The sequence below is a fragment of the Nitrosomonas sp. genome (assembly GCA_016703745.1).
GTDB lineage: Bacteria > Pseudomonadota > Gammaproteobacteria > Burkholderiales > Nitrosomonadaceae > Nitrosomonas.
Genome location: JADJBK010000006.1, coordinates 1 through 57,671, shown reverse-complemented (window position 1 = coordinate 57,671; position 57,671 = coordinate 1). Strand labels below are relative to the sequence as shown.

The following is a 57,671-nucleotide window of genomic DNA, read 5'->3' as shown; positions in this document are numbered from 1 at the left end:
AAATACAGCTAGTTATAACGTTGCAACAAAGCCAGCAATTATGACACGTAATACACGACTATCATGTTGATATTATTAGCGGTTTCTTTTATGACCAAACAGCGCAATTAATTTTTTGTGTGCCCAGTCTATTCTGCTGATTTTTTACCTGAAATATCAAATTTATAGAACCACTTTTTTTGCGCCTGGGCAACGTGAGCAATTGTATAACAAAATACCGAATTCAGCATTGTGGAGCCCGGAGTGGTCGAAGCAGAATTTGACGCATACACGGCATACAGGTATAGTAGCCAACTTTTCGGGGTGTAGCGTAGTCTGGTAGCGCGCCTGGTTTGGGACCAGGATGTCGGGAGTTCAAATCTCTCCACCCCGACCAGATTGCACATTATTTTGCGTCGAGCCGGTTTGAGTATTAGTGCCCGTAGCTCAACCGGATAGAGCACCAGCCTTCTAAGCTGGGGGTTACAGGTTCGATTCCTGTCGGGCACGCCAGATTGGGAAAGGTAGCGTTTTGTATATTACCCGTGTTTGGCAGAAATCATGATCTGCCCTTGAAATCTCTTAATATGGTGGCTGTAGCTCAGTTGGTAGAGTCCCGGATTGTGATTCCGGTTGTCGTGGGTTCGAGCCCCATCAGTCACCCCAGTTATTCTGTGAAAAATGAATCCGCAATAGATAAGCTTCCCAAACATCACCTTACTTCTGCTGTTGTACTTGTTTATCCTGCCCGATCTCAGCTGGGTCAGTACCGAAACAATTCCCAGGAAAATAAAACGGTTTATAGAAGCCATCATGACACTGAAGTGTACTTCTAAAGCTCACGCATCATCAACCACCCGTTACGATAACCCGTTGCTTCGGATGGGATAGGCGCTAGCGATTGAGGATTATTATTCTAGGTGCTGGCCGGGTTGGATCCACAGTTGCGGAAAGTCTGACTGGCGAGTCTAACGACATTACTGTTGTCGATGTATCCAGCAGCAGGCTTAGTTTGTTACAGGATCGCCTGGATCTGCGCACTATAGTTGGCAATGCCTCGCATCCCTCAATTCTGACCCAGGCCGGTTTAGACGATGCGGATATCCTGCTTGCAGTTACTGGTAGCGACGAAACCAATCTGGTTGCCTGCAAACTCGCCAAGAGTCTCTTTAACACCCCTACCAGAATCGCACGAATCCGTTCCAGTGAGTATCTGGACCACCCTCTCATCTTCTCCGATGAAAATTTTTGTGTAGATTTTGCAATTTGCCCTGAACAGATTCTGACGCGCTACATCGAGAAACTGATCGAATTTCCAGAAGCGTTGCAGGTTCTGGATTTTGCCTCAGGTAAAGTCAGTCTCGTGGCTGTTAAGGCTTTCCATGGCGGACCTCTGGTTGGCCAGCAGTTGAAGGAATTGCGTAACCATGTCCCCAATGTTGAAACCAGGGTGGCCGCAATTTTTCGACATGATCGTCCGATTATCCCTGAAGGCAATACTGTTGTGGAAGCCGGTGACGAGGTGTTTTTTATTGCGGCATCAAACGACATACGGCTGGTACTTCGGGAATTGCGTCGGATGGACAAGCCTGTGAGGCGGGTAATGATTGCCGGTGGTGGAAAAATCGGTAAACGGCTGGCGATGGCTCTGCAGGAAACCTATCAGGTCAGAATTATTGAATATGATGGCAAGGCTTGCGAAACACTAGCGCAAGATTTGAATAATGTGCTGGTGTTGCATGGCGATGCAACCGATGAAGAACTACTGGAAAGTGAAAACATTGGAGAAATGGACGTATTCTGCGCGCTGACCAATGATGACGAAAATAATATTATGGCCGCCCTGATGGCAAAACGCATGGGAACGCGCAAGGTCATTTCCTTGATCAACCGGGGTATCTATGTGGATTTGATGCAGAGCAGCGGTATCGATATTGCCATTTCACCCGCACAAGTAACGATTGGCTCCTTGCTGGCTTACGTCAGACAAGGCGATGTCGCCGTTGTACACAGTCTTCGCCGTGGTGCTGCCGAAGCGCTGGAACTGGTTGCCCACGGTCATGCCAACGCCTCCCAGGTAGTTGGCCGCAGAGTTGATGAAATCAAGTTACCCAAGGGCGCAACTATCGGCGCAATTGTACGCGACATACCTGGCGACGATGCGCTGCTCGACGAGTCAGGAAACCTCAAGCACAGTATTACCACACTTCCCAGTTTGCCGCGAGTGCTTATCGCTCATCATGATACAGTGATCGAGCAGAATGATCATGTCATTATGTTTGTCGTCAACAAAAAAATGATTCGCCAGGTAGAAAAACTGTTTCAGGTGGACGTGGCTTTTATATAGCCACGATTTGCGATGAATCATTTATTGGCGGTCGTCAATATTCTCGGCAAATTGATCATCGTATTCGGGTTGACGATGCTGCTGCCATGTATGGCAGCTTATCTCGGTCAGGATGCATCACTGAATGTTTTTCTGCAGGCATTGTTGACTACACTGCTTACGGGAGCCGCGCTATGGCTAACTACCCGTCGCTTCAAACGCGAATTACAGATACGCGATGGTTTTCTGCTGGTAGTGCTGACGTGGTTATCCTTGCCATTATTTGGCATGCTGCCCATTCTGAGCTACTTTCCCGAACTGGGCTTTGCCAAGTCTTATTTTGAAGCAACCTCAGGTTTGACGGCGACAGGGGGAACAGTTTTAACGGGTCTGGATTCATTGCCCTACTCCATCAATTTGTGGCGTGGATTGATGATCTGGTTGGGTGGCATGGGTTTGATCGTACTGGCAGTAGCCATTCTGCCTATGTTAGGAGTGGGTGGGCGTCAGCTTTTCAAGGCAGAAATTCCAGGGCCGATGAAAGAATCCAAATTAACGCCTCGGATTGCGGAGACTGCAAAAGGACTATGGATGGTATATACCGTCCTGACACTGCTTTGCGCCTGCGCTTACTGGCTGGCGGGGATGAGCGGATTTGACGCGATCATTCATGCCTTTACTACCCTCGGTCTAGGTGGATTTTCCTCACATGACGCCAGTTACGGCTATTGGAATTCGCCATTAATCGAAATGGTGGCAATCGTATTCATGCTGATTGCGGGAATCAATTTTGCATCACATTTTATGGTGTGGCGTACTAAAAGCTTCGCACCTTATCGGCCCGACCCCGAAATAAAACTATTTCTGTTTACCGTATTAACGAGTTGTATTGGACTGGCTGGCTATCTCTGGAAAATGGACATTTATACCCATCCCATTGAAGCATTGCGCTATGCTGCCTTCAATGTGGTATCCGTCGCGACAACCACGGGTTACAGCAATACTGATTATGCTATCTGGCCGGTATTTGCCCCATTATGGATGTTGTTTCTATCAGGATTTTGCACTTCCTCAGGATCAACCGGTGGTGGAATTAAAATGATTCGCGTGCGCATACTTTATCAGCAGTTTTTTAAAGAAATGATTACCATCATGCACCCTCGGGCGGTTTCTCCGGTCAAGATCGGACAGAGTGTCATTTCCAATAAGATTATTTTTGCAGTACTGGTATTTCTGTTTGTCTACCTGACCAGTATCGTAGTGATGACTTTGATTCTCACATTAAGCGGCCTGGATGAGATTACCGCCTTCTCAGCGGCAATAGCCTGCCTGAACAATCTGGGCCCAGGTCTGGGTGGAATAGGCCCAGCGACGACCTATGTTTCACTTAATGACTTTCAGATATGGCTGTGCAGCTTTGCCATGTTGTTGGGCAGGCTAGAGTTTTACACATTGATTATTGTGTTTACTGCAGCCTTCTGGCGTAAATGAGACAGCTCTGACCAGCCAGACTGCAGAAAATCAGGTGAATAGCTGGCAGAAAAGCAATCACTTCGGATAAAATCCTCCGATAATGCAAATATGCTTGCGCCCAGAACAACATGAGCAAAATTACTGACACAGGGGAGTTCAGATAGGATGACAGATTTAACGGGTATCAAAGTCATGGTAGTGGATGACAGTAATACTATCCGCCGTAGTGCCGAAATTTTTCTCGCTCAGTCTGGATGTGAAATTATTCTGGCTAACGATGGCTTTGATGCAATGGCAAAAATAATTGACCATCATCCTGATATCATTTTTCTTGATATTGTGATGCCACGTCTTGACGGTTATCAGGCCTGCATGCTCATCAAACAAAACCCGAAATATAAAAAAGTACCGGTAGTCATGTTATCCAGCAAAAGCGGGGTATTTGATCGGGCACGCGGCAGAATGGTCGGTTCGGATGAATATTTGACTAAACCATTCACCCGCGAGGCTTTATTGGATACGGTCAAAAAACATACGCTTGTGCAGACCACGTTGGTCTGAAATTGACATTTAGGCTATTGCTGTACTTTCTGATAGTTTGCCCGCTTGATCTTGTTACATGATACATCCTTTTTTGTCTTGCCTGACGACCAGTATTTCGGGTTATCGTGAGCACTGATCCCTCATCGGCATGGCACCCCGTTCCTGTTTGTGCGTCTGCTGAAATCCGCTGGTGGCTGCAGCATCGCGAATCACTTACCAGACTCATCCAGCTACGCTGTCAACAATTTCGTGTTGAACCTGTTTTCCAGCGACTGGCAACCGCCTGTATTGATGAACTTGCGATCATGAATCTGCGCAGGCTGGAACAGGCGATGGTGCGAGAAGTATATTTGTACAGTGATGACATGCCGGTTGTCTTTGCGCACTCGGTTATCAAGAAAGCGTATCTACAAGGTGCGTGGCGAAGCTTGAGCCGTCTCGGCAATCAATCACTCGGCATGATGCTGTTTAGCAATCCCCTGATTCGCCGCACCACATTTTCCTTTAAAAAACTGAAATCCGGCCACCCATTGCATGACCGCGCCTGCCGGAAACTGGGATCTCATCCCACCTGTCTCTGGGCAAGAAGATCACTTTTCGCCCTGCAAAGACAACCCATAATGGTTACAGAGGTTTTTCTACCAAACATTCATCACCTTGAAAGATAATCATAATGGATCGCACGCGACTTCGATATTTTTTATTATGTCCAGACAAAAATTGATGACATTCGGGCAAAGACTGATTCTCTACACCAGATTGGTGCGTCTGGACAGACCGATCGGCATTCTACTGCTGCTATGGCCCACGCTATGGGGACTGTGGCTGGCCGCTGAAGGTCTTCCAGATATCAATATTCTCTTTATTTTTATTCTGGGTACAATATTGATGCGCTCCGCCGGCTGCGCAATCAATGATTTTGCCGATAGACGTATCGACCCACATGTGGCACGCACGCGCAACCGGCCACTGGCAAGTGGTGAGATCCAGCCAAAAGAAGCGCTGCTGGTTGCGGCAGGATTAAGTTTATGCGCATTTGTACTGATACTTCCGTTGAATCAACTCACCATCCTACTATCGGTACCCGCACTGTTGCTGGCAGCCTCGTACCCATTCACCAAGCGTTTCTTTGCCATGCCGCAGGCGTATCTTGGCGTTGCCTTCAGCTTCGGCATCCCGATGGCATTTGCAGCGCAGATCAATAGCCTGCCATTCATCATCTGGCCGCTACTGTTCGCTAATTTGTTCTGGGTCATTGCCTACGATACCGAATACGCAATGGTCGATCGGGAAGATGATCTTAAAATAGGCATCAAGACATCAGCGATTACGTTAGGGCGTTTCGACATAGCAGGCATCATGCTGTGTTACTTGGCTTTTCTAAGCCTGCTGGTTTATGTCGGATTAGCGACACAGCGTGGTATCTGGTTCTATGCAGCCTTGCTGATGGTAGCAGGCCTGGTACTGCACCAGTATCAATTAATCCGCCACCGGGACCCCTCAAGCTGTTTCCGAGCGTTTCTGGATAATAACGCTGTAGGAGCAACCGTATTTATTGGCATAGCGCTGGATACAGCACTTTCCTGATTAATCAATATGTAAGGTAATTCATGCAATATCAGGATTTACGCGACTTTCTATCGCAACTCGAACAACGCGGAGAATTAAAGCGCGTCGATATCGAAATTGACCCTCGTCTGGAAATGACCGAGATCTGTGATCGTTTGCTGAAACAAGCTGGCCCAGCGGTTTTATTCGAGCATCCCAAAGGCCACACCATGCCCGTTCTGGGTAATCTGTTTGGCACGCCGCAACGTGTTGCACTGGGCATGGGGCAGTCGTCGGTCGCTGCTTTACGCGAGGTTGGCAAACTACTTGCCTACCTCAAGGAGCCAGATCCTCCCAAGGGATTTCGAGATGCCTGGGAAAAACTGCCCATACTGAAACAAGTACTAAATATGGCACCCAAGATTGTTGCCAGTCCGGTTTGCCAGGAAATTGTCTGGGAAGGCGAGGCGGTTGATCTGGCTCGCTTACCCATTCAGACCTGTTGGCCAGAGGACGTGGCCCCGCTGATTACCTGGGGATTGACGGTAACGCGCGGCCCTCACAAGACTCGACAGAATCTGGGTATCTATCGCCAACAGGTAATCGGGCGCAACAAGGTCATCATGCGTTGGCTGGCGCATCGCGGTGGCGCGCTTGATTTTCGGGATTTCTGCATGGTCAATCCCGGGCAGCCCTATCCCGTAGCCGTTGCATTGGGTGCTGATCCCGCCACTATTCTTGGAGCAGTGACGCCGGTTCCCGATAGCCTGAGCGAATACCAGTTTGCCGGGCTGCTGCGCGGTGCCCGTACCGAAGTGGCGCGCTGCCTCACCCATGATCTGCAGGTGCCAGCAAACGCGGAAATTGTTCTGGAAGGCTACATTCATCCCGATGAGACTGCAGTAGAAGGGCCATTTGGTGATCATACCGGCTATTACAACGAACAGGATACCTTCCCGGTATTCACGATCGAGCGCATGACCATGCGCCGCAATCCCCTCTATCACTCCACTTATACCGGCAAACCACCGGACGAACCTGCGATTCTCGGCGTTGCACTTAACGAGGTTTTCGTACCCCTGTTGCAGAAACAGTTCAGCGAGATAGCGGATTTTTATCTGCCACCAGAAGGCTGTTCCTACCGATTGGCTGTTGTCAGTATTAAAAAACAGTATGCTGGCCACGCTAAGCGCGTCATGTTTGGTGTATGGAGTTTTTTGCGTCAGTTCATGTACACTAAATTCATTATTGTTACCGATGATGATATTGATATTCGTGATTGGAAAGAAGTGATTTGGGCAATCACCACCCGCGTAGATCCCGCCAGAGACACATTGATTGTTGAAAACACCCCAATTGATTACCTTGATTTCGCCAGTCCGATCTCGGGATTAGGCGGCAAGATGGGGCTGGATGCCACGCATAAATGGCCGGGAGAAACCACCCGGGAATGGGGACGAACGATTGCAATGGATCCCGCAGTTAAAGCACGAATAGATGAACTTTGGCAACAACTGCCGTTTTAGCACGTAACCATGCATTGTTTCTTGAGCGTTTTTGCAACTGGCAGCATCGCTATTCGATCAATCGGTCAGTTATGATCAAAAGTACTGAAAGTACAAATAGATAGATTACTATTGGCGTTTTCGCCCAAAGGATAGACATGATGATTAACCCCATGCTGATTGCACAGAATTCTACCGTTACCTGCGAGCTGCTACCCAATCTGGCCAATCGTCATGGCTTGATCACCGGAGCAACCGGAACCGGCAAGACGGTGACGTTACAAACGCTTGCTGAACAGTTTTCTGCTATTGGTGTACCGGTATTCATGGCAGATATCAAAGGTGATCTCACCGGAATCAGCCAATCTGGCAGCTTTTCTGAAAAGATCCGCACTATTTTGCAAGAGCGCGGCATCGCGATACCTCAGCTGCAAGCCTGCCCAGTTACCCTGTGGGATATCTTCGGGGAGCAAGGACACCCCGTGCGCGCAACCATCAGCGACATGGGACCACTGTTGCTGGCGCGCATGCTCAGTCTCAATGATACCCAGACAGGCGTGCTGAATCTGGTGTTTAAGATTGCTGATGACAATGGTCTGCTCCTGCTTGATATGAAAGACCTCCGCGCCATGCTCCAATATATTGGAGATAACGCCAAGCAGTTCACCACCGAGTACGGCAATATCAGCACTGCCAGCATCGGCGCAATTCAGCGCGGATTAATGCAAATAGAACAACAGGGCGGTGATCATTTTTTTGGTGAGCCCATGCTCAATATCAGTGACCTGATGCAGACAGTAGATGGCAAAGGCGTGGTCAATATACTGGCTGCTGATAAACTGATGCACTCCCCGCAACTCTATGCTGCCTTTCTGCTATGGATGCTCTCTGAATTATTTGAGCAACTGCCCGAGATTGGCGATCCAGAAAAACCCAGACTGGTTTTCTTTTTTGATGAAGCGCATCTACTGTTCAACGACGCGCCCAAGGTATTGGTGGAACGTATTGAGCTCGTCGTCAGGCTGATTCGCTCCAAAGGAATCGGAGTCTATTTCGTCACCCAGAACCCGCTGGATATCCCCGATAGCGTCCTGGGTCAACTAGGCAATCGTATCCAGCATGCATTGCGTGCATTTACACCACGTGACCAGAGGGCAGTTAAAGCGGCCGCACAAACCATGCGCCCCAAGGCGGGTCTCAATCTCGAAACGGCTATTACTGAACTGGCTGTCGGTGAAGCGCTGATCAGCTTTTTGGATACCAAAGGCAGACCATGTGAGACCGAGCGTGTCTACGTGCTTCCACCTGGAAGTCAACTTGGCCCAATCACGCCAGATCAACGCCAGCAGCTACTGCGGAACTCCCTGGTTGCCGACGTGTATGAGAATATGGTGGATCGTGAAAGCGCTTATGAAATGCTGCAAGCACATACACGGGCGAGATCAGGAGCTACAGATACTCGTGCAGGTACAGCAAACTCGAAATCCTCCCAGACTGAAGGAGGATTGGGCACCATCATCAACGAAACCCTGTTTGGCCGTACCGGCCCCCGTGGCGGGCAATACGATGGGCTGGTACAAAGCATGGCGAAGAGCGTCGTTCGCGGCATGGCAAGTGGCGTTGGCCGTCAGATTATTCGCGGCGTACTGGGAAGCATACTGGGCGGGAAGCGATAACCTGAGTTTCGTTCGTTTCACCTCGGTTGTACTATCGCTCGGTTACGCGGTTACCCGGTTACTAACATCCCGTATCACCAGTGTCCGCACATAAACATAAAAGTTCTTTTTTGGAAATAAGCGAAGTCGCAATTCAATTTTCATTTTATCGCTCAGGCAAGGCAGGTGGATTAACTCTGGCATCAATAGACTGATTCCATATCCACCCCGAGCGACCATCGCGGGTTTCAATCCGTAACCAGTATCCATGATAAGTGGTAGCAGTTACAGCGGTGTTCTGTGCCAGCATGCCTTGTGTGTCTGCCTGATTGCCTGGCGCAGTTCTCAGCGATTCCTTTTTCCTGGTTTGCAAGAGCAGCGGGGTACGTAATACCACAGCGGTCGGCTGTTGCTCGTATGTCTTTTCGGTCAACCTGGCGGTCATTTCGATACATTCCTGAGATTGCGCGGCATAACTCATAGCTTGACTGAAATCTGCGCGCTCATAAGCCTGCAGAGCGACATCAAGTAGAGATTGCGCAAGCGTTAGTAATGAAGGGTTGCGTGTAGCTGCATCAGACTGTTTCAGCATACTCAATGAAACTTCAACTTCAGCAATTTTGGAGGCAGTTTCAGGTTTCGTGGCAAGTCGATACTGCTGACCTTTCGACTGATCAACACCACTTGCCTGGCCCCGTAAAACCTGCTCCTGGGTTTGCAACGGATTCTGTTCTTTGGCGGCCTGGCCCTGGATGAGTTTATCCTTTTCAGCCAATAACTGCTTTAATCTAACAATTTCATGCTGATACACTTTAACCGTCGGCATTCTTTCCGGAACAGGAATAACGACGCGCTGGCTCGGCCAGCGTGTCGTTATTCTTTTAGGGACAGGAGCAGTCTTAACATTGCCAACACCCCCCGAATCTGATTGATAAGATGCACATCCAGACAAACCAATACTAACGACTACCAGACTAGCTGATAATAGCCGGGATAAAACCACATGCTGCAATTTTCCTGAATCTGATGTTTCTCGATACATAAAAATAATAGGTATTATTATCAATTAACCGAGTATCCCATGAATATCTCAAAGGAAAATCATGAAAAACCAGCGAAAAGCAGCTTAATCCGCCATTATATACGTCAAGATTTGCGGCACCCTCATTCCTGCCCTAGAATACAGAACTCAAGAAAAATACTGGACAATCTGGATGCCGCAATACTGAAATCCCTGCATCCCATTTTTTCATGAGTGGTAGAAAATTGATTGAGGCTGTATCTGGGAGAGACTGAAGTGTATCTGAAGTTTTTACTGCCACCTTATTTTGCTTCTCTACTGCATTTACCTTATTTTAAATTCACGTTTTATGTGACTATTATGACTGGCTATCAGCATATTTTACTGGCAGTAGACTTTTCGGATCAAGATGATTACGTTCTGCAGAAGGCGCGCAGTCTGGCCATCCTAACAAATGCCAAAGTGAGCGTCATTCACGTGCTGGACGATATTCCCATGCCGGATACTCCTTATGGAACCGTGATTCCTCTTGACGCAAAAACAGCTTATGCCATGCTTGAAGCTGAAAAAGAAAGGCTGAATAAACTGAGTGAGATAATGGCAATCGAGCCTGCGCAGCGCTGGCTGGTGTGGGGCGAACCCAAACAGGAAATTGTTCGGATTGCCGAGCAGGAAAATGTCGATCTTATTGTCGTAGGCTCACATGGCAGACATGGCCTGGCTCTGCTGCTGGGATCCACCGCCAATGGCGTACTACACTACGCCAAGTGTGATGTGCTGGCCGTTAGATTGCAGCATTCCTGACAACCAATTGGTGCGATACGCTAATAATCATTTCGCTACAATACGCACTTTTTGAGCTTGATTGCCGTGAATGCTTCTTCTCGCCCCAAATTGCGCGTACTGTTCATCACCTCTGAAATTTTTCCGTTATGCAAAACCGGGGGGCTCGGCGATGTCAGTGCTGCGCTGCCTGCAGCACTACACGATCTCAACATCGATGTCCGTATTTTATTACCAGGTTACCCCTCTGTGTTATCCGGGTTGGAAACGAAGCGTAAACTAGCCGAATTCAATCTCCCACCGCATTTCCCCGCTACCACGCTGATTGCATCCCGACTACAGGTTAATGCAAACGCTCATATTCCCGTCTATCTCATAGATTGCCCGGAATTATATCAACGGGCAGGCGGCCCTTACAGCGACTCTACCGGAGAAGACTGGCCGGATAATGCCCTTCGCTTTGGTCTGCTATCAAAAATCGGCGCCCTGCTGGCAAGTGACGCCAGTCCATTGACCTGGATACCTGAGCTTGTCCACTGTAATGACTGGCAGAGTGGACTGACACCAGCTTATCTACATTTTCATGATGGAAAAAAAGCCGCCAGTCTCATGACGCTACACAATCTGGCCTTTCAGGGTTGCTTCCCACCCGTAGAGGTCAACAGGCTTGGATTGCCACCAGAAAGCCTGAGCATGCACGGGCTTGAGTATTACGGAAATATGTCATTCCTCAAGGCAGGTATCTTTTATGCTGATCACATTACTACTGTCAGCCCCAGCTACGCCGAGGAGATACAGCATGCAACCCTGGGTTTTGGTATGCAGGGATTATTGTCTGAACGCCGAAATAATCTGTCCGGTATCCTCAATGGGATTGACACAGCCGTATGGAATCCACAGACGGACCCCTATATCTGCAAAAATTATTCGATCAGAACACTGGCCGCCAAATCTGCCAATAAGCTCGCCTTGCAGCAATCGCTCGGACTGGAAGCCAATATTTCCATTCCCCTGTTTGCTGCCATCAGCCGTATCAGTCACCAGAAAGGCTACGATCTATTGTTGCAGATTGCTCCCATGCTGGAGAAATGGTCTGCGCAGCTGGTTGTGCTTGGCAGTGGAGATACTGCACTGGAAAATCAGTTGATCGCCCTACAGCAGGCATTTTCAAACAATATTGCAGTCCGTATTGGCTACCATGAGCCGCTGTCACACCAGATCGAAGCGGGTGCTGACTGCTTTCTGATGCCGTCCCGTTTTGAACCTTGCGGCTTGAACCAGATGTACAGCCAACGCTACGGCACATTGCCGCTGGTCCATGCAACAGGAGGGCTACAGGATACTGTCGTAGATACGACGACCAAAACTATTGCCAACGAGACCGCCAGCGGGTTTGTTTTTGATGTCATGACCCCTCAATCTTTTCTGGCCGCAATTGAGCGTGCTCTGACTACCTACACTAATCGCCGATTATGGCGCAGCCTGCAACGCAATGCCATGCACCAGGACTTCAGCTGGAAAAAAAGTGCGCTGGCTTATCGCTTGATTTATCAAAAGATAACATCCAACTGATCAGGCAAATCAGAAATGGCATCATTCATCTGCTCGGATTAAAGTGCCCACGCCTTCATCGGTCAGAATCTCCAGCAACAAGGCATGTTTCACCCGGCCATCTATGATATGACAAGATTTGACGCCATGTTTGACAGCATCAAGCGCGGAGCTGATCTTTGGAAGCATGCCGCCGGAAATCGTGCCATCGGCAAACAGTTCATCGACTCGGCTTGCAGTTAAACCTGTCAGCAGATTGCCACTTTTATCCAATACGCCGGGGGTGTTGGTCAGCAGGATCAATTTCTCCGCTTTGAGCGTCTCAGCGAGTTTTCCGGCAACCAGATCTGCATTGATATTGTAAGACTCCCCATCCTGACCTACCCCAATTGGGGCGATTACGGGAATAAAATCACGACTATCCAATAACGCGATCAAGGATGGGTCAATTTTCTCGATCTCTCCGACTTGACCAATATTGAGCCACTCGCCTGGCCTTTCCTGATCCGCCATCAGCATTCGCTTTGCGCGGATAAAAGCTCCGTCCTTGCCGGTCAATCCAACCGCATGTCCACCATGCCGGTTGATCAGATTGACAATTTCCTTATTAACGAGCCCACCGAGGACCATTTCGACCACAGCCATCGTTTCATCGTCAGTGACGCGCATTCCCTGGATAAAAACACCCTCCTTGCCAACACGCTTCAACATCTGGTCAATCTGTGGCCCCCCACCGTGAACAATAACCGGATTCATTCCGACCAGCTTGAGCAATACCACATCGCTGGCGAAGCTCTGCTTGAGCGCTTCATCAACCATGGCGTTGCCACCATACTTAATAACGATAGTCTTGTCGTGAAAACGACGAATATAAGGAAGCGCTTCAGCAAGGGTTCTTGCCTTTTCATTGGCTGTAACAGAATTCAGCATAAGATTGTACTTTCAGTTGACAGCGTTATTTATCTATTCAGCAACCTGATAAAAGGATTGCAATCGTACCAGTCTGGCAAGACTCAGCTCTCGCCATGTCCGACCCTGTCGATCATGATAGATGCCGATTACAAAGGGGTGAAGATCCTCGTTATCTGTTACCAGCGTGAATTCAGCCATACTCCTGATGCCGAGCATACTGCCTGTCAAAATGGCACAGTTGGAATATAGACGTGAAGTAACCAGAATGACCCGGTTTCTGACATCCGACCCAGTTGGCGCATCTCCGATAAATTGAGCAAGATCGCATAATCCATAAAGATTACCATGCACATTGATCATACCGAGAAACCATGGGCGTGTCAGAAAGACCGGTGTAATTTTGGGAACAGGCAATACTTCACCGATTTCATTCATACCAACAAGCCAGCGATCATTGCCAATCACAAATCCCAATACCGGAGTAGTCGTCGGTTGGCTCGGATTGATTCTGTCAATTTGCGCGTTCAATGCCAGTTGATAGTCCAACATGATGCTGGTTTTTTTTCGCATTAAAAGTCAAGACTTTTAATTTTTTGTAATAAATCTTCGATTTTTATCGGCTTGGTTATGTACCCCCGGGCTCCCTGCCGTAGACCCCATATTTTATCGGTTTCCTGATCCTTGGAGGTACAGAGAATAACGGGAATATGTCGTGTTTCATCATCCCGCGCCAACATACGGATAGCCTGAAAACCATTGATTCCCGGCATCACCACATCCATTAACACCAGATCCGGCATATCTTGCTTAATCTTAAGCACACCCTCCTCGCCACTTTCAGCCGTTCCCACCTGATAACCGCTTTGGGTCAGCATTCTGCTCAGGATATGCCGATCTGTTGGTGAGTCATCAATCACCAGTATTGTATTGATTGTCATCTATTGCCTGAGTAATAGAAAAATGCCTCGTTTCTCGCAAGTTTGCTACAAGTGACTGACCAACAAAACCAGTCGTGCCGACCATTAATCAATTCATGGCAAATTACGATATTTCTTTCCTGAAACATCCTTGTGACTAATTGCTGTGCTTAACAATGCGTGTATGAGCCAACCGGTCATGCAAAAACTGGTGATCACGATCAAACCACGCCCACCATAATCCGATTCCAAAAAAACTGATGCCTATGACGGCAATAACATAGCGTTTGATTGCTTGCTGGGCTGTAACCCGGTCATCGCCAGTTGCTTCGATCGATACCAGTTTCATCCGCCAGGTCTGCATGGCCAGTGTTTGACCACCATGTGTCCAGAACCAGGCGAAATATATACCACCGATTGAAAGCAGGTAAAACTGAAACAATGGCCTGAAATAAGCAGCGTCGGGGTCACGCAAGGCAAGATGAAACAGCACGCTGACCACAAACCACACACCAAGCAACAGAATGAATTCATAGCATAAAGCCAGCATGCGGCGACCCAATCCTGGCGTCTCTCTTTCCATCGAAAAATGTACGTTATCCAGTGACCTTACCTTTGTCTTCAATTGTAAACTGACCGCAAACACTATCCATTTAATTTACGTGTACACCACAGTGCTGCGGTGAACAGCAGGACAGCACCAGCCTGATGTGCAGCAGCGTAGGTTAACGGGACCTTTAGCAGCAGAGTGGTAATTCCCAACCCCACCTGTATCATCAATGCGAGCAGGAATAAGTGGCATGCCAGACGGGCAGAAGACGACAAGGCTATCGTGCGGATAGCTTTGAACCAGAAATAGGGCACTAAAAAGATCAGCATCCAGGCGATTAAGCGATGATCGAATTGCACCGTTGTAATATTATCGAAAAAATTCCGATACCAAGGGTCAAGCACGAACAGGGCCGGTGGAATCCAAGAACCATCCATCAGTGGAAAGGTATTGTAGGCCTTGCCGGCGTGGATCCCGGCCACCAATCCACCAGACAGCACCATAATAAAAATCAGCCCGGTCAGTGCCAGCGAGAAACGGCGCAGTTTAACCGGAGAATTGGTAGAGTCTGCATTGCTGGCATCACTGCTTACATTTGATTTCGATGATAACAACCCGGTTGCTACCCAGAACATGGCAGCGTAGATGACAAATGCCAATCCCAGATGGGCTGTCAACCGGTATTGACTGACATGAACATTATCTGACAAACCACTCATTACCATATACCAACCCATCAATCCTTGCAGCCCCCCCAGTACAAAAATACCGAACAGCTTGAGACCGAGTACTCGATCAACTTGCTTGCGCACGATGAAATAAACCAGGGGTATAAAATAGACCACTCCAATCAACCGCCCAAGCAAACGATGAAAGTATTCCCACCAGAATATACCCTTGAATGCATCCAGCGACATACCCTTATTCACCAGTTCGTATTGTGGAATTTGCTGGTATTTCTCAAACAGCACTGTCCAATCCTGATCAGAGAGCGGCGGAATAGTACCAATTAAAGGCTGCCACTCGACAATCGACAACCCTGAACCGGTTAATCGAGTTACTCCACCGACAATAACCATCGCAAAAACCAGTGCACAGCAAACCAGTAACCAGACAGCAATGGCGGTAGATTGACGTCCTGGCAGAGCTGAGGTTGTGGATATTTTCATGGCGGGTGAGGTGGTATGCATGGGTGTCAAAATTAATTATTAATCAAGAACTGTGGCGCATGCGCATTAAACGCTGCCGGTCACGCTCCCATTCTTTATTTTTTTCGCTCTCACGTTTGTCATGCTGTTTCTTTCCCTTTGCCAGACCAATTTCCAGTTTTATTCTACCTGTTTTATAATGCATGTCCAACGGCACAAGGGTATAACCGGCGCGTTCAACATTGCCGATAAGTCTGCTGATTTCAGCGGCGTGCAGCAATAGCTTGCGCGTTCTGACTGGATCCGGATGAATATGGGTAGACGCAGCAGACAAAGGGCTAATGTGGCAACCGATCAGAAATAATTCACCACGCCGAATAACAACATAAGCTTCTTTCAATTGAACGCGTCCCGCACGAATGGCCTTGACCTCCCAGCCTTCGAGTACCAAGCCAGTTTCATGTTTTTCTTCGATAAAATAATCGTGAAAGGCTTTTTTATTCTGCGCAATGCTCATCGAAAACCTGCACAAGGAAAAGGAATATGACTTTTGGAAAAATTTCGTTTAGTGTAGCAGTTTTTAGCACAAGCTGAAAAATGGTCGAACAAGGTTGCGCTGCAATTTGCTCTGAGTTTCTTTTTGTTTAACACTATTCGCAAAAGGTAATTTAATGTATGGCTGAAATAGAAAAATCCGTGCTGGTAGGTTACTCTGCGGCACAGATGTTTAATCTGGTAGACACCGTAGAAAATTATCCGGTTTTTCTACCGTGGTGTTCTGGCGCTTCCATGCAGATGCAAGATGATGGAGTGGCGCACGCCACGATTAATATCAATTATCACCATATTAAACATAGCTTTACCACCAAAAATACCCGAAAACCACCTGAATTGATCCAGATGGAGCTACTGGAGGGACCTTTTGAGAAACTCGATGGGCACTGGCGTTTCATACCTCTCTCAGATAATGCCTGCAAAATTGAATTCAGCCTGCATTACACCTTCTCGCACAAATTGCTGGAAAAAGTGGTTGGCCCGGTTTTTTATTTGATTGCCAACAATTTTGTAGAAGCTTTTGTTGCGCGAGCGGAAGCAGTTTATGGCACAACCGGTTAATCCATCGACTCACATTTCAATTGAGATTGCCTGCGCGCTTCCTCAGCACCAGTTCCTGAGAAAACTTGAGGTCGCTGCGGGCACAACAATTGAGCAGGCAATCGCGCTATCTGGTATTGAAGAATTTTTACTGGACAGAAACTGCACAGCGCAGCTTGTCGGCATTTTTGGAAAACGCGCCAGCCTGCAAACAATATTGCAAGCTAATGACCGGGTGGAAATCTATCGTCCACTGGCAATTGATCCAAAGGAAAAACGCAGAATACGTTCAGCTAATCGCCATAATCAACCATGCTGAAAACAGCCGCAACCAATGATGGCTGGATAAGAATGCCTATGTGAGGAAACCTGCGTGCTTAATGCCCTCCTATCTTTCAAACGCGCAGCCACATCTGCCACTGATAAAGAAGAGTCTGCCGATTTGACGACAGCATAGAATCCAGCAACGTGCGGAAGCGCATCGTAGTGTCAAGTCACGTATAGATCATCATAAGGCAAATGAATCAACAGGAATAACACCAGAGATTCCACATCTGCCGCAGGCATGTGACCTGACGTTACATACAGTGCAAATGCAACAAATTGATGCACCTCAGCATCTCCCCAGCTTCATATGGCAAAGTGCTATAATTAACTTGGATATTGGTCGCCCCTGTCTTCGGCATAGGTCGGATTATAATTTTCAATTTATCTGCATGAAACAGCCAAGGTTCTGAAATTATTCCAAATAAATAGCCCTACTCTTAAATACTCCCAACATGCTTAATTTCCTAAATAACAATTTCCTGGGTAATTATTTTTCGACCGATATGGCCATCGATCTGGGAACGGCTAATACGCTGATTCATTTACGTGGTCACGGCATCGTGCTCAACGAACCATCCGTCGTGGCTATCCGCCAGGAAGGCGGCCCAGGCAGCAAGCGTATGATCCAGGAGGTAGGGCTAGCCGCGAAACAGATGCTGGGGCGAACACCAGGCAATATCACGGCGATCAGGCCAATGAAAGATGGAGTGATCGCCGATTTCACCCTGACCGAGCAAATGCTCAAGCAATTTATTCGTAAAGCACGTCCGCAGCGGCTATTTTCCGCTAATCCACGCATTGTCATTTCGGTACCTTGTGGCTCAACCCAGGTGGAGCGGCGTGCAATCCGGGAAGCCGCCTACGGTGCAGGAGCGCGCAAGGTGGAATTGATCGAAGAACCTATGGCTGCAGCACTAGGGGCTGAGTTACCGGTAGAGTCCCCCACTGGCTCGATGGTGGTCGATATTGGCGGCGGCACAACTGAAGTTGCAGTTATCTCACTGGGGGGCATCGTCTATTCCAGTTCCGTGCGCATGGGGGGAGACAAGTTTGATGAAGCGATCGTCAATTACATCCGACGCAACTACGGCATGATGATCGGTGAAGTCACTGCGGAAACCATCAAGGCAAGTATTGGTTCGGCCTATCCCGGCTCTGAAGTCCGTGAAATTGAGGTCAACGGACGCAACCTGGCCGAAGGAATCCCCAGGAGCTTCACCATTTCCAGTAATGAGATCCTGGAGGCATTGACCGAACCGTTGAATAATATCGTTGATGCGGTCAAGACTGCGCTTGAACAGACCCCACCAGAACTTGGCTCTGATATTGCACAGATGGGAATGGTTATGACCGGTGGTGGCGCCCTGTTACGTGATATTGATCGACTGTTGATGGAGGAAACCGGGTTATCAGTAATTGTTGCCGACGACCCGCTCACCTGTGTAGTGCGCGGCGCGGGGATCGCCCTGGAAAACATGGATCATTCCATAGGAATATTTGCCAGAGACTATTGAACGCCCTTCTGGCTAAGTCGTCTGCTTCTTCAGGCGGGTCGTTGCGACCTGACTGCAGATTTTTTTCGTTAATTTTTAGTATCATTCAGTCTGCCAAATTTCCTGGAACTGATGAAATGCCCCCGGCGATGATCAATCCGCTTTAGCTGCATGTCTACTTCACCACAGTTTTTTATATCCGGCCCCAGTCCACTTGCACGACTTTTCCTTTATGCATTGTTATCCGTTTTTTTGATGCTTGCAGACAAGCACACCGACCATATCTCCGAGTTTAGACGGGTTATTGGGCTGGTTGTCTCTCCATTACAAAAATTAGCTTACGCCCCCTTTCAGCTTTATCACCGACTGGAGTACCATTTTGCAAGCTTCAACCTTCTTGAAGAAGTGAAGCAACTTAAACAAGCGCATCTCATCAATCGTTATAAACTTCATCAATTACATTCTCTTACTGCCGAGAATCAGCATCTGCGTGCATTACTGGGCGCCACCGAACAATCCCAGTTCAGGACGGTTCTGGCTGAAATTATGTCCACCCCCCCCAACCCGTTCAATCGCAAAATCATTTTGAACAAGGGAAGTTTGAGCGACATCCGTGAAGGACATATCGTCATTGATAATCTGGGCGTAATCGGACAAATTACCAAGGTTTATCCCCTCACGGCTGAAGCCACCTTGATTACTGACAAAGGGCATACCGTCCCGGTACAGATTGCTCGTAACGCTATCAATACGGTAATTAGTGGTGCTGGACGTAACAATGAGCTGGAATTACAGTTCTTTTCGGTTAATACAGATATTCAATTGGGAGATCTGTTGGTAACATCAGGCATTGGCGGGGTTTACCCTCCCGGATTACCTGTGGGGCGCGTGACTCTTATCGAACATGATAAATCTATGCAATTTGCGCACATCCTCTGCACACCAGTTGCCGGCGTAGACCGCCACAGACACGTACTGGTGCTGGTAGATTTGCCTCCGGGAATCACTCAGCCCGCTGAAATATCTGACTTACATGCCAATTAAGCCAGCCAGCAATAAAGCGTTTCTTCACGAAAATTTACTCGAACAGGAGTTACACCTTTCTGCCAGCAGGCCCCTGATTTATCTGAGCCTGGTTGCAGCGTTAATGCTGAACCTGCTGGTATCGGAGAATATCACTCTACTGGTTCGCCCAGATTTTATTGCCCTCGCGGTACTTTACTGGAACATCCATCAGCCACGCCAGTCCGGCATGAGTCTTGCATTCGTCAGTGGAATTATCATGGATGTCGTGACTGCCAGCATTATGGGGCAACATGCACTGGCCTACTGCCTGCTCACTTTCTTCGCACTACTGTTTTATCGACGCTTGCGCATGTTTAGCGTATTCAGGCAAATCCCCGCCATCTTGTGGATGTTGTTACTGTCACAAATCATACTGTTACTTATTGGCATGCTGACGGGCACCTATTTACCAGATTGGCATATCCTGCTCAGAAGTGTGTCAGGAGGATTAATATGGCCATTCATTGCCATTACGCTGACTAGCCTGAGAAAACAGGAAATCAATCCAGATGAGTTATGAACGAACGGGTTGAATTACATAACCACTTACATGAATTACGCAATTTCTATGTCAGATTGGTCATTTGTGTATTTTTCGTGCTGCTACTGTTCAGCGTACTATTTGGGCGCTTCTACTATTTGCAAGTTATACGCAGCGAACATTACACCACTCTTGCAGAAGCCAACCGTATCCATATACTCCCACTCACCCCTAATCGCGGACTGATATTTGACCGCAATGGCATCGTACTGGCGCAAAACTACACGGCCTACACACTGGAAATTGTCCCTGATCAGGTTGATGATCTTGACACAACCATCAATCAACTCGCCACATTGATAGATATCACTCCGGAAGACCACAATCGCTTCAAAAAACTGAAACGGGAAAATACCCGCTTCAAGAGCATCCCCATACGATCCCGCTTAACGGATATTGAAGTTGCTCGCTTCGCCGAAAACCGCTTTCGTTTTCCCGGTGTCGAAGTCAAAGCACGTCTGTTACGGCATTATCCCGAAGGAGAATCCATCTCTCATTTCATTGGTTACATCAACCGCATCAATGATATGGATTTAAAGCAACTGGGTGAAAACAACCAGATGGACAACTATCGGGGAGGATTGCATATCGGACGCATGGGTATCGAACAAAGTTACGAAAACGATCTACACGGCATAACCGGGATCGAACAGGTTGAAACCGATGCCGTTGGCCGCCCAGTGCGCACCTTGTCGCGAGTTCCACCTATTGCCGGCAGCGATCTCACTCTCACGATCAACCTTGATCTGCAGCGAGCGGCCATCCAGGCATTCGGAGATTTTCGTGGCGCATTGATCGCGATGGATCCAACCAATGGAGAGATACTCGCATTTGTCAGCAAACCGGGGTTTGATCCCAATCTGTTCACCGATGGTATTGATCACCATAACTGGCGCCTGCTCAATGAGTCCATTGATAAACCCATGGTCAATCGTGCCTTGCGTGGAGTCTATCCACCTGGCTCCACTTTCAAGCCTTTTATGGCATTAGCGGGACTTGAACTTGGCAAGCGCACTCCAGGCTACACAATACGGGATCCGGGATTTTTTAGTCTGCCCGGCAGCTCCCATCGTTTCCGTGACTGGAAACCCGGAGGACATGGCACCGTTGATCTACGCAAATCATTAGTGATTTCGTGTGACACTTACTACTACATGCTGGCCAACGATCTTGGTATTACCAGCATTCACGAATTTACCAAGCAGTTCGGATTTGGACAGTTGACCGGCGTTGATATTCCGGGTGAGCTAAGTGGCTTATTGCCTTCTATTGAATGGAAAAAAAGACGCTTTAATCAAAGCTGGTTTCCTGGCGACACTATTTCAGTTGGAATCGGTCAGGGATTCAATCTGGCCACTCCGCTACAACTGACGTTTGCAACCATGCTGATCGCCAATAATGGCAAGGCATTCCGGCCACATTTTGTGAAACAGATCAAGGATCACCAGCACAACCAGATCAAGGATAATTTTGTGGATACCCGGTATCAATTGAATATCAAGCAAGCGCACCTGGATATCGTCAAACAAGCATTGCGGGACGTAACGTTACCCGGTGGCACCGGTGCCCGTGCGGCGGCTGGCGCTGCCTACAGCTTTGCGGGAAAGACCGGCACTTCCCAAGTAGTCAATATCAAGCAGGGCGAGCGCTATGTCGCCAGCAAACTGGATGAACGTCATCGCGACCATGCGCTTTTTACTGCCTACGCCCCTGCTGAAGATCCCCGTATCGTCTTGACTGTGCTGGTTGAAAACGGCGGCTCGGGCGGATCTACCGCCGCGCCTATCGCGCGTAAAGTAATGGATTATTTCTTCCTCGGCATCCTACCGGAACCGATGGAAATTCCCGTCAAATGAGGATAACTGACCACCCTCCTCTCACATTACTATGATTACCTTTGACCTCTCTAAAATATGGTATTTCCTGACCCGCTATATCGACAATTTTCTGCTGGCAGGTATCTTTCTGTTGATGTTGACCGGCCTGATTGTGCTCTATAGCGCAACAGGTGGAAACACAACCAGGATGACCAGTCAACTGATCAATATGACCATTGCACTCGCCGTCATGTGGACGGTTGCTAACATTCCGCTCCCGACCATCATGAGGATTGCCCTGCCGCTGTACCTGCTTGGCATCGCCCTGCTGATCAGCGTTGCCCTGTTTGGAGAAATCCATAATGGTGCGCGTCGCTGGCTGAACTTGGGCATCACACGCATTCAGCCTTCAGAATTGTTGAAAATAGCAGTTCCACTAATGATGGCGTGGTATCTGGATAAAGTAGGGCTGATTCTGCGCTGGCGCAATCATGGTGTCGCTGCGCTCATTCTGCTGCTGCCAGTATTATTGATTGCCCGGCAGCCAGACCTGGGGACATCCATCCTTATTCTCGCCAGTGGTTTCTATATCTTATTCCTGGCGGGTATTTCCTGGCGAATTCTGGCAACACTCGCGGTTACGCTAGCCATTAGCCTGCCCCTGCTTTGGACGTTTGGTATGCATGATTACCAGCAAAAAAGGGTACTGACTTTGCTCGATCCTTCACAAGATGCGCTCGGTGCAGGTTATCACACGATCCAGTCCAGCATAGCCATTGGCTCGGGTGGCATTTCAGGAAAAGGATGGCAAAAAGGAACTCAATCTCAACTGGATTTCCTCCCCGAGCCCAGCACGGATTTCATTTTTTCGGTATTCTCAGAGGAATTTGGATTGATTGGTAACGGCCTGCTATTATTGCTTTATCTGGTGGTTATCGGACGTTGCTTTGTCATTGCGGCCAAAGCACCCACCCGCTTCACCCGTTTGGTCGCAGGTTCGATCACACTTACCTTTTTTACGTATATTTTTGTCAATATTGGTATGGTTAGCGGCATTCTACCTGTCGTCGGCGTACCGTTGCCACTCATCAGCTACGGGGGAACCTCAATGGTCACTATTCTGTTTGGATTTGGTATCCTGATGAGTATTCACACCCACCCTAAACTGGTTAGAACCTAATAGAAAATATGTCTACTGCAAAAATTCATTCAAGTCACTCGCGACTGGTTTTATCCTGGTTCATTCTGTGGTCGATCGTTTTCTATCTAACAGGCTGCAGCAGCACTGCCACGATCACCGGAAAATCCCCGAAACAATCCGGCACTTCCAAAAACCAACCCTCACACACCAGTAAACGAGGTGGGGGCTATTATCTCGACGACGGCCCGGCGGCTAATCCGCCCATTCACCTTGATACGGTTGCCAATGCGGTTCCCAAGGCGGAACCATTGCGCAGCGCCAATATGAAACGCTATGTCGCTTTGGGCAAAACCTATACACCCATGACAGAACTGGTGCCGTACCGGGCGCGTGGCACCGCATCCTGGTATGGAAAGCGATTTCACGGTAAAAATACCGCTTCTGGAGAAATTTACAATATGTACGCCATGACGGCCGCCCATCCCACTCTGCCTATACCGAGCTATGTAAGGGTTACTCACTTACAGAATGGAAAGTCTGTCATCGTACGTATCAATGATCGCGGACCGTTTCTGAATAATCGGTTGATCGATTTATCTTATGTTGCCGCTCATAAACTCAACATGCTGGCAAATGGCAGCGCACCGGTCGAAGTCGAAATTATTCTCCCTCATCAGTCGTCTGTCGGTCGCGTCAACGTTCAACCCGCCCCGCCCACATCAACCGTAATGCATTCCAGTGATAACGAAGCAACTTATCTGCAAATTGCTGCATTCGGTGCAGCAGAAAATGCCCAGAATTATCTTGACCAATTTCAATCGCAGTTACAGGCGGAACTTCAAACCATTGCCTATTTATCGCGTATTCACAAAACTGATGGTTTATACAAGGTATTGATTGGTCCTTTCACCAGCGAAAGATCTGCCAGACAAATTGCATCCACGCTATTCGACTCAACCGGTACCCAACCCATCCTTCTCAAATAATCCACTTTTGCAGGAATTCATAATGGTCAGACTGGTTAAATGTATCAAACTGGGAATTGAAGCAGAGGGACTGGATTTTCCGACCTATCCCGGCGAGCTGGGTAAACGGATTTACGAGAATGTCTCAAAGCAGGCCTGGGGTCAATGGGTAAAACATCAAACCATGCTGGTCAATGAAATGCATTTGAGTCTGGCGGATATTAAGGCACGGAAGTATCTCGCCGAACAGATGGAAGCCTATTTTTTTGGTCAAGGCGGAGACCAACCCGCAGGTTACATCCCACCCAATTCATAAAGTTGTAACCTGAATTTCATAATATCGGTCTATTTTTAACCAGGTTAATGCACTATGACCGAGAATGAATCCGGCGTAATCACTGCCAGCAAACCTGTTCTCAGCGTGAATAAGTTATTTTTAAACCGCGAGCTGAGTCAGATAGAGTTCAATCGTCGGGTTCTGGCTCAGGCAGAAGAAGACAATGTGCCCTTGCTGGAACGATTGCGCTTTATCTGCATTGTCAGCAACAATTTTGACGAGTTTTTTGAAGTTCGTATCGCAGGGCTGAAAGAGCAGATCAAGCTCGACACACCAGGATTCGGCCCAGATGGCCTGCCGCCCCTCCAGGCTCTTGAGCTTGCTACTGCACGTACGCGCGAGGTGGTCGCTCATCAATACCAGATTTTTAATAAAATCATTCTGCCGGAGCTGGCCAGTAATGGTATTCACTTTCTCCGTCGCACCACCTGGAATGAAAACCAGCGCGAGTGGATCAAGCAGTTTTTTCAACGCGAACTGATGCCAATGCTGACGCCCATTGGCTTGGACCCCTCTCATCCCTTTCCGCGCATCTTAAACAAAAGCCTCAATTTTGCCGTGGCGCTGGAGGGCAAAGACGCCTTTGGCCGGAATTCAGGCACGGCCATCGTGCAAGCACCACGTATCCTGCCGCGTGTCATTCGATTGCCCAAAGAGATCGGTCGGAATGAATACAGCTTCGTGTTTTTGTCTTCTATTATCCATGCACATGTAGATGAGCTTTTCTCAGGCATGCAGGTGGTCGGTTGCTACCAGTTTCGGGTCACCCGCAACAGCAATCTGTTTGTTGATGAAGAAGAAATCAAGAACCTGCGCATCGCATTGCAGGGTGAACTTCCGCAACGCCATCTTGGTGATGCGGTCCGACTGGAGGTTGCAGATAACTGTTCGCCTGGAATGACAGAATTCCTGCTTGACCAGTTTTGCCTGCAAAAAGAAGATCTGTATCAGGTGCACGGCCCGGTTAATCTGGTACGGCTTACTCAGATTTTTGACATTATCGACCGCCCCGATCTGAAATTTCCCCGCTTTATTCCCGGCGCCCCGTTCTCGACACAGAAAAAGAAGGATAGTGATTTTTTTCAAATAGTGCGCAAGCACGATATCCTGCTACACCATCCCTTTCAAAGTTTTCAGCCTGTTATTGAATTCATCAAGCAGGCATCAACCGATCCGGATGTCGTCGCGATAAAACAGACTGTATATCGTACCGGCTCTGACTCCACGCTAATGGAAGCCTTGATCTCCGCCGCCAGCGCCGGCAAGGAAGTAACCGTGGTCGTGGAACTGCTGGCACGATTTGATGAAGAAGCCAACATCAACTGGGCAGATCGCCTCGAAGATGCGGGCGCCCATGTTGTCTATGGCATCGTTGGTTACAAGACTCACTGCAAGATGGCGATGATAATCCGACGTGAGTCCGGTCAGTTAAAACGCTATGCGCATCTGGGTACCGGCAATTATCATCCGGGTACTGCCCGCCTTTATACCGACTTTGGCTTACTGACGAGTCATGAAGAAATTTGCTCGGATATCAACGAAGTTTTTCTCCAACTAACCGGATTGGGAAAAGCGAGCAAGCTGAAACATCTCTGGCAATCTCCTTTCAGCCTGCATACTCAGATTCTTCATCACATCAACCAGGAAGCCGAAAATGCGCGCAACGGAAAACCAGCCGTCATTATCGCCAAAATGAATGCCTTGCTGGAGCCGATGGTCATTCAGGCACTGTATGACGCATCTGGTGCTGGCGTCAAAATCAATCTGATTGTGCGCGGAGCTTGCGCGCTTCGTCCCAATGTTCCCGGTCTGTCCGATAATATCCGCGTGCGTTCGATCATCGGACGCTTTCTGGAGCATTCCCGTATTTTCTACTTTTTGAATATCAACCAGCATCACGTTTATCTTGCCAGTGCGGACTGGATGAACCGTAACTTTTTCCGCCGGGTCGAAGTGTGTTTCCCAATACTCGATGCACGCCTGAAAAAACGGGTCATCACAGAAGGATTAAAACCTTATCTACGGGATAATACCCAGGCTTGGGAGATGAATGGTGAGGGCTACTACAAACGTAAAACATCCAGAAGAAACCGGCAATTCAGCGCTCAGCGTGCATTGCTGGAAAAGCTGTAACTATTAGATAACAGGGTATCTATTTCATTTTTTTGATTCCCGAAATGGGAAGGTGGATTGAGGCTGGCATTGGGGACAGAAAAAGGTTGCGCGTTGGCTGAGTATGATTTTCTGAATACCTGTGCCACATCGCAGGCAGGGCTGATCGGCGCGGGCATACACCTGATAGTGTTGCTGAAAATAACCGGGGCGGCCTGCGCTGTCGGTAAAATCGCGCAGGGTACTGCCGCCAGCAGTGATTGCACTGGTCAGTGTTTTTTTAATAGCATTTACCAGACGCATGCACTGTTGACAATCAAGTTGACTGGCGGGACGCAATGGAGATAATCCAGCATGAAAAAGCGCTTCATTGGCGTAAATATTGCCGACTCCAACGACAATATGCTGATTCATCACCACTTGTTTAATGCGGATGCTGCGGTTACGTATGTCATTATGAAGCCTGTCCGCAGTAAAATCCTCACTCAGCGGTTCCGGCCCCAAACGCTTGAGCAGTGGATGCTGTGAAATATCTTCCGGCCACCATAGTACGGCACCAAAGCGGCGCGGATCGCGCAGACGTAGAATATTGCCGTTGCCAAGCAGCAGTTCAAAATGATCGTGCGCCTGATGTGGCACGTTTACCGGCAGCACTCGCAAGCTGCCGGACATACCCAGGTGAATAATCAACGTACCGGTATCACAGCGGAGCAACAGGTATTTGGCGCGCCGTGTAACTGAGTGAATTTGCTGCTCGGGTAAAGACGATGAAATTTCAGATGTAATCGGCCAGCGCAGCGCGGCATTACGTACCGTTACCCCAGTAATACGTTGACCGGTGAGATGTGCTGCGATCCCACGTCGAGTAATCTCGACTTCTGGTAGCTCCGGCATGTTTTTCAGAAACGTTGTATCACCAGCAGGCTGGGATGGCCAGATTATGGGAATTGAGAGCCATCATCCTCGCCTACGTCGCCAGTTGATCCCTATTCCACCGATTATAAACAGCAGTGGCAATCCGACCAATGTCACGATTGTGATGAAATTTAATTCGGACTGACTGAGCGCCAGGCGATGATCAATTGTGGCTCGTGGCTGAATAGTAATCAGACGTTCGTCGCCCGCCAGCCAATTAGCGATATTGACACCCAGATCAAGATTACCGCCATTACCCAGATAGGTATTCGCGAGAAAATAACCGCTACCCACGACAACTACTCTCTGCTCCCGGTCATCCATGATGCGGTTTAACGCGACAGCGATACTAAATGGCCCACTGGCATCTACTTCCGCATTAAGCGTGGGTTCATCCGTAATCGTTCCGGTCTCGACCCATCCTTGTGGAGCGGCTTCGACCAGCACAGTACGTTGCCATTGTGGGTTTTCTTCCAGTACCAATGGACGCGCAAAGGGAAATACGGTAATTAAATCAAATTGCCGGGTCACTGCGTGTGGCTGATAACCAGCCCCAAGGGTAAAGGTAAGCGGGGCATTAAGCTGTTTTGCCCGTGGATCGACAATTACGCCTGGGACAAAACCAATTCCCAGTATCTCGGCAAGTGGCTGCAGGCCGTACAATTCTTCACCGCCATCCACCAGCCATAGCATATTCCCACCCTTTTCCAGATAATCGATCAGTTGATCAACTTCACCAGCAAGTAACTCGATCTGTGGTGACGCAATAACCAGAATATCGCCACTCTCCTGCATTACCCCCTCATCCATCAAGCTATAGGGTCTGACTGTAAAACCAATGGCGGCGAGTTTCCCGCCAAAATCACCAAGATCACGGTTGGCAACGCCATCGAACTTGCGCTCACCGTGACCAGTTAACACCTTTAATTGCTTGCTCTGTGGGCGAACCAGGCGCATCAAGAGATTGGTAAAGGCTTCCTCATTGATTGAGGTGAGCCCTGCTTCCCGCCCCTCATAATGCACGACCAGCTCGCCATTTAATCTGACACCTGCAGCCAGCGCCTGCTGGGGATGCTCTGCCGGGTCAACAAAAGACACATTGATATCCGGTTTAAATCTTTGATAATTAGCAATAAACCCACTAATGATGCCACGAACATCTCCAAGCCTGGGATCCTGCCTGGTTGCATAGACGGTCACTTCTACCGGTTTGTCGAGCACCTGCAGGATATCAATACTGGTTTGACTGAGGCTATTGCGGCTATTTTGACTTATATCCCAATGAATACGCTGTTGTACCGCCCAATAGCCAATCATGCCAATCGAGACAAGCAATAAACCCAGCTGCCAGCGACTACGCCATTGTCGTCGCCCATTGTTATCTTCTTTCATATCCCATCCTCCGCTAGCGCATACTCGCCAATCTTTGCACCGTCAATGCCAGAAAAACAACCATGAAAAGCATCATAAAAATGACGCTTGCAGAGTCAATAATTCCCAGGTTGAAGTACTCATAGTGCCTGAACGGAGAAAAATAATGGATGATGCTATCGGAGTCGAGTGCCACCATATCGATTATCCAGAAACAGAGCAGCGCACCAAAGCTACCAAGTGCCGCAATAGCGGGATGTGCGGTCAAACTGGATATATATAGACCCAGCGAAGCAAAACAGCCTGCCAGCAGAATCAAGCCGATAACATTACTTAGTAATAAACCAAAATCTAATGTGCCACCCATCAACAGAAAGAGTGACAAAATAACAATTAGTAGCGGCAGGGTAGACAGAAATAGCAGTAGCACAAAAAACTTGGCCAATACAATTGCAAATCGAGAAACTGGCGCGCTCAACAGCATCACTAATGTCTGATTGCGCCTTTCTTCAGCCAGCATGCGCATGCTCATGATAGGGGTCGCCATCAATAGCACGATTGAGGCCACTGAAAAAACCGGGGAAACAATAACCTCTGTGATACCCGGTGGGTTGGCAAGCTGCATCAACTGCGGCTGAATCTCAAGAAAAGTATCGAGTCGCCCCAAAAAGACCCAGGCTAATACCAGTTGTGTCAGCGTCAGAAACGTCCATACCAACGATGAAACAAACAGCAATCGCATCTCTTTGCAGATTATTGACAGCACGATGCCCGATCCCCGGTGGCTGAATCTGATTGCGTCAACTGTTCAAAGAGGCTATCAAGTTTCTGATTTTGTTGCCTGAGGCTGTTGATTCCGGTATCCAGCATAGTTTTACCTTGATGCAATATGTGTATGCGGTTACAGATATTTTCAACCTCTGACAAAACGTGTGTCGAAAAAATAATAGCGTGCTTTTGCTGGAGCGACAGTAACAACTGATGTATTTTCTGTATCTGATTGGGATCCAGTCCTGCAGTTGGCTCGTCCAGGATGATCACTTCCGGCTGATGGATAATCGCCTGCGCAATCCCAACGCGCTGCTGAAAACCCTTCGATAATACGCCAATAATTTTTCTACCCACATTAGCCAGGTCGCAGTTATTTTTTGCAATTTCTACCGCCTCAACCAGCATTTTTTTAGGAATACCATGCAATTCTGCGGCAAATCGCAAATATTCATTCACAGTCAGCTCTTTATAAAGCGGCGGGATTTCCGGCAAATAACCAATGCGCCGTTTCGCAGAAAGAGGGGCAGACAGTAAATCTACTCCACAAATTTGTATATCGCCACTGACTGGAAACAGATTACCAGTTAACATGCGCAGGACCGTACTTTTACCTGCGCCATTCGGCCCAAGAAATCCCAGAATATCCCCTCGGTTCAATTGCAGACAAACATCACTCACAGCGACATTCGCACCATATGAGTAATTTAGATTATTTGCAAAAATTGCTGCAAGAAGGTTATTTTGTTTCACAACATCAACACTCTCTTGTATCCATGAAAGCAACATAATGTAGTCATTATTTTTCTGACCAGAAATATGCCACAGTGTGCAAAAAAAACAACACTCGTATTTGACAAAAATGAATGGATCAAACCATAATCCGCACCAGTGATGCTTATAAAAGTGTTTTGTGGACTAAGACAAGAAACGAATCATGCCACCCCTGATCTCAGGGTGGCGATATGATGATTGGGAAAAGATTTTTTATTCATAGAGGAACAATAGCATGAAAAATTTTATGTTAACAAAGAAATATCTGATCGGTGCGGTCATTATTCCAACATTGTTTTCCAGCGTAGCTATGGCACACTCCGAAATAGGCGTGACCGACAGACAGGGCCTTAGCAATGCTGAAAAAACAGAAGGTTACACTGTTGACGATAACGGTGTCGTTGCAAGAAACTCAACAGGTCTATGCTGGCGCACCGGTTACTGGACACCCGCGATGGCCATTTATGAATGTGATCCAGATTTAGTTAGTCAGCCTGAAAAAGTTGTAGAGGCTCCAGTACCTGCACCCATAGTTGAGCCAGAAAAGGTATCTTTTTCTGCTGATGCCTTATTTGATTTCGACAAAGCCATATTGAAACCAGAAGGGCAACAAGCCTTGGATGATTTTGCTGGCAACCTCCAGGGAGTGAATTACGATCTGATTATTGCTGTTGGCTATACGGATCGTATTGGTTCTGAAACCTACAATAAAAAACTTTCTGTCAGACGTGCCGAGGCAGTCAAAAGCCACTTGGTTTCGCGCGGAATCAATCCCGATCAAATATTTACTGACGGAAAAGGCGAAGCAAATCCTGTTACTGGAGATACCTGCAAAGGTACCCGCGCAACGCGAGATCTGATTAATTGTCTGGCACCGGATCGCCGTGTTGAAATAGAAGTAGCCGGAACCCGATAGTACATTTGATACTTCAATAGCTAACCAAAGAGCCCTGCCATAGTGCAGGGCTTTTTTGTTTGAGGCATTATCGTTCTATGGATAAATGTAGTGTTGACACATTGCTTGAAGCGCGCTGGATCATCCCAGTAGAAACCGAAGGTGTTCTGACGGAACATGCCATAGCAATTAACAATGGTCTAATTGAAGCCATTTTACCCAGCAATGAGGCCAATTCTCGTTATTACTCATCCAATCATATAAAACTCAACAACCATGCTGTCATTCCTGGCCTGATTAATCTGCACACCCACGCCGCCATGACACTCATGCGCGGGATGGCAGATGATCTATCGTTGATGAGTTGGCTCAAAAATTATATCTGGCCCACAGAATCCAAGTACGTCGATCACGGTTTTGTACGGGATGGAACCATGCTGGCCTGCGCGGAAATGCTCAAAGGAGGAATCACCTGCTTTAACGATATGTATTTTTTTCCACAGACAACCGCCGATGTCGCATTGGAATGTGGCATCAGGGCCGGAATCGGTCTGGTTGTCATTGATATGTTGAGTGCTTATGCAAGTGATGCTGATGACTATATAGACAAAGGTTTGGCAGTTCGAGATCATTATTCACAGCGGCCTTTGCTCACTTTTTGTCTGGCTCCACACGCACCCTATTCAGTTAATGATCAGACTCTTACTAAAATCATGGTTCTGGCAGAACAGCTGCAATTACCTGTTCACATGCATCTACATGAAACCGGGGATGAAATTAAAAACAACCTGACGGAACATGGCATTCGCCCACTAACGCGGCTGCATCAACTTGGCCTTGTCAGCCCCAATTTGATCGCCGCACACATGATCCATCTGAATGACTCTGAAATAGAACTATTCCATGAATGTGGCGGGCATGTGGCTCATTGTCCGTCATCCAACCTCAAACTCGCCAGTGGCATCGCGCCCATCGAGAAACTACTTCGAAAGGGAATAAATATTGGTATTGGCACCGATGGCGCAGCCAGCAACAATCGTCTTGATATGTTTTCGGAAATGCGTTTAACGGCCCTCCTTGCAAAAGGGGTGAGCCACAACGCCGAGATAGTGACTTCTCACCAGGCATTGCAGATGGCGACACTGAATAGCGCCAAGGCAATGGGTCTGGATCACATCACAGGTAGCCTATCGCCCGGTAAAGCCGCTGACATCACAGCTGTTGATTTTTCATCATTGTCGCTATCGCCCTGTTTTGATCCTATCTCTCATCTCGTCTACGTAGCAGGACGTGAACAGGTCAGCCATGTTTGGGTCCATGGGCGCCTGTTGCTCGATGAAGGCAAACTTACCACGCTCGATGAAACGGCCATTATGCAGCAGGTAAAATACTGGCAACAACATCTTGTCAGCTAATTTTTAAGGAAAGCAAATCATATGAAAGAGAATAATGAAATAAATGCGGATCCCATTGAGCTGGAAAAATTTAGTCAACTGGCTCACCGCTGGTGGGATCCACAAAGTGAATTCAAGCCATTACATGAGATTAATCCTCTCCGTTTAAACTATATCGACGATATCGCTCACATAAAAGGAAAAAATACCATCGATGTTGGATGCGGGGGCGGCATTTTGTCTGAAGCGATGGCAACCCGAGGTGCGGTCGTCACGGGAATCGATCTCAGCGATAAAGCGCTAAAAGTGGCGAAACTGCATTTACTCGAAAGTGGTCATCACGTGGATTATCGAAAAATAACCGTGGAATCGATGGCAGCCGAGTACCCTCACCAGTACGATATCGTTACCTGTATGGAAATGTTGGAGCATGTTCCTAACCCCGCTAGCGTCATTCAGTCCTGCGCACGACTAGCGAAACCCAATGGATGGGTATTTTTTTCCACATTAAACCGCAATCTCAAGTCTTATCTTTACGCGATTATCGGCGCGGAATACATTCTCAACTTATTACCACGCGGCACGCATGAATACGCAAGATTCATCAAGCCGGCCGAACTAGCCCGTATGGCACGAAGCGCTGGGCTAACGGATGCAGGAATCATTGGCATGACATACAATCCCATTACCAAAGTTTATGCCTTGGAAAATGATACGAGTGTCAACTACATTATGGTATTCCGAGCTTGACTCATGATTCGCGCCGTATTATTCGATCTGGATGGAACCATCGCCGACACAGCGCCTGATCTTGGCTATGCATTGAATCAGCAACTGGCATTACATGGCAAAAAACCTATTTCAATTGAGCAGATACGCATTGAAGCATCAAATGGTGCAAAAGGACTGCTCAAGCTGGGTTTTGGAATTGCGTCTACCGATAGTGAATATGAAACGAAACGCGAAGAATTTCTCGCCATTTATACCAGGAATTTATGCAAAGAAACGCAGCTCTTCCCGGGAATATTGGAAGTCATATCCGAGTTAGAAATAAGAAAAATTTCCTGGGGAATCGTAACCAACAAACCTTCACGGTTTACATTACCCCTTTTACAGGCACTCGAACTAAAGCAACGTGCCGCCGTCATTGTCAGCGGTGATGACACTCATTATTGCAAACCCCACCCAGAACCGTTATTAGCAGCTTGTCGAAAAATCAACACCCCGCCACAGAACTGCCTTTATCTTGGTGATGACATACGTGATGTGCAAGCAAGCCGCGCTGCAGGAATGACGCCAATTATTGCCAGCTACGGTTATCTGGGCAGCCATAGCAGCCCAGATACATGGGGGGCAGATGGCATAATCAAATATCCTGTAAATTTACTTGAATACATCTGAACAGCTTCTGCCCAATTACTTTTAATTGAAATTAAGCGCAACGGATTACGCTTAATTTCAACAAAGAAAACCAGGGGAAATTTCAATTAAATCAAAGCAGATGAGCTTTTTTGTACAGCGCGGTACGTGTCGTCACTTATCCGGGTTGCGTGCGCGGGTGCAACCTGAAACGACTCCTCCTCAAATACAGAAAACAACCAAGCAAGGATTGAAACTTTAGCAGATACAATACACCCTGCTAAAGTAGCATCCAGTCTCACCAATCCCAGTACGGCGACTATTCAGCCTCACAATGCCTTGACCATGCCCTCTACTACTTTTTTGGCATCTCCAAATACCATCATGGTTTTATCCATATAGAACAGATCGTTATCCAATCCGGCATAGCCAGCCGCCATACTACGTTTAACCACCATGACTGTGCGCGCCTTATGCGCGTCCAGAATAGGCATACCGTAGATAGGACTGCCTGGCACGTTTGCCGCCGGATTAACAACATCATTGGCACCCAATACTAACACTACATCGGTGGTTGAAAAGTCGCTGTTGATTTCATCCATCTCCAGCACCTGCTCATAGGGGATTTCTGCTTCAGCAAGCAAGACATTCATGTGACCCGGCATCCGACCCGCCACTGGATGAATCGCAAAACGCACATTGACTCCTTTCTTGTGCAATGCTTCTGCCAATTCTTTCACCGAGTGTTGCGCACGGGCAACGGCCAGTCCATATCCCGGAACAATAATCACGCTATCTGCATTGCCGAGCAGGAAAGCCGCATCATCCGCGCTGCCACTACGATAGGTTTTCTGGACGCCATCGGCAATTGACTGGTCAGCTGCTTCACCACCAAAACCTCCCAGAATAACCGACAGGAATGGGCGATTCATTGCTTTGCACATAATGTACGAAAGAATTGCACCCGAACTACCCACCAGCGATCCAGCAATAATCAGCATGGGATTGCCAAGCGAAAATCCAATACCGGCTGCAGCCCATCCAGAATAGGAATTCAGCATGGAAATAACGACCGGCATATCTGCGCCACCAATCGGTATAATAATCAGGAACCCCAGCAAGAAAGCAATTCCCGTCATGGCAGCAAATGCTGTCCAGTTAGTCGTTTCGCTAAAGAAGAACCACAATCCAAACCCCACCATCACGATTGCCAGCAATAAATTCACCAGGTGCTGGCCGCTGAATACAATCGGCGCACCACTCATACGGCCTGATAGTTTCAGAAAGGCAATCACGGAACCAGACCAGGTCATGGCACCAATAAATGTACCCAGAAACAATTCCAGTTTGCTTCCGGTTGGTAAAACTTCCGGCAACCCAAGCGAAACAGGATTATTAACTGCGGCAATCGCGATAAATACCGCTGCAAGTCCCACCAGAGAATGCATGAAAGCAACCAGTTCCGGCATGGCGGTCATTTGAACACGTTTAGCGACAACCGATCCGATCAAGCCACCAACGGCAATACATCCCACGATCAACATCCAGTTCGCGGTAATAGTCAGGGTTGTGACCACGGCAATTGCCATGCCCACCATTCCAAAAAAATTGCCGCGCCGGGCTTGCAGCGGTGAACTTAACCCCTTTAGGGCAAGAATAAAAAATACAGCGGCAACCAGATAAGCCAGTGCAATGAAATTAGCAGACATTTAAGCGCTTCCTTTTTTGTCTTTTTTCTTGAACATTTCCAGCATTCGCTGCGTCACCAGAAAACCACCGAACACATTGACGGAAGCCAACACCACCGCTGCCGCACCTAACCATACTCCCCAGTCCGATTCGGCGGAACCTGCTGCCAGCATGGCGCCGACCAGGATGATACTGGAAATGGCGTTGGTTACCGACATCAACGGTGTGTGTAATGCAGGGGTTACATTCCATACAACGTGGTAGCCCACAAACACTGCTAACACGAACACAGTAAGATGAATGATCGTAGGATCAATTTCGCCAATCATGTGCTTTCCTTTTATACATAAATTAATTCAAAATTGCTGATTCAACCAGAGTATTACTTTGGAGCTTCGCCATTTGCGCAGACCAGACTGCCAGCGATAATTTCATCCTGCCGGTCGATACGTAACTCGCCACTTTCCGGATCCAACAGCAGACTCAGGAAATTCAGAAGATTACGAGCGTACAGTGCGCTGGCATCAGCCGCGACCAACCCCGGAAGATTGGCAATGCCAACCAGGTGCACGCCATGCTTGACCACGATCTGGTCGAGTTCGGTTAGCGGGCAATTTCCACCCGCCTCCGCAGCCATATCGACTATGACCGAGCCAGGTTTCATCGCTTTGACTGTTTCTTCCTTGATCAGAACCGGTGCAGGACGTCCGGGAATCAAGGCCGTGGAAATAATCACGTCGGCAGCAGCGGCCCGCTCGTGAATCAGCTCCCCCTGGCGTCGTTTATAATCTTCCGACATCTCGGTTGCATAACCTCCCGCAGTTTCAGCCTTGGCCTTTTCTTCATCGGTCAGCGCAACTTCCACAAATTTTGCCCCCAGACTTTCAACCTGCTCTTTGACCGCTGGGCGAACATCAAATGCCTCAATGACCGCACCCAGCCGTTTGGCAGTTGCAATGGCCTGCAATCCAGCCACACCTGCTCCCAGCACCAGCACCCGAGCAGCTTTAACCGTACCGGCAGCTGTCATCAACATCGGAAAAAATTTCTGATAGATATTGGCTGCAGTTATCACCGCCTTGTAACCACCTATATTGGCCTGTGAAGACAAAACATCCATATTTTGTGCACGCGAGATACGGGGTAGTCGCTCCATGGCAAATGCTGTCAGTCCATGATTGACCAATGCACTGATTCTATCAGCATCATGTGGTGACAACAGCCCAATCAATATTGCATCCTTGCGTATCTGTGCAAGTTCCCCGGGTTGTGGACCACGAACCTTAAGAATAATCCGGGATTGAGAATATAGCCGGGATACGTCGGACAGGATTGTCGCACCGGCCTCCTGATAGGCTTCGTCCAGAATACTGGCACCCGCACCCGCACCCGCCTGCACAAAAACCTGATGCAAACCTTTTGCGGTAAATTTCTTGACAGTTTCGGGCGTGGCCGCCACACGCGTCTCCCCCGCACGCGTTTCGGCAGGTATGCCTATCTCCATGAATACTCTCCCTTTTTACTCTACCAGGTTGGTTAAAAATTGTTGAGTGTCGTCACAACCGTTGATCACACCCACGCTTCAGTTTTTGCAGAAGCTGATTATAAATCATAACTAATTTGAAGGAACCCGGATTCGCCCGTCAGAGCCCGTTACCATACATCAGCTAATCGCCAACATAATGATGCAAGCAACGTGCCAGCCAGCGACTGGTCAGCTTCTCCTGAAGGCTGTTCTGGCGCAGACGCGCGGCCAGACCACCAAAATCAACGCGATCCAGCGCTTGATCCTGATTAAAACACGAAAAGACATAAGTAATTTCGCCGGTTTGTGGATCTTTATGCGGCTGCAGACACTGCGCACAGATTTCCTTCATCATACATTGCATGGGGGAATTGATCGAACCAATCGCGAAATGACCGGGATTCAGATAGGGCGCCAGCTGATGATGACGTGCCGCTGCGACCGCCGCCATCATTCGATCAGAGCCGATTGCGATCATTCGATCAGTTGCCCCCAGCGATATGGATTGCGAGCCGAGTGTACCCTCTGCATAAGCGACCATTGCCTGAACGATATTTCCAACGAAACTCATATCCCCCGGTCGGGTCACCTCAAATCCCGGCGCTTCATCGCAACACCATACGATAGTATCCGCAGCCGCCTCAATTTCAGCAATCTTATAACGATCCGCCAGTTTTTTGTAACCGGCAAAATACAATACCTTGCAGTGGGCTGCCCGCGCGGCCGCGCCAATCGAAAACAGTACCGCATTTCCAAGTCCGCCGCCAACCAGAACCACTGTTTCGTCCTTCCTGATTTCCGTTGGCTCCCCTGTTGGTCCCATCAGTACGACCGGCTCTCCCGGCTTAAGCAGCCTGCAGAGATCTGCTGACCCACCCATCTCAAGCACAATCAATGAAATCAGTCCTTTATCGGCATCTACCGATGCGCCAGTCAGCGCAATGCCTTCCATGGCCAAACGCGTATTGTCAACTTTGGGCGATAACGATGCGAAATTCTGGAAACGATAGAATTGCCCCGGACGAAAATGCTGAGCAGCGAGTGGCGCATGCACGACAACTTCTATAATGTTAGAAGTTAATCTGATGATTTCGTGCACGGTAGCACGCAGTTGGCGGTTCAGTTCACTAAAAAACTGGGGCGCTGTTTGTATTGAAGCAGGTGTCACACGTTCCAGCACATGACTTACTGCCGGATATCCCTGTTTGGCGCTTGCCATCGCCTTGACTACATTTCCGGAATAACTGGGATGCAGATCACCAAAAAAACTGATAAAACGGTTATCGTCAAAACGATGCAGCAACACCGCGGCTGTCTCGGGTTTTGGATTCCCCTGGTGTACTTCCAGCGGCTGGCCTTGTTCATCACAGGCAGCAAAATAACGGCCATGCAGTTTAAAATTTTTCTCGTCTTCTCTGGCAAGCACCGTATTGGGCTGCGTGCCGGCTGCCACCAGAATAGCGCGGGCAGGCAGGCTGGTTTCCTGCGAGGCATTCCATTCCCCGGATTCATCCATGGTCGTGCTGGAAAACACAATCGACTCGGCATGTCCCCACCGGTCTATCTCAATACGCACCGGTGAAAGTTCTTCCGCGAACCAGATGCCTTCTTCGAGAGCCTTTTCGACCTCTTCATGGTTAAGCGTGTAAGAAGGGCTGTCTATCAAACGCTTACGATAAGCAACCGTCGCCCCGCCCCAGGATTGCAGCAACTCTGCAATCCGCGGCGTGCGATTTTCACTTGCCGCCTGCGCGCGCTCGGCCTGAAGCGCGCGCGCATGATTCAGAAACTCATCAGCGAGTATCCGTTCTTCTTCATCCCACCCGGCACGAACAGTCGCCTCACCTTGTTCAGCCACCAGAACATCATACCGATGCAAAAATTTTTCGACTTGCACTGGATAGTAGGCCAGTGCCTCGGTTGCCGTATCAATCGCGGTCAACCCACCGCCAATCACCACCACCGGCAAGCGTAACTGCATGTTCGCCAGTGTATCGGTTTGTGCAGCTCCGGTCAGCTGCAGACCCATCAAGAAATCGGAAGCCGCACGCACGCCTCTAGCAAGCGCATTGGGCAGATTCAACACCGTTGGACGGCCCGCGCCCGCAGCCAGCGCAATATGATCAAATCCCATTGCCATTGCGTCATCTGCCGTCAGCGTTCCACCAAAACGCACCCCGCCAAACAGCGCAAATTCGGCTCGCCGTTCCAGCAGCAAACGAATCTGCTTGAGGAAATTTTTATCCCAGCGTATGGTAATTCCGTACTCAGCCACACCGCCAAACCCCGACGGCAAGCGTTCACCCAGATTCTCCCGTAACGTTTCTACATCATGAATCGGTACAAAGGGAACACGCGCACCGGTTGCGTCCACACCGGAAATTTCAGGTGGCAACGGTTCTATTTTTAGACCATCCACCCCAACTACTGCATGGCCTTCGTTCATCAAATGGTGTGCCAGGGTGTAGCCAGCTGGTCCCATGCCAACGATCAGCACTTTTTTACCGGTGGGCGCTTTAGGGTAAGGTCTACGTAAATTCAGGGGATTCCAACGTGTCAACAGGCTATAGACTTCATAACCCCACGGTAATTCGAGTACATCCTTGAGTGTGCGGGTTTCTGCCTGAGGAATATCGACTGGCTCCTGTTTCTGATATATACAGGACTTCATACAATCATTACAGATTCTATGCCCGGTTCCAGCACACATGGGGTTATCTACCACAATCATCGCCAGACTACCGACCGCCAGGCCCTGTGATTTCAGTTTTTGAAATTCTGAAATACGTTCCTCCAGCGGACAACCAGCCAGCAAAGCCCCGAGCTCACTCTTTTTGAAAACAGGAGGGGAATCAGCCTCCTTTGACTTTTGCAGCAATCCTTTCGAGCAGGAATCCTTACCCTGCTCATGGCACCAGATGCAATAATTGGTTTCATCCAGAGCGCCGACCAGATCAGTGCCTGCGTCGGTCAACAGCGAGAAGCCTTCACGGTGCCGCAAGTGATTCAGCTTGTGAACAATATAACCATCGCGATTCTCTGTCACCAGCGACAATAAGTGGTATGGATCGGTCTTGGCTGGCGATTTGAACAGCACGCCATCTCGGGTGTGCTGCTGCCCGGCAGGTGCACGAAGCGCCCAAGCTGCGTAATGAAGCGCGTCCTCAAGCTCGGCAACATGATTTGCCTCATCTTCCATCCACTGAGCAACATGACGCGCAAAAACCAGCTCGCTAAAGGGTTCGTCGAAAAGAGTTTCCAGCTTTTTTTCGAGAACAACGCCATCAATGGCAGCCAGCAGTTCTTCGCTTACCTTGGTCCGAGCCCGCCGCTGCACAAACTGACGTTTGCAAAAATAAATGGGCGCCAGTATATGATGCCTTTCCGCGAGCGCAAGTACTTCATGTTCGATACCAAACAACCTTGCAATAAAATCCTCAAGCCACGGCGCCGCATCAATCAGTAATGCAGATTCATCTTTCGGTGCCAGTGCATCTGGAAATTGACGCGCATGCGACAGCCTGGTGTGCAGATCAGCGTCTGCCACCTGTAAAAATTCACAGAACACCTGATCCAGCCTGACCAACCCTTCACGATCGTACAAATCTGCAAAATCAAAATCAAATCCAGGTTTAAAAGTAATTTTGTCTAACGGAATATGCTGGTTGCTTGCTGATGCTGTTGGATTCATAATGCGATCGTTCTCAGAACATAAAGAGTTGGTTAAGCGAGAAAAATACTATCAACCTGTCATGCGCTTCGAATAAGCCAAAGTTTCTGACAAGATACTGTATGGTAACGAAACAATGGTTTTTCGGAAGCGCCCTGTAAATATTTTTTAGCAGATCATGCCCGCACCAACAGTATTGTTCGTAGTCTCGTCGATAACAATAAAACTGCCTGTGGCACGGTTATTTGCATAGCTATCAAATACAATTGGCTGTTGCGTTTTCATCGAAACATGAGCAATATCATTCATGGCAAGCGTATTGGCTGCTTCATGCGCCATTGTATTGACATCGACACGATAATTGATCTGACTGATCAACCCCTTGAGCATCCGGGTCGTATGCTTGATGATATATCTGCGCGCCGGGTCAAGCGGTTGCTCCGCCAACCAGCAAAGCATGGCAGAAAATTCTTTGGCAACACCAGGCTGTTCGCTGGTTTTGACCAGCATGTCACCACGCGAAATATCCAGGTGATCCTCAATGGTAAGAGTGACAGATTGCGGTACCTCGGCTTCCGCGAATAAATCGGTATACAGCAATATTTCTTTGATGCGTGAAGTCAGGCCAGACGGCAGAACCGTTACTGAATCGCCTTTTTGAATCGAACCTGATTCAATCCGTCCCATATAGCCGCGAAAATCATGCATTTCCTCCGTCTGTGGCCGACACACCCACTGTACCGGAAAACGAAAATCATCCGTATTAAAGTCATGATCTATATCTACGTTTTCCAGAAAATCCAGCAACACTTTCCCTTGATACCAGCCAAGCCTGTCGCCACGCTCGACGACCATATCCCCAACCAGCGCAGACATCGGAATATACTCGACACTACGAAATGGAAATGCTTTAGAAAATTCCGCAAAATCAGCACAAATCCGCTCAAAAACATCTCTGGAATAATCAACCAGATCCATTTTATTGACCGCCACCACCAGATGAGGAATGCCCACCAGACTGGCAAGATAGGCATGACGTCGCGACTGAGTCAGCAAGCCCTTGCGTGCATCGATTAACACAATCGCCAGATTGGCGGTGGAAGCGCCTGTCACCATATTGCGAGTGTACTGCTCGTGACCCGGCGTGTCCGCGATAATAAATTTTCGTTTTGGCGTGGTGAAATAACGGTAAGCAACATCAATGGTAATACCCTGCTCCCGCTCGGCCTGCAAGCCATCTGTCAACAACGACAGATCCACTTTCTCCATGCCGCGCTTATTAGAGGTACGCTCAATAGACGTTAACTGATCTTCAAATATGGATTTTGAATCATGTAACAAACGGCCAATTAGCGTGCTTTTGCCATCGTCCACGCTACCTGCCGCAATAAAACGCAACAACTTAGCCTGCTCGTGTTCGAGTCGGATTGAATCAATTACTGACATTTAACAGCCTTAACTAGATTTTTTGAAATAGTACCCGAACGATGTGTAGAAGTACCGCAACGCGACCTCTCAGAAATAACCTTCTTTCTTGCGCAATTCCATTGAGGCATCGGAAGTCTGATCGTCCATACGGGTAGCCCCACGCTCGGTAATGCGCGTGATGGCGGTCTCGGCGATAATTTCATCAACATTGCGCGCTACGGAAGCTACTGGACAGGTACAGCTCATATCTCCAACGGTACGAAACCGCACCATGATATTTTCCACGGATTCATCCGGTTTAGGCTGCACCAGATGTGATACCGGCATCAGCCCGCCATCCCGACGAATCACATCGCGCTGGTGTGCATAATAAATCGACGGAACCTCAAGCTGCTCCCGTCCGATATACTCCCATACATCCAGCTCGGTCCAGTTACTGATAGGAAACACCCGAACATTCTCGCCAGGATGTGTTCTGGTGTTATAAATGCTCCAGAGTTCGGGACGCTGGTTCTTCGGATCCCACTGACCAAATTCGTCGCGGAATGAAAAGATACGCTCCTTAGCGCGCGCTTTTTCTTCGTCACGACGCGCCCCGCCAATACACGCATCAAACTTGAATTCCTCAATTGCTTTCAGCAGCGTAACAGACTGAAAAGGATTGCGACTTTGATTCTCGGAACGCAAAACAACATGCCCCTGCCGGATAGAGTCTTCCATGCTGCGTACAATCAAACGCTCACCCAGCTCGGCTGCGCGACGGTCACGAAACTCAATCACCTCAGAAAAATTATGGCCGGTATCAATATGCATCAACGGAAAAGGAAAACGACCAGGACGGAACGCCTTTTCTGCCAGCCGCAATAACACTACGGAGTCCTTGCCACCCGAAAACAACAAGACCGGATTGGCGCATTCTGCTGCCACTTCGCGCATGATATGAATGCCTTCACTTTCCAAAACATCCAGATGCGTAAAAGATCGATTATTCATTCGATTAATTTAGTTACCCTTACTATTCATGTGGTGTATTTGTGTTCCTGACATGCAGACCGCATTCCTTGGTATCGGCACGCTCCCACCACCAGCGCCCGGAACGAACATCTTCTCCGGGTGTTACTGCTCGGGTGCATGGAGCACAGCCAATGCTGGGGTAAAACCTGTCGTGCAATGTATTATATGGAACAGACTGCTGTTTAAGATAATGCCATACTTCCTCGGTTGACCATTCGCATAACGGGTTAAATTTTTGCAGGTTATGCACCTCATCAAACGAGGATAATTCAAGGTTCTCGCGAGTCGACGTCTGCTCACGGCGCATCCCGGTAATCCATGCCTTTTTTCCCTGCAGAGCACGCTTGAGTGGCTCAACCTTGCGCATATAGCAACAACTTTTACGCAACGCAACGCTCTCATAGAAAGCATTCGGCCCTTGCTGCGCAACATACTGTTCAACAGTGGTTGCGTCCGGGAAATAAGCATGAATCGTTACACCATAGTGCTGCCTGATGCGTTGCATCAGATCATAAGTTTCCTCCGGCAGGCGACCAGTATCCAGCGTAAACATTGAAATACCCGGAAAACGCTGCGCAATCAGGTCAGTCAACACCATATCTTCCGCCCCCAGGCTATTGGCAAAGACAGCCGGAGCGTAATGTTGCTGTATATCAGCCAGCATCACGCATAACTGCTCAACGCGTGCCTTCAAATCGAGGGGTTCATCCATCTGACGATTCATTCTTATCGGCCAGGAAAGACAAGATTTATCAATCAGGCTACTGAAGCCGGCTGTGATGCCTGCCTGGAACGGTCAGCGCCTTGCCGGGATTGTGGCAATGATCCGTACAAATCCAGTTGCCCATCAAAGTCCATGCAAAAATCAGCCACCTGATTCGTCCAGTCATCCACCTCGGCATACCAGTCAGATAATTGCTGATCGGTTAACTCACCGGCAGACATCGCGAAATATTGCTCAAAATTCGCCAGCGCCTTCGCCAACTCAGGCCTGGCTGGCAACACATTCAATAATTCACCCGCCAACCCACCAAGCGTTTCGTGTTGCTGTCCACCAACCAGCTGGACTAATCCCTGGCCAATCAGGTAAGTAATCGCTTCTGCGCATTTCAATGATTCTTCCAATTTTCGCTGAAATTTCAATGCATCCCGATAATTGCGTTCATTGGCCGCATCAAAAAAGGCTGTGCCAATCTGAACCTGTTTGGCACCAGCACACTCCCCGCCACCAAGCTGCAATACTTTAAAGTCATTATTGAAGCCATGATCACGAATAACTGCATGCATATCCTCTGGCTGCACATCCATCAAATCTGCCAGCAACTGCGAGAAATATTCTTTTCCCTTGTTCCGCGTCCAGTTAAAAAAGGATTCCGCTTCACCACGGTCTGTATCGAAAGCATTTTGGACTCGCTCGATAGCCGCCTCGATACGGGCAGAAGGTACTGAAGGCCCCTTGAAAGCCAGTCCACCATCCGCCATGCCATTACCGCCAAAGTACATCTGGTAATGCGGTACCAGTTTGCCGTGCATACGCTTACCTTCACCATAAATACCAATATCACCTGCCTCGGGCTGGGCACAACCATTATGGCATCCCGATACGCGAATACGTAAATCGTGCTTACCTCCCGACAGCTTACCCCCGATCGTTGGACTCGACGTGATTCCAAGTCGACAAGTCGATGTTCCGGGGCAAGCAACCACATCATCACCTGCCTGAGGTAACCCAAGACCCAGCTCGGTTAACACCGAGTTTATTTCAACAAGCCTGGATTGCGGAACATGCGTCAGCAGCAGATTCTGATCCTGAGTCGCTCGAATTTCAGGCAGTCCGAAACGATCCAACAGTTGCTTCAATCCACGCAATTGCGCAACCGTCAATTGACCCAAGCGGACGCTGATCGGCAAAACATGTAAACCCGGTTGCTTTTGCTCAATAGATTTCCGGGGCGCACCTTGTCCGGGCACCGGTGTATCTGTCCTACCTGAAAGCCATTTCCCCTGATAAAAAGGCTGATCCTTCAGCGCTTCCTTAACACGCACCAATTCTTCCTGATATTTTTCGATAAAACCTGCTTCACCAAACCGGTCCACCAGGAATTTGATACGCGCCTTAGCACGTTTAATCCGATCTGAATATTTGTTATGAACGGTCAGCACCGCCTCAATTACCAGAAACAGATCTTTCTCTTCAATAAAAGGCTCGACCACAATGGCTTCATGTGGCTTGTGCCCAAGCCCGCCTCCCACCAGAATCTTGAAACCGAACCGACCATCTTCATGCTTAACCGCAATGACACCCAGATCATGAATCATGCCCTGCGCACAATCTGATTCACATCCAGAAAAACTGATTTTGAATTTGCGCGGCATCAGTTGATTGAGTGGTTTACGTAAAAAATGAGTAACCGCAGCATTCAAGTGCTCAGTGATATCGGTATGCTCGCGGGAGCAGACTCCTGCCAGCGGACAAGCAGTAATATTACGTATCGTGTTGCCACAAGCTTCGCGCGTGGTTAGGCCACTCTGAGCCAGCACACGCATAACTTTTGGCGTATCTTGCAGCGGCACATAATGCAACTGAATATCCTGACGAGTTGTGATATGGGCTTCTTGATGCTGTGTATATTGCTCGGTTACATCCGCAATGGAAGCTAACTGAGCAGATGTCAAGCATCCGCCCGGTATTTTAATCCTCACCATGTTGACGCCTTCCTGGCGCTGACCATAAATGCCCATCTGCAGACGCGCCGACATAAACCGGTCTGCATCAACCTGACCATCAAACATTCCTTGCATCGCCTGCTCATACATGTCAATTTCATGATCATCGGCAAGATCAGTCAAGTAGCCCATTTCACTTCTCCCTGGTTTTCATTGGCGCAATCACCAATAAAATAAATAATTTTTGGTTAAAGGCCGCACGCATCATGCCAGCCAACTAAGACCGGGCATTTTATCCGATAACGAGTTTTTACGTAATGCCATCACCAAAATTCTAAATTAATTTGATCAGGGCATAGCATAGCAAATAGTATTTATAATGTTAAATGCTATTATAATAGTTAAATATACATTAAAAACATAACAATGACACTGCAACAGTTGCGCTATCTACGTGAAATAGCTCGGCAAGGCCTGAATCTTTCCAGGGCTGCGGAGAAACTCAACACCTCCCAACCAGGCATCAGTCGACAAATACAGCTACTGGAGAAAGAATTAGGCGTAGAAATTTTTACTCGCCACGGCAAACGCGTTGCCAGCATTACGCAACCCGGGCAAGCAATTCTGTCCATTGCCGAGAAAATGTTACAGGATGCCAATAATCTAAGAAAAATTGGTGAAGAATTCGGAGATAAGGAAAGTGGCAGTCTCATCATTGCCACCACGCACACACAGGCCAGATACGTATTGCCCGACGTGATCAAACGATTTATTGAGTATTATCCAAAAATCAGACTGACCTTGCGCCAGGGCAGTCCTCTTGAGATTGCAACGTGGGTAGCGGCAGGCGAAGCAGATATCGCCATCGCCACAGAAGCAATCGAACTCTTTGATGAACTGATCATGCTGCCCTGTTACCAATGGAACCGCTCTATCGTCGTACCCCCGCAGCATCCGCTTTTAACGGGTGGCGAACTCACACTGAAAGCGATCGCGCAATACAATATTGTCACCTATGACTTCGCTTTTACCGGTCGATCCAAGATCAACCAGGCATTTGAGGCAGAAGGGCTAAAACCCAATGTGGCACTCACCGCAATCGATGCCGACGTAATCAAGACTTACGTAGAAATTGGCCTTGGCGTCGGCATTCTCGCATCCATGGCTTTTGATTCTCAACGTGACAGCGGATTGCGCGCCATCGATGCTGCACATTTATTTGAGCCAAGCACTACGCGCATCGGCATCAGTCGCAACTGCTATATTCGCAATTATATCTATGACTTTATAGAGATGTTCGCGCCGCATCTGTCAAAACAAGTCACTCAACAGATGCTGTCAGACAAATCAGCGCGCACCGAATCATTGAATCTTAAATAAAACTGCCACGTTATAACTTTGCCCCCGTGCCCACTAAAAGTGCTGATGTAATTTTGTAAGAAAAAGTCTGAGGCTCCAGGCTATCCTGTTGCTTGCCATCAATTTCAGCATGTGGATAAAAGAAAAACGGCAATCGCCCAGCAGCACAGGTTTTCCCAAGATCCGCACCTTCCAGCTGGTTAAATGCCACCCAATTCATCTCCCAGGAACCAAACAATCTGTCTTTCAGATGTTTAATCAATTCGTGATCATCCGGCAAAATATCGAGTGCCATTACCTGGGCAACATCAGCCGGATCTACCGGCACCCAGCCAAATCCAGCCAGATAAAATTCAGCGCGACAATGCTGAGAAGAGCTGACATCCCCAAATCTACCTAAATGTTGATTCAGCACAGAATCATTGATCCGTATCCCAAACTGCTGCCGCGCCGGAATACCGCTTGCACGTGCCAAACCAACGAATAACGCATGAATATCTACGCATTTACCATGAAGATTTTCCCTAACCAACAGATCTTTGATATCTCCCGCACCCTGCCCACGCGCTTTACTGTCATAAGATACGTTACTGATCAACCAGTCATAAATTGCTCTTGCCTTTTGCAGTGGATCCTGCGCATTGGCCTTGCCGGTAATATCCAGCGCAACTTTTTTGACTATACCATCCAACGGAATCTGCTTCGTCGGCTGCAGGTAGCGCTTGATATCCTGTGGCAGTACAAATGAAGCAGGTGCACGATAATTCTGCAAATCTATCGTGCGGTCAGCAGTCTTGATAATACTGCTGACTTTCACTGTTCTCTCGCTGGCTCCCTGCCAGGTGGCTGAGAACAAGGGAAAATGAGTTCCAGGAATGCTGCCGAACTGAGCGGAACTGGCATTGCCAAGCCAGTTGCTACCCTGCGTAAACTGGTAATCCGAATCATCCGTATTGGGAATAGGCAGCCACAACCGCGCAATCTTGCCAGCAGTCGGCAAGTTAACTTCGTAAGTTAACCGATAGCTTCGCCATTTTGCAGGCTGTAAGGATTGAGCGATAACAGATGGCACAACGGGGCACAAAGCGACTCCCGCCACGCCCGTCCCCAATAATTTGACAAAATTTCTGCGTTTCATGCTGCTCCCTATGCACGTTACTATAAAATGCTAAAGCGTGAAATTTAACGTGCCATCCCTGGCAAGTCAATTCCCAAATGAATCATGACACTATATTCTGACACAGAAGCCGCCATTGAAATCACAATCGGCACCCATCCATCCCGCGCTGTAATATGGATGCACGGGCTGGGCGCTGATGGCAATGATTTCGTCCCCATTGTGGAAATGCTCGATTTGCCGACTGACGTTTCATTACGTTTTGTTTTTCCACACGCCCCATTACGTCCCGTCAGCATCAATGGCGGATTACGCATGCGCGCCTGGTACGATATCAAACATACAAACCTGGGTAAAGATGAGGACGAAAACGGCCTAAGAGCATCCGAGGGAGTCATTGCAACACTGATTGACCAGGAAAAGCAGCGCGGAATCGCTTCCCAAAAAATCGTACTAGCCGGCTTTTCCCAAGGTGGCGTGATGGCTTTGCAGACAGGTCTGCGTTATCCAGAGAAGCTTGCCGGGATGATGGTACTCTCCGCCTATCTACCGTTAGCAAATACTACTCTGCAGGAAGCTCATCCCACTAACCGGGAAACTCCCATCTTCATGGCGCATGGCGAACATGACTCAATCGTTCCGATTGATCTGGCTCTTGCTTCACGCCAGCATCTTGGTGCTGAACACTATGCAGTGGAATGGCATCAATACCCAATGGCGCATTCCCTATGCGATCAAGAGCTGACAGACATCTCCAGATGGTTGGGTAAAGTCTTACAGTGATTCCCGTCAACCACAATTCGTCACGCTCTTGCCACAACCTCTGGAAACACCTGCAAACACTCTTCGTTTAGCGTTTTCGCAAATAAAAAACTGATTCCCCGCTTGCCTTGGTGAAATTCAGCAGGTGATGGCCAGTTTGTTCGGCAAATACTTGAAAATCTATCTCGGCACCAGGATCGGTTGCCATGATTTTTAGTATCTCCCCGGATTTCATACTCACCAGCTGCTTCTTGGTGCGCAAAATAGGTAACGGACAAACCAGCCCACGGACATCCAACTCGACATCAGGATTCATAATATTCTCTTAAAGCGTTATGGATAAACAGTTTTTATTTTAATAAACAGAAAGTTACCCTTAAAGTTATCCGCATTTTTAAATGTGTCTACATATTCGAGAGTACACCAAAATGGAAGAATTTGAATTAGAACGTGACAGCGGGGCAGCACTATCATTTAAAGGCGAATGTCTCGCCAAAGTAGCAAGCTCTGACAATAACGCATCAGGATCATTGTATTCAGGGCGGACAGGGCGCTGGCAGGGCGAGCGTGATTCACACCATGCGAATGTATGCGCCAATAATGGTGAAGTAATTGAGTTCTTTGGTCATAACCGGCTCGCTGTCCTGCGAACCCGATGAACAGATACTATCGATGAAGAAGGGGCAGAATCTTTGCCATCGGGTAGGATCGTACTGCTCGAAGAAATTCTTCGGAGTCTGCCTGGAACGTAAGCGATCCTACTGCTGCTACAACAGTCGCCTTGGCCGTATCATCAATACCCAGGGAAGAGCGCAGATTGGTAAATCATGGGGAACTGCTAAAAGACCCAATTGCGCAGGATTTTCTCATGCCGAATTTGCTTCAATCAATTTTGCAGCACTTGATTTATCGGAATTCTCCCGTGAAGTAATGGCAGCAGTGAAACTGCCAAACACATCGGATTTATCTGATAATGCAAGGGATGTAATCAACAGAAGGACACAAAGCTATTATGATACCGGTTCTCAAATTGAATGATTCTGCAAAGCTTCTCTTAATCGTATTTCTGGTTGCACTCATCACGGGCTGCCAGTCAGTTGTTGAGCATTCCCCCCTTTCAAATTCAAGTATCCATTCGTTAGTAATGGATAAAACGGCTTTGCTCAGTTCTCGCGACTTCGATGCAAAAAAGACTGTTTACGTTAAAACATCGACATTCAAATCTGAGCATTTGCCATTGCTGGCAAACCTTATGAAAGAATACGGATTTAACGTTACATCAGTCAAGGAAAATGCTTATTACAAAATGTCCGTTACGGCGTTCGTTACCATGCCATTCAAGGAAGATGGCCGTGCAATGCCTTATACAGCGGAATATCTGTTGTCGATGCGCGAGGAGCTACCTGTCATCAAACCGCTGCTTTTACCAGGAGAACCCACGAAAAAACAGATGGAAAAAATGGTGAAACTGGTGAACAAGGCAACCAACAACGGGGCTAATTTCGATATGGGGCCTAATCCCATCTCACTTGGTTCAGCATTCGGAGGAAGTCTTGGCGGAATCGTAACTGGTGTAGCAGTTGGCGTACTTACGACAGCAATGGGTATCGCCTCACAGAACAATATTCAGGAAGGATTGGCTGGTTTTGGATTTTCTATTATGAAAAACCAATCAATTGGGAATGAGGTTGTTGGATTCAACATTTATACCGCCTCAACCCAACCCGAACACCCGGAAACATTACTGCGGGCAGCGATAGAACATGCTGCCAATGAACTAGGCATCAGAAAATAATGTTGAGAATCACGTCAAAGATAGTTTTTCTGCCTACATCCATCTTTATAGGGATTTTCTCCTGGCAAGCCATGGCGGAAATGCCGACATACCCCAACATCAAGCCTTTACTGATCGAAGCAATTGATGCGCCGGACGGAAAGTCAGGTGGAGTTGTGACAGGTCCGCTTACCGGATTTTTCCGTCAGACGACTGGATCACAACAGCCAGTCATTGCCACGGTGACTACGGTAGCTAAATTCGATCAGCCCGGCTGCAAGCGCCTTAACCTTCACCTGAAACAACCCGGTGTTCAGACGACATCTGGCGAGAAAAAAGATTTTGATGTGAACTATGGGTTCAACCTTTGCAGGAATGGCGATGCCCCTGACAAGCAAAGTCGAATGATCAGCAACTAGCATACGAGAAATTTATCGGTTGCGCCGTATATGATGGCGTCCGGTGGGTGAAACGACGGGTCACTTGGCGATGCCCAGGAAAACGGCCAAGCAACGCTCAACCTCCACTAATACATCCGCATCAATGTGTCCAAAGGCTGGTCCTACCTTGTCGCGCTTAACCGTCATGGCCTTGTCCACCATTACCTGTGAAGGCTTCTGCAAGCCGTTCTCCGCGCTCGGCTGAACAGTAACGCGCAGCAATGGCGCAGCAACAAGCGTGCTGGTAATGAGTAGAACCGTTGCACTTACATGCTCGCTGAACTGATTGGCTTGAATTACCAACGCGGGCCGTGGCTTGCCAAAGTTTCCTTGTATGGCAATAGTCACCAGGTCGCCGCGCATCATTCTGTCCAGCCCTCTACGTCTGCCAAGGCATCATCCATGAACTGCTGCATGGGCATATCGGCGCTGTCTGCCTGAGCCACCAGAATGGATTGGCGGCGGCACTCCTCCGCGAAGCCTGGGTGGCGTGTGTCCGGAACCCAGATCTGCACCGGACGTAGTCCTGCCATGCGCAGCGCGTCGCGGTGCTTTTGAACTCGTGCATTTACGTGCGTGGTTCCCATGCGAAATCTCCTATCAAGTTACATGCAACATTATACATAGCAACCTCGTTACATGAAACAGCAAGCCTTGTCCAATGTGGTATGAGCCTGCATTGGAAAATACTGCATAACGAGATCTTCAACTTGGACGCATTTTGCATTCGTAGTGCTCACGCAAAATTCTTGTCACATTATAATCCAAATAAACCTTTTACAATACATAGATTAAATGACGGGTTATATGACTAATATTGACAGTATTTTTCTCTTGATTTATATTGTCACATAATCGAACGTATATGTGACAAGTGAAAAAATGTTAATCGGCTACATGAGGGTATCGAAGGCGGATGGTTCTCAGTCCACTGACTTGCAGCGGGATGCGCTGATCGCGTTCGGCGTCGATCCGGCACATCTCTACGAGGATCGGGCGTCGGGAAGGCGCGATGATCGCCCAGGATTGGCAGCTTGTCTAAAGGCACTCCGTGAAGGGGACGTTTTGATAGTATGGAAGCTTGACAGGCTGGGCCGTGATCTGCGTCACCTGATCAATACCGTGCATGACCTGACTGCTCGCGGCGTTGGATTGAAGGTCCTGACCGGTCACGGTGCATCTGTAGACACGACGACGGCATCTGGCAAGCTTGTGTTCGGTATTTTGCTGCACTGGCCGAATTTGAGCGCGAGTTAATTTCCGAGCGAACTATTGCGGGACTGGAATCGGCACGTGCTCGTGGCAGGAAAGGTGGGCGTCCCTACAAAATGACGGCCTCAAAGCTACGGTTGGCCATGTCCAGTATGGGACAGCCAGAAACAAAGATTGGTAACCTCTGCAAGGAGATTGGAATTACCCGGCAGACACTCTATCGCCATGTGTCCCCCAATGGAGAATTGCGCTCGGATGGGATTAAGCTGCTCTCTCTCGGTTGAGCAGATTGGGTATGTATTTTGGATGACTTACCGGTCAGTTTGACGACCAAACCGTTTCCCGGTACATTCGGTTCTTATGAAAAAGGGCGTTTATTTTTCCGGGTCTGCGTAAAATCGTGTAGAAAACGTGTTTTTACGAAATGTCGGGCTCATGTGGAATTTCAACGCTATAATTGATAAACAGATCATCCGGCAGAGCATAACCAATCGTTTTTTCAGCTACCCCCTGCTTAAATGGTTTTGGTCTAATTTTATGTTTTGCGCCGATGAACAATACCCTGGCCCTCAATACGTAAAAGCTGTAGCCCCGTCCTTGCTTAGCTATTGATTTAATGTGATTGTTAGCCGATTCCGTGTAGGCGTTAGTTACTCGATGATCGAAGTAATTGAACGCCTCAATCTGCCAATTTCTGACGGTTGAAATCATGCCATCAAAATAGTTGAAAACTGACTCAGGTATGGAGTTAATCCACAAATCAAAGGCATTAATAGCCTCAGTTCGGCTGTAGTGTTGATCCCAAATATCGCAAAAACCCTCTTTCGCTTTATGAAGTTCATAAAGATCGGGATAGTTTTCCACCCATCCACTCAACAAAGCCTCATCCATTGGCCCCAAGTCCCGTTGGCGCTTTAATAGCAGCCAACGATCACGCTTTAATTGTAACGACTGCTCTTTAGGGTCTGTTGACGTTTTGAGATAAGCATTTCATAGATAGAAACAAACTCGTAATATTGGGGTTCCTACACACCAACAAAACGAGTTTGCGATGCCCCGATTAATGCCGTTGCGACTTCTCCACCCGCACACCTTGCTCAATCCTGCGGCCACTACGGATACTTCACCCCGCTTTCGCAGCCGCTGTCTCCTGACCATGCCCTATCTGACGATTCTTCATATAAATAGCTTCCTGTTGATGAGTGATATGTTTTCCAGGCAAGTTCTTTCTCCTTATATAGAAAAGAACTCATACTGATACTTTCACTCAACCGGTCAAGATAATTGTCGCCTGACCGGACAGGTTAATTGTCGTCTAATACATAACGCTTAATTACAAGACCTATTTCCCCCGGTTTCCCAGGGGCGGTTTGATTGGTTTGGTGTTTGTGTTGGGGTTCGCAAGCTCACCCCAACCTACGGGCCATTCCAGGGATCTCAAGTTACAAAAATTGCCTGGAGAAATTAGCAATGGAGAGGGCAATAAGAGCCCCCATCATCCATTTGAGTAGATTAAGATCAGCTTTAATCGGCGCGATCTCGATTTGTAAATCTTTTTAGTGACCAGCTCAGATTCTTCAATTGCCGCTCGCATTGCCTCAGTCAAACCCTCCGCTTGCTTTTGGTCAAAGCCCGCCTCTTCCAATTTACGAACAAATTTATGTGTATCAAAGGTAATCATCGCCATTTCATTTTTCCTGATGCGCAAAATAAAAGTGTATCACAACAAAAAATCCCGGAGCAGCAGACCCGATTAGCCTCGCGTAATCGGGCTTTTTATACTGGTTACACCCTGCGCGGACTCATGCCAGAAGGCTACGCGCATTGAAAAGGCTATGTCATCGTTAGTTAGTGGTTGTTATGTAACCAAATGAATTTAAATAAAAATATCAATTATTGGTTTTTTGGCTAATGGCTTGTTTATAAATGATAAATAGTGTTTATTTGCAGTGACCAACAATTAACGATGACATAGCCATTGAAAATTTTAGTCAATTTCGCCTGTAGAAGGGAATAAAGGAAGAATAATTGTTGGATAACACAAAACCGCCCCCGGTTTCCCATAGGCGGTTTTTTGGTTTGACGTTTGTGTTGGGGTTCGCAAGCTCACCCCAACCTACGGAACTTACGGGCTGTCTACGAGCGGTGTTTATCGGCATATAAAGCAACCAACATCATAATCGCCGCGAAAATAGCCAAGCCTATCAATGATTCAATAGCCATTCTCTTCTCCTTTACGCAATATATATGAAACCATCAGAAAAATAACAGCTAACAAAAATAATGTTAATACACCAATAATGGTCACCTTCTCTTCAACAAATCCACCCAGTAATGCCGCGATAACCGAAGCGATGGCGACGTTATCTGAAACACTGGCCAACCCTCTTTGATCTTTGTTGAATATTATTTTGTACATCGATAAATCCTACAGCACCCGTCTCGTAGAAGCAAAACTTTCCTTGTTACGTTTGCGCTTGCCCCCTATTAGACGAGACAATTAACCTGTCCGGTCAGGCGACAATTATCTTGACCCGGTTGAGTGAAAGCATCAGTATGAGTTCTTCCCCTATACAAGGAGTAAGAACTTGCCTGGAAAACATATCACTCATCAACAGGAAGCTATTTATATGAAGAATCGTCAGATAGGGCATGGTCAGGAGACAGCGACTGCGAAAGCGGGGGTAAGTATCCGCAGTGGCCGCAGGATTGAGAAGGGTGTGCGGGTGGAGAAGTCGCAACGGCAATGGCGCACGCGCCAGGATCCTTTGCGCTGGTTTGGGAGACCGAATTGGTTCCATTGCTGTACGGGGAACTTGAACTGACCGGGACTACGCTTTGGGAGTACCTGGATGATCGATATCCTGGCCAATACCGGGAGAAATTTCTCAGAAGCTTGCAGCGCCGTGTAAAACACTGGCGGGCAACGCAAAGGTCCCGGTAAGGCGGTCAAGTTTTGCCAGTCGGTGCCTGCCGGGCACCAGGGGTTGTCCGATTTTACCCGGCCGCGCACGGCAATTACGATTGCAGGCAAACCATTTGATCACCTGCTGTATCAGTTTCGTCTGGCTTATAGTCATTGGCGCGCGGTTCATATCATCCGGGGCGGGGAAAGTTATAGTGCGTTGGCCGATGGATTGCAGACCGCCTTGCATAAACTGGGCGGCGTGCCCAGGAACATCGCACCGACAGCCTGAGTGCCGCATACGTCAATGCGAGCCAAAAACAAGAACTCACGCAATCTTATGCGGCGCTGTGTCAACACTATGGCATGAAGCCTACGGTCAATAACCTGGGCGTCAGCCATGAAAATGGCGCCGTAGAAAATGCCCATGGTTCGCTCAAACACCGGATTGAGCAGGCGATCAAACTGCGGGGATCTGCGGATTTCGAAAGTGGGTGCTTACCGCCGTTTTCTTGAACGGATCGTCGATAAGCTCAATCTGCGCTGCAGGGGCGATTGGCGGAAGAGCAATCGCATCTCCAGCCACTGCCACGCTACCGCTTCATGGACTTCAGTGAACTGACCGTCAAAGTGACCACCAGTAGCACCATAGCGGTCAAACGGGGACTCTACAGTGTGCCATCCAGACTCATTGGCGAGAACATCCGGGTTCATCTCTATCACGATCGTCTGGAATGCTTTGTTGGCCAAACACCGGTCATTACCTTACCGCGCGCGTATCCGAAAGCGCCAGAAGGACGCGCCCGGCGCATCGATTACCGTCATGTGATTCATGCATTGGCGGCAAAGCCACAAGCCTTTCGCGCTTTTCCCGGCTGCGGGATGATCTGTTGCCAACGCCACAGTATCACCAGCTGTGGGCGCGGGTACAACAACAATTTGATCCCGGACTCGCTTGCAAATGGATGGTATCGGTGCTGCGTTTTTCCACGACTATGATTGCGAGAGTCAGTTGGCGCTGAATTGTTGCAACAACATCCGCTACCTGAACTGCAAACACTGCAAAAGCGATTTCTGCGACAGCATGCGCCGCAGCCGGACATCCCAATCAAACAACACACTGCGGATACCTACGATCAACTCCTCAGCGGAAACTGGCAACACAAGGAGGCAGTCTGAAGGCCGAACCGCTCCCACTGATGCTCGGGAACTCGACTCCTGCCCTTTGGCCAGCATTACCGGCACTTCCAGACTAAGCCGCAGAACACGCCTGGAGCTGTCAACCAATATCTCGCCGCCCCGTGCGAACAGGAAGTCGCCCAGCGCTTCCAAAGCAGAATCAGAAACCGGACGCATGGTAGCCAGATACCGCGCGGCAAAAGCTGTGCTACTCTGGTCTGACCGAACTGCCCGCCGCTCAGAAAAATCAACAGCGCTGCGCGACAATACCTACTGGGCGAGCCAAGGCGATAATGTAAGTTGTTGATCGGTCCCTCCGGAATGGTGTACATCCGCGTGGCGGCAGCATTCGGTTGCAATTGATTGAACAAGGCATCCGCGTCGAGTGGATATCAGCTACCGCACTCGTTCAATTCCCGGTGTAAGCCAGGAAAGAACTGACTTGATGTCCGCCATGACGCGGCTGGATAAATACCGTGTACTGATCGTTGATGATATCGGGCTATGTTAAAAGACTGATTCGAAACATATTATTGTTTGACTTTCATTGTCCATCGCTATGAAAGTAAGTCTCATCATTACTTCAAACCAGCCTTTTAGCTAGTGGGATCAAATCTTCCCCGACACCATGATGACTATGCCGCCATCGA

54 protein-coding genes, 3 tRNA genes and 3 pseudogenes are annotated in these 57,671 nt (G+C 48.3%); 34 read left to right on the top strand and 26 right to left on the bottom strand.

Annotation, left to right across the window (positions count from 1 at the left end):
- Nucleotides 1–299: 299 nt before the first annotated feature.
- The 10 genes from IPG31_01380 (at nt 300) to IPG31_01335 (ending at nt 9,050) form a co-directional block, all read left to right on the top strand.
- Nucleotides 300–376, top strand: a tRNA-Pro gene (locus IPG31_01380).
- A gap of 39 nt (nt 377–415) precedes the next feature.
- Nucleotides 416–492 (top strand) — tRNA-Arg (locus IPG31_01375).
- Nucleotides 493–569: 77 nt separating this feature from the next.
- Nucleotides 570–645, top strand: a tRNA-His gene (locus IPG31_01370).
- A 235-nt stretch (nt 646–880) separates the two neighbouring features.
- Nucleotides 881–2,326 (top strand): Trk system potassium transporter TrkA, encoded by a 1,446-nt coding sequence (trkA, locus tag IPG31_01365; GenBank protein ID MBK6617056.1) that lies wholly within the window; start codon nt 881–883, stop codon nt 2,324–2,326.
- Nucleotides 2,327–2,338: 12 nt separating this feature from the next.
- Nucleotides 2,339–3,796 (top strand): TrkH family potassium uptake protein, encoded by a 1,458-nt coding sequence (locus tag IPG31_01360; protein ID MBK6617055.1) that lies wholly within the window; start codon nt 2,339–2,341, stop codon nt 3,794–3,796.
- Nucleotides 3,797–3,943: 147 nt separating this feature from the next.
- Nucleotides 3,944–4,339 carry a response regulator gene (locus IPG31_01355; protein ID MBK6617054.1) on the top strand — a complete coding sequence of 132 codons (396 nt, stop codon included), beginning with the start codon at nt 3,944–3,946 and terminating at the stop codon, nt 4,337–4,339.
- Nucleotides 4,340–4,446: 107 nt separating this feature from the next.
- Nucleotides 4,447–4,989, top strand: a complete 543-nt coding sequence (locus IPG31_01350; protein MBK6617053.1) for a chorismate lyase — start codon at nt 4,447–4,449, stop codon at nt 4,987–4,989.
- A gap of 55 nt (nt 4,990–5,044) precedes the next feature.
- Nucleotides 5,045–5,908 (top strand): 4-hydroxybenzoate octaprenyltransferase, encoded by an 864-nt coding sequence (gene ubiA, locus IPG31_01345; protein ID MBK6617052.1) that lies wholly within the window; start codon nt 5,045–5,047, stop codon nt 5,906–5,908.
- Between the two features lie 23 nt (nt 5,909–5,931).
- Nucleotides 5,932–7,395: a 4-hydroxy-3-polyprenylbenzoate decarboxylase gene (gene ubiD, locus IPG31_01340; protein MBK6617051.1), complete on the top strand. Its 1,464-nt coding sequence runs from the start codon at nt 5,932–5,934 to the stop codon at nt 7,393–7,395.
- A gap of 140 nt (nt 7,396–7,535) precedes the next feature.
- Complete coding sequence (locus IPG31_01335) at nt 7,536–9,050, top strand: DUF853 domain-containing protein (protein MBK6617050.1); 1,515 nt, start codon at nt 7,536–7,538, stop codon at nt 9,048–9,050.
- Between the two features lie 145 nt (nt 9,051–9,195).
- Here the strand turns inward: IPG31_01335 and IPG31_01330 are convergent, their stop codons facing one another.
- Nucleotides 9,196–10,071: an SH3 domain-containing protein gene (locus IPG31_01330; GenBank protein MBK6617049.1), complete on the bottom strand. Its 876-nt coding sequence runs from the start codon at nt 10,069–10,071 to the stop codon at nt 9,196–9,198.
- Nucleotides 10,072–10,410: 339 nt separating this feature from the next.
- Here IPG31_01330 and IPG31_01325 point away from each other — a divergent pair, with 339 nt between their 5' ends.
- On the top strand, nt 10,411–10,854 hold the full coding sequence (locus tag IPG31_01325; GenBank protein MBK6617048.1) for a universal stress protein: 444 nt from the start codon (nt 10,411–10,413) through the stop codon (nt 10,852–10,854).
- Nucleotides 10,855–10,920: 66 nt separating this feature from the next.
- A complete protein-coding gene (glgA, locus tag IPG31_01320) occupies nt 10,921–12,405 on the top strand; it encodes a glycogen synthase GlgA (GenBank protein ID MBK6617047.1) in 1,485 nt (494 codons plus the stop codon).
- A 21-nt stretch (nt 12,406–12,426) separates the two neighbouring features.
- On the opposite strand, the gene argB is transcribed toward glgA, so the two are convergent.
- From argB to smpB, 6 genes are all read right to left on the bottom strand, one after another.
- Nucleotides 12,427–13,314, bottom strand: coding sequence for an acetylglutamate kinase (gene argB / locus IPG31_01315; protein MBK6617046.1), 888 nt, complete (start codon nt 13,312–13,314; stop codon nt 12,427–12,429).
- A 33-nt stretch (nt 13,315–13,347) separates the two neighbouring features.
- Entirely contained in the window at nt 13,348–13,866 is a 519-nt protein-coding gene (locus IPG31_01310) for a chemotaxis protein CheW (protein MBK6617045.1), read from the bottom strand.
- Nucleotides 13,866–14,228, bottom strand: a complete 363-nt coding sequence (locus tag IPG31_01305) for a response regulator (GenBank protein ID MBK6617044.1) — start codon at nt 14,226–14,228, stop codon at nt 13,866–13,868. The genes IPG31_01310 and IPG31_01305 overlap by 1 nt, the downstream gene beginning before the upstream one ends.
- A gap of 142 nt (nt 14,229–14,370) precedes the next feature.
- The gene (locus IPG31_01300; protein ID MBK6617043.1) at nt 14,371–14,796 is read right to left on the bottom strand and encodes an RDD family protein; all 426 of its coding nucleotides are present in this window, start codon (nt 14,794–14,796) and stop codon (nt 14,371–14,373) included.
- A 62-nt stretch (nt 14,797–14,858) separates the two neighbouring features.
- Complete coding sequence (locus tag IPG31_01295; protein ID MBK6617042.1) at nt 14,859–15,932, bottom strand: COX15/CtaA family protein; 1,074 nt, start codon at nt 15,930–15,932, stop codon at nt 14,859–14,861.
- Nucleotides 15,933–15,975: 43 nt separating this feature from the next.
- A complete protein-coding gene (gene smpB, locus IPG31_01290) occupies nt 15,976–16,428 on the bottom strand; it encodes an SsrA-binding protein SmpB (protein MBK6617041.1) in 453 nt (150 codons plus the stop codon).
- 158 nt (nt 16,429–16,586) lie between these two features.
- On the opposite strand from smpB, the gene IPG31_01285 reads away from it, so the two are divergent.
- From IPG31_01285 to ppk1, 10 genes are all read left to right on the top strand, one after another.
- A complete protein-coding gene (locus tag IPG31_01285) occupies nt 16,587–17,027 on the top strand; it encodes a type II toxin-antitoxin system RatA family toxin (GenBank protein ID MBK6617040.1) in 441 nt (146 codons plus the stop codon).
- Nucleotides 17,011–17,325 carry an RnfH family protein gene (locus IPG31_01280; protein ID MBK6617039.1) on the top strand — a complete coding sequence of 105 codons (315 nt, stop codon included), beginning with the start codon at nt 17,011–17,013 and terminating at the stop codon, nt 17,323–17,325. The genes IPG31_01285 and IPG31_01280 overlap by 17 nt, the downstream gene beginning before the upstream one ends.
- 460 nt (nt 17,326–17,785) lie before the next feature.
- On the top strand, nt 17,786–18,847 hold the full coding sequence (locus IPG31_01275) for a rod shape-determining protein (protein MBK6617038.1): 1,062 nt from the start codon (nt 17,786–17,788) through the stop codon (nt 18,845–18,847).
- A gap of 150 nt (nt 18,848–18,997) precedes the next feature.
- A complete protein-coding gene (mreC, locus tag IPG31_01270) occupies nt 18,998–19,870 on the top strand; it encodes a rod shape-determining protein MreC (protein ID MBK6617037.1) in 873 nt (290 codons plus the stop codon).
- A complete protein-coding gene (mreD, locus tag IPG31_01265; protein ID MBK6617036.1) occupies nt 19,860–20,411 on the top strand; it encodes a rod shape-determining protein MreD in 552 nt (183 codons plus the stop codon). The genes mreC and mreD overlap by 11 nt, the downstream gene beginning before the upstream one ends.
- Nucleotides 20,408–22,288, top strand: coding sequence for a penicillin-binding protein 2 (gene mrdA / locus IPG31_01260; protein ID MBK6617035.1), 1,881 nt, complete (start codon nt 20,408–20,410; stop codon nt 22,286–22,288). The genes mreD and mrdA overlap by 4 nt, the downstream gene beginning before the upstream one ends.
- 31 nt (nt 22,289–22,319) lie before the next feature.
- Nucleotides 22,320–23,429, top strand: a complete 1,110-nt coding sequence (rodA, locus tag IPG31_01255; GenBank protein MBK6617034.1) for a rod shape-determining protein RodA — start codon at nt 22,320–22,322, stop codon at nt 23,427–23,429.
- Nucleotides 23,430–23,437: 8 nt separating this feature from the next.
- Complete coding sequence (locus IPG31_01250) at nt 23,438–24,376, top strand: septal ring lytic transglycosylase RlpA family protein (GenBank protein MBK6617033.1); 939 nt, start codon at nt 23,438–23,440, stop codon at nt 24,374–24,376.
- Between the two features lie 22 nt (nt 24,377–24,398).
- Nucleotides 24,399–24,671: an oxidative damage protection protein gene (locus IPG31_01245; GenBank protein ID MBK6617032.1), complete on the top strand. Its 273-nt coding sequence runs from the start codon at nt 24,399–24,401 to the stop codon at nt 24,669–24,671.
- A gap of 54 nt (nt 24,672–24,725) precedes the next feature.
- On the top strand, nt 24,726–26,825 hold the full coding sequence (gene ppk1 / locus IPG31_01240) for a polyphosphate kinase 1 (protein ID MBK6617031.1): 2,100 nt from the start codon (nt 24,726–24,728) through the stop codon (nt 26,823–26,825).
- Between the two features lie 24 nt (nt 26,826–26,849).
- On the opposite strand, the gene mutM is transcribed toward ppk1, so the two are convergent.
- The 4 genes from mutM to IPG31_01220 all read right to left on the bottom strand — a co-directional run bounded on the left by mutM (nt 26,850) and on the right by IPG31_01220 (nt 30,647).
- Nucleotides 26,850–27,698 (bottom strand): bifunctional DNA-formamidopyrimidine glycosylase/DNA-(apurinic or apyrimidinic site) lyase, encoded by an 849-nt coding sequence (gene mutM / locus IPG31_01235; protein MBK6617030.1) that lies wholly within the window; start codon nt 27,696–27,698, stop codon nt 26,850–26,852.
- A 63-nt stretch (nt 27,699–27,761) separates the two neighbouring features.
- A complete protein-coding gene (locus IPG31_01230) occupies nt 27,762–29,111 on the bottom strand; it encodes a GldG family protein (GenBank protein MBK6617029.1) in 1,350 nt (449 codons plus the stop codon).
- A gap of 13 nt (nt 29,112–29,124) precedes the next feature.
- Nucleotides 29,125–29,832, bottom strand: a complete 708-nt coding sequence (locus IPG31_01225) for an ABC transporter permease subunit (GenBank protein MBK6617028.1) — start codon at nt 29,830–29,832, stop codon at nt 29,125–29,127.
- An 11-nt stretch (nt 29,833–29,843) separates the two neighbouring features.
- The gene (locus IPG31_01220; protein ID MBK6617027.1) at nt 29,844–30,647 is read right to left on the bottom strand and encodes an ABC transporter ATP-binding protein; all 804 of its coding nucleotides are present in this window, start codon (nt 30,645–30,647) and stop codon (nt 29,844–29,846) included.
- 220 nt (nt 30,648–30,867) lie between these two features.
- On the opposite strand from IPG31_01220, the gene IPG31_01215 reads away from it, so the two are divergent.
- The 4 genes from IPG31_01215 (at nt 30,868) to IPG31_01200 (ending at nt 34,322) form a co-directional block, all read left to right on the top strand.
- Nucleotides 30,868–31,548 (top strand): OmpA family protein, encoded by a 681-nt coding sequence (locus tag IPG31_01215; protein MBK6617026.1) that lies wholly within the window; start codon nt 30,868–30,870, stop codon nt 31,546–31,548.
- 77 nt (nt 31,549–31,625) lie between these two features.
- Nucleotides 31,626–32,942: a TRZ/ATZ family hydrolase gene (locus tag IPG31_01210; GenBank protein ID MBK6617025.1), complete on the top strand. Its 1,317-nt coding sequence runs from the start codon at nt 31,626–31,628 to the stop codon at nt 32,940–32,942.
- Nucleotides 32,943–32,963: 21 nt separating this feature from the next.
- Nucleotides 32,964–33,671 (top strand): bifunctional 2-polyprenyl-6-hydroxyphenol methylase/3-demethylubiquinol 3-O-methyltransferase UbiG, encoded by a 708-nt coding sequence (gene ubiG / locus IPG31_01205; protein MBK6617024.1) that lies wholly within the window; start codon nt 32,964–32,966, stop codon nt 33,669–33,671.
- 3 nt (nt 33,672–33,674) lie between these two features.
- Complete coding sequence (locus tag IPG31_01200) at nt 33,675–34,322, top strand: HAD-IA family hydrolase (GenBank protein ID MBK6617023.1); 648 nt, start codon at nt 33,675–33,677, stop codon at nt 34,320–34,322.
- A gap of 287 nt (nt 34,323–34,609) precedes the next feature.
- Here the strand turns inward: IPG31_01200 and IPG31_01195 are convergent, their stop codons facing one another.
- The 8 genes from IPG31_01195 to IPG31_01160 form a co-directional block, all read right to left on the bottom strand.
- Complete coding sequence (locus IPG31_01195) at nt 34,610–35,989, bottom strand: NAD(P)(+) transhydrogenase (Re/Si-specific) subunit beta (protein MBK6617022.1); 1,380 nt, start codon at nt 35,987–35,989, stop codon at nt 34,610–34,612.
- Complete coding sequence (locus IPG31_01190; protein MBK6617021.1) at nt 35,990–36,298, bottom strand: NAD(P) transhydrogenase subunit alpha; 309 nt, start codon at nt 36,296–36,298, stop codon at nt 35,990–35,992.
- A 53-nt stretch (nt 36,299–36,351) separates the two neighbouring features.
- Nucleotides 36,352–37,473, bottom strand: a complete 1,122-nt coding sequence (locus tag IPG31_01185) for a Re/Si-specific NAD(P)(+) transhydrogenase subunit alpha (protein ID MBK6617020.1) — start codon at nt 37,471–37,473, stop codon at nt 36,352–36,354.
- 163 nt (nt 37,474–37,636) lie between these two features.
- The gene (locus tag IPG31_01180; GenBank protein ID MBK6617019.1) at nt 37,637–41,185 is read right to left on the bottom strand and encodes an FAD-dependent oxidoreductase; all 3,549 of its coding nucleotides are present in this window, start codon (nt 41,183–41,185) and stop codon (nt 37,637–37,639) included.
- Between the two features lie 147 nt (nt 41,186–41,332).
- The gene (gene cysN / locus IPG31_01175) at nt 41,333–42,610 is read right to left on the bottom strand and encodes a sulfate adenylyltransferase subunit CysN (GenBank protein MBK6617018.1); all 1,278 of its coding nucleotides are present in this window, start codon (nt 42,608–42,610) and stop codon (nt 41,333–41,335) included.
- A 69-nt stretch (nt 42,611–42,679) separates the two neighbouring features.
- The gene (gene cysD, locus IPG31_01170) at nt 42,680–43,585 is read right to left on the bottom strand and encodes a sulfate adenylyltransferase subunit CysD (protein MBK6617017.1); all 906 of its coding nucleotides are present in this window, start codon (nt 43,583–43,585) and stop codon (nt 42,680–42,682) included.
- A gap of 22 nt (nt 43,586–43,607) precedes the next feature.
- Nucleotides 43,608–44,318: a phosphoadenylyl-sulfate reductase gene (locus tag IPG31_01165; protein MBK6617016.1), complete on the bottom strand. Its 711-nt coding sequence runs from the start codon at nt 44,316–44,318 to the stop codon at nt 43,608–43,610.
- Nucleotides 44,319–44,362: 44 nt separating this feature from the next.
- Entirely contained in the window at nt 44,363–46,465 is a 2,103-nt protein-coding gene (locus tag IPG31_01160; GenBank protein MBK6617015.1) for a nitrite/sulfite reductase, read from the bottom strand.
- Between the two features lie 234 nt (nt 46,466–46,699).
- On the opposite strand from IPG31_01160, the gene cysB reads away from it, so the two are divergent.
- A complete protein-coding gene (cysB, locus tag IPG31_01155) occupies nt 46,700–47,653 on the top strand; it encodes an HTH-type transcriptional regulator CysB (GenBank protein MBK6617014.1) in 954 nt (317 codons plus the stop codon).
- A 10-nt stretch (nt 47,654–47,663) separates the two neighbouring features.
- Here cysB and IPG31_01150 read toward each other — a convergent pair whose 3' ends face one another.
- Complete coding sequence (locus tag IPG31_01150; GenBank protein ID MBK6617013.1) at nt 47,664–48,770, bottom strand: transglutaminase domain-containing protein; 1,107 nt, start codon at nt 48,768–48,770, stop codon at nt 47,664–47,666.
- Nucleotides 48,771–48,854: 84 nt separating this feature from the next.
- Between IPG31_01150 and IPG31_01145 the strand changes: the two genes are divergently transcribed.
- Complete coding sequence (locus IPG31_01145; GenBank protein ID MBK6617012.1) at nt 48,855–49,532, top strand: alpha/beta hydrolase; 678 nt, start codon at nt 48,855–48,857, stop codon at nt 49,530–49,532.
- Nucleotides 49,533–49,599: 67 nt separating this feature from the next.
- On the opposite strand, the gene IPG31_01140 is transcribed toward IPG31_01145, so the two are convergent.
- Nucleotides 49,600–49,827, bottom strand: a complete 228-nt coding sequence (locus tag IPG31_01140) for a sulfurtransferase TusA family protein (GenBank protein ID MBK6617011.1) — start codon at nt 49,825–49,827, stop codon at nt 49,600–49,602.
- A 356-nt stretch (nt 49,828–50,183) separates the two neighbouring features.
- On the opposite strand from IPG31_01140, the gene traN reads away from it, so the two are divergent.
- Genes traN through IPG31_01125 form a run of 3 tightly spaced genes read left to right on the top strand, consistent with a single transcriptional unit; the run spans nt 50,184 to nt 51,704 of the window.
- The gene (traN, locus tag IPG31_01135) at nt 50,184–50,549 is read left to right on the top strand and encodes a conjugal transfer protein TraN (protein ID MBK6617010.1); all 366 of its coding nucleotides are present in this window, start codon (nt 50,184–50,186) and stop codon (nt 50,547–50,549) included.
- Complete coding sequence (locus tag IPG31_01130) at nt 50,542–51,306, top strand: hypothetical protein (GenBank protein ID MBK6617009.1); 765 nt, start codon at nt 50,542–50,544, stop codon at nt 51,304–51,306. The genes traN and IPG31_01130 overlap by 8 nt, the downstream gene beginning before the upstream one ends.
- Nucleotides 51,306–51,704, top strand: coding sequence for a hypothetical protein (locus tag IPG31_01125; protein ID MBK6617008.1), 399 nt, complete (start codon nt 51,306–51,308; stop codon nt 51,702–51,704). Before IPG31_01130 ends, IPG31_01125 begins: the two co-directional genes overlap by 1 nt.
- Nucleotides 51,705–51,764: 60 nt before the next feature.
- Here the strand turns inward: IPG31_01125 and IPG31_01120 are convergent, their stop codons facing one another.
- Together IPG31_01120 and IPG31_01115 are read right to left on the bottom strand one after the other, a co-directional pair.
- Nucleotides 51,765–52,091, bottom strand: a complete 327-nt coding sequence (locus IPG31_01120) for a type II toxin-antitoxin system PemK/MazF family toxin (GenBank protein MBK6617007.1) — start codon at nt 52,089–52,091, stop codon at nt 51,765–51,767.
- Nucleotides 52,088–52,312, bottom strand: coding sequence for an antitoxin MazE family protein (locus IPG31_01115; GenBank protein MBK6617006.1), 225 nt, complete (start codon nt 52,310–52,312; stop codon nt 52,088–52,090). Before IPG31_01115 ends, IPG31_01120 begins: the two co-directional genes overlap by 4 nt.
- Before the next feature lie 295 nt (nt 52,313–52,607).
- Here IPG31_01115 and IPG31_01110 point away from each other — a divergent pair.
- Nucleotides 52,608–53,221 (top strand): annotated as a pseudogene (locus IPG31_01110) (recombinase family protein).
- Nucleotides 53,222–53,354: 133 nt separating this feature from the next.
- Here the strand turns inward: IPG31_01110 and IPG31_01105 are convergent.
- The 3 genes and pseudogenes from IPG31_01105 to IPG31_01095 all read right to left on the bottom strand — a co-directional run bounded on the left by IPG31_01105 (nt 53,355) and on the right by IPG31_01095 (nt 55,356).
- Nucleotides 53,355–53,861 carry a transposase gene (locus IPG31_01105; protein ID MBK6617005.1) on the bottom strand — a complete coding sequence of 169 codons (507 nt, stop codon included), beginning with the start codon at nt 53,859–53,861 and terminating at the stop codon, nt 53,355–53,357.
- Between the two features lie 518 nt (nt 53,862–54,379).
- Nucleotides 54,380–54,624 (bottom strand): annotated as a pseudogene (locus IPG31_01100) (DUF1640 domain-containing protein).
- A gap of 525 nt (nt 54,625–55,149) precedes the next feature.
- A complete protein-coding gene (locus IPG31_01095; GenBank protein ID MBK6617004.1) occupies nt 55,150–55,356 on the bottom strand; it encodes a hypothetical protein in 207 nt (68 codons plus the stop codon).
- 211 nt (nt 55,357–55,567) lie between these two features.
- On the opposite strand from IPG31_01095, the pseudogene IPG31_01090 reads away from it, so the two are divergent.
- Both IPG31_01090 and IPG31_01085 read left to right on the top strand, forming a co-directional pair.
- Nucleotides 55,568–57,021: pseudogene (locus tag IPG31_01090) on the top strand (IS21 family transposase).
- A 46-nt stretch (nt 57,022–57,067) separates the two neighbouring features.
- Entirely contained in the window at nt 57,068–57,328 is a 261-nt protein-coding gene (locus tag IPG31_01085; protein ID MBK6617003.1) for a hypothetical protein, read from the top strand.
- The last annotated feature ends 343 nt before the right edge of the window (nt 57,329–57,671 follow it).

What these genes read in the sequence shown, in the direction of transcription:
- IPG31_01360 (MBK6617055.1), top strand. Translation starts at nt 2,339, where the DNA reads ATGAATCATTTATTGGCGGTCGTCAATATTCTCGGCAAATTGATCATC.
- IPG31_01355 (MBK6617054.1), top strand. Translation starts at nt 3,944, where the DNA reads ATGACAGATTTAACGGGTATCAAAGTCATGGTAGTGGATGACAGTAAT.
- ubiA (MBK6617052.1), top strand. Translation starts at nt 5,045, where the DNA reads ATGACATTCGGGCAAAGACTGATTCTCTACACCAGATTGGTGCGTCTG.
- ubiD (MBK6617051.1), top strand. Translation starts at nt 5,932, where the DNA reads ATGCAATATCAGGATTTACGCGACTTTCTATCGCAACTCGAACAACGC.
- IPG31_01335 (MBK6617050.1), top strand. Translation starts at nt 7,536, where the DNA reads ATGATTAACCCCATGCTGATTGCACAGAATTCTACCGTTACCTGCGAG.
- IPG31_01330 (MBK6617049.1), bottom strand. Translation starts at nt 10,071, where the DNA reads ATGTATCGAGAAACATCAGATTCAGGAAAATTGCAGCATGTGGTTTTA.
- IPG31_01325 (MBK6617048.1), top strand. Translation starts at nt 10,411, where the DNA reads ATGACTGGCTATCAGCATATTTTACTGGCAGTAGACTTTTCGGATCAA.
- argB (MBK6617046.1), bottom strand. Translation starts at nt 13,314, where the DNA reads ATGCTGAATTCTGTTACAGCCAATGAAAAGGCAAGAACCCTTGCTGAA.
- IPG31_01310 (MBK6617045.1), bottom strand. Translation starts at nt 13,866, where the DNA reads ATGCGAAAAAAAACCAGCATCATGTTGGACTATCAACTGGCATTGAAC.
- IPG31_01300 (MBK6617043.1), bottom strand. Translation starts at nt 14,796, where the DNA reads ATGGAAAGAGAGACGCCAGGATTGGGTCGCCGCATGCTGGCTTTATGC.
- IPG31_01295 (MBK6617042.1), bottom strand. Translation starts at nt 15,932, where the DNA reads ATGAAAATATCCACAACCTCAGCTCTGCCAGGACGTCAATCTACCGCC.
- smpB (MBK6617041.1), bottom strand. Translation starts at nt 16,428, where the DNA reads ATGAGCATTGCGCAGAATAAAAAAGCCTTTCACGATTATTTTATCGAA.
- IPG31_01285 (MBK6617040.1), top strand. Translation starts at nt 16,587, where the DNA reads ATGGCTGAAATAGAAAAATCCGTGCTGGTAGGTTACTCTGCGGCACAG.
- IPG31_01280 (MBK6617039.1), top strand. Translation starts at nt 17,011, where the DNA reads ATGGCACAACCGGTTAATCCATCGACTCACATTTCAATTGAGATTGCC.
- IPG31_01275 (MBK6617038.1), top strand. Translation starts at nt 17,786, where the DNA reads ATGCTTAATTTCCTAAATAACAATTTCCTGGGTAATTATTTTTCGACC.
- mreC (MBK6617037.1), top strand. Translation starts at nt 18,998, where the DNA reads ATGTCTACTTCACCACAGTTTTTTATATCCGGCCCCAGTCCACTTGCA.
- mreD (MBK6617036.1), top strand. Translation starts at nt 19,860, where the DNA reads ATGCCAATTAAGCCAGCCAGCAATAAAGCGTTTCTTCACGAAAATTTA.
- mrdA (MBK6617035.1), top strand. Translation starts at nt 20,408, where the DNA reads ATGAACGAACGGGTTGAATTACATAACCACTTACATGAATTACGCAAT.
- rodA (MBK6617034.1), top strand. Translation starts at nt 22,320, where the DNA reads ATGATTACCTTTGACCTCTCTAAAATATGGTATTTCCTGACCCGCTAT.
- IPG31_01250 (MBK6617033.1), top strand. Translation starts at nt 23,438, where the DNA reads ATGTCTACTGCAAAAATTCATTCAAGTCACTCGCGACTGGTTTTATCC.
- IPG31_01245 (MBK6617032.1), top strand. Translation starts at nt 24,399, where the DNA reads ATGGTCAGACTGGTTAAATGTATCAAACTGGGAATTGAAGCAGAGGGA.
- ppk1 (MBK6617031.1), top strand. Translation starts at nt 24,726, where the DNA reads ATGACCGAGAATGAATCCGGCGTAATCACTGCCAGCAAACCTGTTCTC.
- mutM (MBK6617030.1), bottom strand. Translation starts at nt 27,698, where the DNA reads ATGCCGGAGCTACCAGAAGTCGAGATTACTCGACGTGGGATCGCAGCA.
- IPG31_01230 (MBK6617029.1), bottom strand. Translation starts at nt 29,111, where the DNA reads ATGAAAGAAGATAACAATGGGCGACGACAATGGCGTAGTCGCTGGCAG.
- IPG31_01225 (MBK6617028.1), bottom strand. Translation starts at nt 29,832, where the DNA reads ATGCGATTGCTGTTTGTTTCATCGTTGGTATGGACGTTTCTGACGCTG.
- IPG31_01220 (MBK6617027.1), bottom strand. Translation starts at nt 30,647, where the DNA reads ATGTTGCTTTCATGGATACAAGAGAGTGTTGATGTTGTGAAACAAAAT.
- IPG31_01215 (MBK6617026.1), top strand. Translation starts at nt 30,868, where the DNA reads ATGAAAAATTTTATGTTAACAAAGAAATATCTGATCGGTGCGGTCATT.
- IPG31_01210 (MBK6617025.1), top strand. Translation starts at nt 31,626, where the DNA reads ATGGATAAATGTAGTGTTGACACATTGCTTGAAGCGCGCTGGATCATC.
- ubiG (MBK6617024.1), top strand. Translation starts at nt 32,964, where the DNA reads ATGAAAGAGAATAATGAAATAAATGCGGATCCCATTGAGCTGGAAAAA.
- IPG31_01200 (MBK6617023.1), top strand. Translation starts at nt 33,675, where the DNA reads ATGATTCGCGCCGTATTATTCGATCTGGATGGAACCATCGCCGACACA.
- IPG31_01195 (MBK6617022.1), bottom strand. Translation starts at nt 35,989, where the DNA reads ATGTCTGCTAATTTCATTGCACTGGCTTATCTGGTTGCCGCTGTATTT.
- IPG31_01190 (MBK6617021.1), bottom strand. Translation starts at nt 36,298, where the DNA reads ATGATTGGCGAAATTGATCCTACGATCATTCATCTTACTGTGTTCGTG.
- IPG31_01185 (MBK6617020.1), bottom strand. Translation starts at nt 37,473, where the DNA reads ATGGAGATAGGCATACCTGCCGAAACGCGTGCGGGGGAGACGCGTGTG.
- IPG31_01180 (MBK6617019.1), bottom strand. Translation starts at nt 41,185, where the DNA reads ATGAATCCAACAGCATCAGCAAGCAACCAGCATATTCCGTTAGACAAA.
- cysN (MBK6617018.1), bottom strand. Translation starts at nt 42,610, where the DNA reads ATGTCAGTAATTGATTCAATCCGACTCGAACACGAGCAGGCTAAGTTG.
- cysD (MBK6617017.1), bottom strand. Translation starts at nt 43,585, where the DNA reads ATGAATAATCGATCTTTTACGCATCTGGATGTTTTGGAAAGTGAAGGC.
- IPG31_01165 (MBK6617016.1), bottom strand. Translation starts at nt 44,318, where the DNA reads ATGGATGAACCCCTCGATTTGAAGGCACGCGTTGAGCAGTTATGCGTG.
- IPG31_01160 (MBK6617015.1), bottom strand. Translation starts at nt 46,465, where the DNA reads ATGGGCTACTTGACTGATCTTGCCGATGATCATGAAATTGACATGTAT.
- cysB (MBK6617014.1), top strand. Translation starts at nt 46,700, where the DNA reads ATGACACTGCAACAGTTGCGCTATCTACGTGAAATAGCTCGGCAAGGC.
- IPG31_01150 (MBK6617013.1), bottom strand. Translation starts at nt 48,770, where the DNA reads ATGAAACGCAGAAATTTTGTCAAATTATTGGGGACGGGCGTGGCGGGA.
- IPG31_01145 (MBK6617012.1), top strand. Translation starts at nt 48,855, where the DNA reads ATGACACTATATTCTGACACAGAAGCCGCCATTGAAATCACAATCGGC.
- IPG31_01140 (MBK6617011.1), bottom strand. Translation starts at nt 49,827, where the DNA reads ATGAATCCTGATGTCGAGTTGGATGTCCGTGGGCTGGTTTGTCCGTTA.
- traN (MBK6617010.1), top strand. Translation starts at nt 50,184, where the DNA reads ATGAAGAAGGGGCAGAATCTTTGCCATCGGGTAGGATCGTACTGCTCG.
- IPG31_01125 (MBK6617008.1), top strand. Translation starts at nt 51,306, where the DNA reads ATGTTGAGAATCACGTCAAAGATAGTTTTTCTGCCTACATCCATCTTT.
- IPG31_01120 (MBK6617007.1), bottom strand. Translation starts at nt 52,091, where the DNA reads ATGATGCGCGGCGACCTGGTGACTATTGCCATACAAGGAAACTTTGGC.
- IPG31_01115 (MBK6617006.1), bottom strand. Translation starts at nt 52,312, where the DNA reads ATGGGAACCACGCACGTAAATGCACGAGTTCAAAAGCACCGCGACGCG.
- IPG31_01095 (MBK6617004.1), bottom strand. Translation starts at nt 55,356, where the DNA reads ATGTACAAAATAATATTCAACAAAGATCAAAGAGGGTTGGCCAGTGTT.